Origin of the sequence: uncultured Anaerobiospirillum sp., from assembly GCF_902485895.1 — a bacterium.
In the GTDB taxonomy this organism is placed as follows: Bacteria; Pseudomonadota; Gammaproteobacteria; order Enterobacterales; family Succinivibrionaceae; genus Anaerobiospirillum; species Anaerobiospirillum succiniciproducens.
The window spans coordinates 1-41,957 of sequence record NZ_CABTML010000127.1; the positions used below are offsets into that span (position 1 = coordinate 1).

Sequence of the window (41,957 nt, forward strand, 5' to 3'; positions counted from 1 at the left end):
AGGTACGTATACTTATTAAGTTTTTACTATATAAAACTGCTTGAGGTATAACAGAACCGAAACTAGCAGGTGGATCCGTTTTTCATTGCGTTGGTATGCTCAAATCGTTGCATATCACACGTGTATTTGTACTTTAATGGCGTGTCACACGATGCTCACTATACATTAAAGGAGTATTGCTCAAACGATAGAGACAATGATGGCGCTATAAGCTTTTTGAAGCTTTGCTATATGTTATTGAGGGATGATTGGAGATTTTTTAGGAGGGAGATTAGATGGTGGTGGCCCATTCCCGGATCGAACGGGAGACCCAGCGATTATGAGTCGCTTGCTCTAACCAACTGAGCTAATGGGCCACGGCGTGCATTATACATGGAAAGAGCATGAACGTAAACTAATTAACCAAAAGTAACAACATGCTTGCAAAGGGCCTGCGTATCCGCTTCTGCAAGCATGTGGTGAAAACGAAAATGCACCGTGGCGCTAAAGCTTATTGTGATTAGCCTTGAGCTGAGTTGTATTGCGAGGTAAATTCCATATCAGCAATCTGGCTTAAAGCATCCATCTCCACCATGTCATCGCGTTTGAAAGATCGGCCTTGAATCATGGATACCTGCTCTTTACGCTCAACATAAGGCTCTCTTAAAGAGTTAAACAAGAAGCGAGCAAAGTACTCACTCTTATGTTCTGGACTCATCTCTACACCATCTGACTTATTCTTGAAAATCTCCATGTCAAACAGGTAGTTAAACAGTGACCAGAACTCAGTGTCTCTAAACTCTTCAATGAGCAAGGCACAGGTAATGGTGCGCTCATTCTTGATGAGCTCAAAGAGTCGCTCAATACAAGGATACTCTGGCAATCTTAATTGCTTGGCCAAATCAAGAAACTCATCTAGATTCAAAAAGTCATACAAGGTGGCCACAATAGTTGGCTGCTGCAGGGTAAATGCTAGCAGCTCGTAGATTGGCCCAGTTGCATCGCGAACAGTAAAGTCATGACGCACTAAGGTCCTATAGTTTGCAATCTCATAGGAGTACAGGCCCTTGTTCTTAGCAATAGGCTCCATAAAGTCAATTGGGACAATACCTGCTCTTTTAGCCTCATTAAGTGTGTCATGAGGAGCTGCGGTAGCCGCCATCGACTGTCCTAAATGTTCAGATGGACCCCACTTGTTGTTCCACGCTTCTTGACGCTGTTGGATATTACCTTGCGGCCCGCGCCCGCCCTCGTAATACTCACCTGCGTAATCATCATCTAAATGATCATCAGAAGGAGCACCATTAGGACCAAGCTGCATAAACTCGCCTGCAGGAGACTGCATTACACGCTGAGCATTTTGCATGTAGAGCTGATCTTTAAACTGCTCCACAGAGAGGTTTTGTCCTCCTTGAGCATAAGGGTCTATCTGATAGTTACCTTGATTTGATGAACCTTCTGCTTGCTTGAAGTTACTGTAATCAAATTGATTTTGCGGCTTCTCAAAGCGAATCACCCTATCGTTACCGTGGGTGTTGTTGTGCCATGATCTGCTATCCACCATGCCATTGTTATTCAACTGCACAGGAGCGCCATGGCCGTTGTGTCCAGCATGGCCGTTGTATGCTCCATTGCCATTGTAAGCACCATTAGCTAAGCCATGATTATTTTGACCATGGAAGTTAGGCTGGCCGGGAGCAAAATTAGGATTGCCTGGCGCATAGTTTTGGCCCTGGTTTGCAAAGCTTTGATTGTTATTTACGTAGCTTTGGCTGTTATTAGCGTAGCTTTGGTGGCTGTTGCCGTAGTTTTGGTTTTGGTTAGCGTAATGTGGATTTGGGGATCCAAAGTTAGGGCCATTACCTGCAAAACCTTGGTTTGGATTGCCATAGTTTTGTGCTTGTCCCTGGTTAGGACGGTTTGCCCCATAGTCTTGGCCTCTGTTAGAAGCTTGGTAAGGGCGATTTTGATTCCATTGCTTTGGAGCAGAGCCTTCATCGCGTCGAGATGAATAGGTTGGCTGAGGCAAGAACTCACGAGCAACCTCAATGCTTGGATCATCAACCATAGTGTTAACTTCACTAGCTTCCATATTGAGAATTTCGCAGAGAAGCTGCTTAGCCACAAACTGATAGTTTAAAGGCATGGCTTTAATGATGGAGGCTACATTGCGGATGAACTCAATACGGCCGCCCACATGGGACAAATTGAACTCCTTAGTCTTGTATAAGAATAAGGTTTCAGTAAGTGATAAAGCCTTTTTGACCTCCTCACCAAAAGCAGCATTGCCATTTGCTCGCACAAAGGTATCAGGGTCATGACCAGCTGGCAGGAACAGAAAGCGCACGGTCTTGTCTGTTTCTTTGAGCAGCGGGGTAATAACCTGCATAGCATGCCAGCCTGCTTTCTTGCCTGCCTCATCACTATCAAAACAGAACACTACCTCATTGGTGTAACGAAACAGAGCCTGCATGTGCTCAGAGGTCAAAGCGGTGCCTAAGGTAGCTACCACATTGTTATAGCCTGCCTGACGTAGTGAAATGGCATCCATATAGCCCTCTACCACTACTACAGCATCAGGTCGATTGCGATTAGCCTGTAAACACTCATATAAACCGAAAATCTCGCGTGATTTTTTGAAGATCGGGGTTTCAGGAGAGTTTAAGTACTTAGCAGTTTTCTCATCTCCTAATACTCGACCACCAAAGGCAATAATGCGACCTTTAGTGTCGAAGATTGGGAACATAACACGGTTGCGGAAGAATGCATATTTACGGTGTCTACCTTCATCAAAGGTATCCTTTTGTAAGCCGCACTCAACAGCCTTAGCATACTCATCTGCATTCTTCACGAGCTCCTTTTCTACATAATCATAAGAGTCAGGAGCAAAGCCTAAACGAGCCTTGACGATGATTTCATCTGACAAACCACGCTTTTCTTTGAAATAAGCCATGGCCTCAGGATTTTGCTGCAGACAACGCGTGAAGTAAAAGGCAGCATCATCCATGATCTTGTAATAGCCTTTCTTACGATCTTCTTTTTGAGGATCGTACTCGGCGTTCTTATCGTATTCGATATCAAGACCAGCAAATCTTGCTAGCTCTTCAACAGCTTCAACAAATGAAGTGTTGTTGTACTTCATCACGAAGTCGATGGCATTACCATGCTCACCACAGCCAAAACAACGATAGGTTTGACGAGCTGGACTTACCATGAATGATGGTGTCTTTTCGTTATGGAAAGGGCAGCAGCACTTATAGTTGCCACCTGAAAGCTTAAGGCTACGGTACTGTTGAATTACTTTGACAATATCTAAGCGCGGAATCAGCTTGTTTCTAATAAAGTCCTTTGAAATTAAAGGCATGCCATGCTCCTTACAGACCAAAAGCTCTAAAGCCCCTACCACAAGAGTATAAAGCTACGCTTTGTATCCTATCGTTAAGCTGTTTGCAACTAGTAAGTAATATCTTTGCAAGCGGTTTGCAACTAGTAAGCAATAGCTTAGCGAGCGGTTTGCAACTAGTAAGTCATATCTTTGCAAGCGGTTTGCAACTAGTAAGCAATAGCTTAGCGAGCCGTTAGCCCCATACTATACAGTAGCAAAGCACTAACACTACAAAAAGTGGGATCAAAAAACTAAACGCTGATAAATAAGCGATTTTCCATGCAACTGCACTTTCCTACACTATAAGGACTTGCAGAAAATAGCCGACTAATCACTCTATAACAGTGCTCTTGCGTTACTACACGCATTCTTATTGGTGTTAAATATGGCGCTATAGATGAAAATCTCTTTGTCGCTAATTTGAGTTATGTTCTTAATTGCATCAGATATCCCGTATTCATAGCTAGATGACGTGATATGATTAGCTTTTTCTCTTTTTACCTACAATTTCAGTCTTACTGGCAATAAGCTCAGATATGATTGACATTGTAGATATCATTGGTTGGCACTTTCGATAGCCAAGGCGTGCTCTTGAGTATGCAAGCTTGCTTTATTACTTAACAGGGATCAGACATGGCCACTTACTGCATAGGCGACATCCATGGTTGTTGCGATGAGTTTTTAAAGATGCTCGATCTCATCAAGTTTGATGATAAGAGCGATGAATTGCTTTTAACCGGCGATCTCATTGGTCGTGGCCCTTATCCTGTTGAGACCATGAGAGAGATTATGTCTTTAGGCAAGTGCGTTAAAACCGTACTTGGCAACCATGACATTAACTTCCTCGCCCTGCACTACGGTATTGTTAAAGCTCGCCCAAAAGATAATCTTGAGGTGTTGCTTAACTCCCCACTGCGCGAGACTATCGTTAACTACTTTTTAAAGACTCCGCTTTTGTACATACACAAGCAAAAGCCTTTAGTCATGGCTCATGCAGGCATTTACCCTCTGTGGTCAATTAAAACAGCCAAAAAAGAAGCTAAAGCCGTGGAGAAGGTATTTGCTAACCCACTGCAGCGCATTGTTCTCTTGCGCAATATGTACAATGAGGCTCCTTTAACCTACAGTGCAGCTAATGACGGCATCTTACGCTGGCGCTTTGCCATTAATACCTTTACTAGAATGCGTCTGTGCTATTTCGATGGATCAATGGACTATAAAAATAATGCTGTAAGCCCTGAAGAAGTTGCTAAAGACGGTCTTGCCCCATGGTTCTCTTTAAGCGCCCCGCTGCTCTTTAAGAAAAAGCAGTACAAGCTTGTATTTGGACACTGGGCAGCGCTAAATGGCAACTGTCATGAGCCACACATTAGAGCATTAGACACTGGCTGTGTCTGGGGCAATCGTCTGTGCGCCTGGCGCTATGAAGATGACACCTTCTTCTACGTCAAATCCGCTGGCTACGCTGACATCTAAAAGAGCAGTCTACTTCATAGCTTATTTGCTTGGGCAGCTGTGCGCTTATGGGCCACAGATAAGCTAATGAGCTCTGCAAGCCATAGCTAAATGGCTGTAAGCGTGGGCTTGGTATATGGTTGGGGGCAAAAAAACAAGGGCCGCTGATGCGGCCCTGATTTTTTATGTGATGTAAGCTAATGCTAGAGGGGCATTAGCCCATACGATTGATGTTCTCGTAAGTTAAGAAGCGATAAGACAGACCTAAATGCTCTTCACCCTCTGGGATTAAAGCACCATTCTCATCAACTACTACAGCATCAGAATCAAGCTCAGGAATCTCCTGAGCAAAGCCTGACGGCTGCTCGGCCTTACACAAAAAGTAGGCGCGGCTGCCAGCAATCTTTGGCTCGGATGAGGCTAAACGGAAGATGCCAAGCATCTTAAAGTCTGGGAAGAATGTGTCCGCATGTGGAAAAGATGCACGAATCTCAGTGAGCACTAAGATATCGATTTGCTCTAAGGCCTCTTCAAAGACTGCAGCTCCGCCAATAATCACGATCTTGTCGTAAACGATAACATTAGCATCGCTCACTCCATCGCGCTTTAAGGCCTCTTTTGAGGCTGCAACATCTGATGCTAAAGCAATGGCTTCTTTGAGGCTGCCTACAGTCTCAATATCCTTACGTTCAGCTAAAGCTTTTGATGAGGTAATCACGATATTGCGACGGTTTGGCAGTGGCTTACCAATGGATTCAAAGGTACGGCGGCCCATGATGACACAGCTATCATAGGTCTGTGCTTTAAAGTGCTTGAGGTCTGCAGGTAAGTACCATGGCATAGTACCTCTCTCACCAATAGCGCGATCAAGGCCAGTAGCAACCACCATTGATAGCACGCATTTTTCAGCCGGGATATAACGATTAGCAGGGGCTGGAGTAGTAGCTACCTCAGGTGCAATCTCAGCATTACCGGTTGATTCGGACATAACAACTCCGTGTTTTAATATCTTTGCTCTTTTAGACACGCGCCTGTTGGCACTTACAAGCCTATCAAGAGTCTTTAGCGCAGTACCACTACACTCCATAATTGGAATGAGTAAGTCCATAAGTTACGGGCTTTTTGTTGTGATTCTTGCAAAGGGACTGCTTATAAAAAAATTAAGCCTTAGTGTAAAACTAAGGCTTTTGCAAAAGGGGCTATGAGGCTTAATTAATCAACAGTCTCATGCCCAACTTATAGTTAATTATTTCTGGTAGACAACCTCGACGCCATCATCGTCATCATCAAAGAAATCGTCAAAGTCATCATCATCGCCATCAAGGGATGCACCGTTAACTGGATCCTTAAGATGCTTAGCACCCTCAGTCCAAACGAAGTCATCAGCCTTGTTCTTATCCTTGTTCTCTTCTGCTTCGATCTCAGCACGCTTAACAGTGTCAACGAGCTCTTGAAGAGCATAAGTAAGATCGTTAGTGTGCTGCTTTTGCAGGGCAGAGATAACAAAAGTACGCTCTGGCTTAGTTTCTAAAGCATCAGAAATCTTCTTGAGCATTTCTTGGGCTTCTTCTTCGCCGCCCTCGAGCAGATCTACCTTATTAAGTACTAACCAGCGTGGCTTTTCGTATAAGTCGTGAGCGTATTCTTTGAGCTCTTTTTCAATTACGCAAGCGTTCTCAACTGGATCGGACTCATCAGCTGGCTTTGCATCAACTAAGTGTAACAGTACACGGCAACGCTCAAGGTGACGTAAGAAACGGTGACCTAAGCCTGCACCTTGTGCAGCGCCTTCGATAAGACCAGGAACGTCAGCAATTACAAAGCTCTCGCCATCACCAGTCTTAACTACACCTAAGTTTGGAACTAAGGTAGTAAATGGATAATCGGCTACCTTTGGACGTGCTGCAGATACAGAACGGATAAAGGTAGACTTACCTGCATTTGGTAAACCTAACAGACCTACGTCAGCAACTAAGAGCAATTCAAGCTCTAAAATACGTCTCTCACCAGGAGTACCATTAGTCTTCTGACGTGGGGCACGGTTAGTGGAGCTCTTAAAGTGAGTGTTACCAAAACCACGACGGCCACCCTTAGCCACACGCAGCATCTCACCTTCAGTGCGTAAATCGCCGATAACTTCACCAGTTTCCTTATCGGTAATACGAGTACCTACTGGCACCTTAAGGACGATATCAGCACCACGAGCACCAGTACAGTCAGAGGACATGCCATTCTGACCACGCTCTGCCTTATAGAACTTGGTGAACTTGTAATCAACTAAAGTGTTCAGGTTAGTGTCGGCGAGCATGTAGACGTTGCCACCATCACCGCCATCACCACCATCAGGGCCACCTTTAGGAATATATTTTTCACGGCGGAAACTAACGACACCGTTACCGCCATCGCCTGCTTCAACGCGAATTGTAGCTTCATCAACGAACTTCATAAGTATTCCTCTGTGATTGCATTATGCAGATCGGCTAGCAAGGGATTAAGTGACAAACTTTTAGTTTAACACTGTAAGTGATACTACAGATACAGACTGACTATAAAGTTCAGTAATAGAAATATAATCCGAAACTAGCTGAGAAACAGCGGCAACCTGACCTAAAACACTTTATCCCAAGCTTATCTATGTCCACTAAGAAAAATAACTGACGCTCAATGCGATAAAAAAGTTATCTTTTAACTAGCTATCGAGCACGTATCATCGCCTCGATTGCATCCATTGCTATAAAACCAAGGAGGGATATTATTCACGCTATAGCGTGATAAGAACCATATGGACAGTAAGATGGGTAAACTAAACGATCCTATAAAATACGTACGTCATAGCATCTTCTAGACGTACTTGATGCTTGTTTAGCACGGGATCTAGACTAATCTATTGCTTATGCTGCGCTAGTTAATACTTGCACTAGCCATAACAGCATTCTCAAACAGGAGAGGTACATAAAACATCGCTTATGTACATACAGTGAGGTTATGTGTTGAGGCTTTGACCTTAATGTCTTGTAGTTGCCTTTGACAGCCCTTGTAACTAAGGGCTTTGTAGAGGGTTTAAAAAACTTAACCCTATACGAAAAAGGCCTGCATCACCACGCTTAGGTGAGGCAGGCCTTTTTTCAGTTTCACTCTAGCAAACTGCCATTGCACTTGCTAGCAGTCAAAGCTAAAAACTAAGCAGCGTCTTCAGCGATGATCTGAACGAACTTACGGCCCTTAGGACCACGAGTTACGAATGAAACCTTACCAGTCTTCTTAGCAAATAAGGTGTCGTCCTTGCCGATACCTACGTTTGCACCTGGGTGGAAGTGAGTGCCGCGCTGACGAACAATGATTGAACCTGCGCTTACTAACTCACCAGCATAACGCTTAACGCCTAAGCGTTGGGCCTGGGAATCGCGACCGTTGCGAACGGAACCGCCGGCTTTCTTGTGTGCCATTGATCCTATCTCCTAACCGGCAATACCGGTAATCTGAATTTCGGTGAACCACTGACGGTGGCCGGTGACCTTCTGGTGATGCTTACGACGACGGAACTTAACAATCTTAACCTTCTCGCCAGCAACCTCACCTAATACAGTGGCGGTAACCTTAGCACCGTCAATGTAAGGAGTACCAACCTTTACGTTGGTGCCGTCAGAGATTAAAAGAACCTTGTCTAACTCTACAGTAGAGCCCTGCTCTTTATTGAGGAGCTCAACGCGGAGCTTTTCACCCTCAACAACTTTGTGCTGCTTGCCACCGCAAAAAATAACTGCGTACATGCTCAAACTCCGTTTGAACGCAGGAGTTTGTGCTCCCGCTCAAAACTATTCATCAATGTCCGTGCAAGATCATCCGTACGTAAAGCCAACGGATGGCAACCCAAGCGAAACACTCTCAGGATAAACCTGTAAAAGAGGCTTGACGCTGGCTTTCGATGAAACTTAGTGCAGATAAATCATGCTGTAACGTCATAAACAGTACGTTACTCTAAGCCATCTAGCCTTTCAGACCGAAAGCTTGACTCGCAGGGAGTTAACACTTGCCGGATCAATCGAACATACCAAAATTTTCATTGAGGTATTGCCACGTTGGCTGCAGCTTAAAACTGCTTCTTCGTGGACTAAGGTATACGTAAAACTTACGTTTACCTAGGGCTGTTCTAACCCTACATTGCACTTTAAGCGCTAAGAGTAAGCTTAGCATCAGTGTGCTCTGATATTTGTGAGCGCATATTTTACACACTCAAGGCTTTGAAAGTCAATCAAGTGAACTTTCAAAACCGCAAAATTATAGCATAGCTTTGCGCTTGTTGTACCAATGATCTTTCACAATCTATAAAATTTCTGCCAAGCTCAATGTCTTAAAACTCTCAGATCGTAAGCGCGATCTTACTTACACATTGCGCCTATGATCCTATGTAACATAGGCTTACTAGAAGATCTCTACATAGGATAAGCACCTTATATTTGCCAGCGTTCATACTAAAAATCACATAATGCCCATCAGGACTTTGTCTCTAACAAAAAGATCATAGCTTTAAGCCATCTGATGTTATTAAAACCAAATGATGTTACTTATGAATCACTTCTAAGCATGAGTATTGTCACAAACTTTGGCTAAAGAATGCTAAAAAGTTGCACCTAAAAGGCTCAAGAAATACCACTCTCTTAAGCGTTCTTAAGAGCGCTTACTTTCAACAAATCATGCCCTAGGCCATATCTGAGCGCCGCTTGAGGAGTCTCCTTTTAAGAGTTAATGCACCTAGTATTAAAAAAATAGCATGACGAAGCCCTCGCATTAGAAATGTGAACATCTATTAGATCTATACTTTGATGCTAAAATATCGGAGCCTCAATAATTGTCAGGCTCATAAGTATCTACAATCTAATGTTTTGTCTGAGTTTTAAACTAGGCAAAGCATGTGGTGTGGTGCACAGCTCAATTTTGATCTGAGGTTACTTACCTTTTGTAAGGTTAGGTATGGTGGCTATACAAAGCCATGATCTCGCAGCTAATGACTGCGATTAAGTGTGCAAGCCTTCTCTTGCCACTTATGAATACGCGCTTACATTTTCACACGAGCACATGCGCTCTTAAGCATGTACACATGAGCTAGCTTGATAAAAGCACTCAATAAACTCTTATGTACATAAGCTATTGCAGGTGTTCTATCGGATATGGCACAGAGCATTTTCAACTTATATTGAAGATGCCTAACGCAAGATCGCCACTGAGGCAGCAACTTTAAGATCTTATCTACTGTGTTTGAGTAGCTACGATCTCATCTTGCATTTGATGCCATTGCTAAACCAAGGACTTTTTATGGTGGCGGATACTATTGCCAGCGAAACTTTGATCAACAAGAGTCTTGAAAGGGTTGAGGAGCTTTTGAGCGCAACTTACACCCAGCACCAGCTTGAAACAGCCGTGAATGCCATGTGTATGCACGTGATCAATGCTGGCGGCAAGCGCATACGTCCGCGCCTGGCTGTTATGAGTGCATTAGCTCTCCCTCATTACAATGAGGAGCTGCACTATGAGAAGATCTGCCACATTGCAGCTGCTTTTGAGATGCTGCATACAGCAACCTTAGTGCATGATGATGTTATTGATAAGGCATCCATGCGCCGTGGTCAGCCAACCTTAAATGACACCTCAGGTAACCATGCTGCAGTTTTAGCCGGTGACTACCTCTTTACTCGCTGCTTTGATCTGATTGCCTACCCTGAAGAGTTTGGCGTGATTAAAGCCTTAAACCGCACCTTAAGCGAGCTTGTTGTTGGTGAGCTTTATCAGCTTGAAAATGAGGGCAACTCAAACATCTCTTACGAGACCTACTATCGCACCATCTACGCTAAGACTGGTGTGCTCTTCGAGCTCTCTGCATCTGCCCCTGCTATCATCATTAAAGAAGATAGTGCACTTGAAGCTCCTTTACGTGAGTATGGTCGCCAGCTTGGCATCGCCTTCCAGATCAAGGACGACATGCTCGACTATAGCGCTGATGCTGAGGCCTTAGGTAAAGATCCAGGCACTGATTTAGCTGATGGTCGTATTACTCTGCCAGTACTGATTGCGCTCAACCATAGCAATGAGCAAGAGCGTAAGCAGCTGCTTGAAGATATTAAAGAAGCTAACTTAGAAGCAGTTAAGGCTGCCATTGCACGTACTAATGCCATGCAAGAGTGTGAGCGTCAGTCTCAAGAGGCCTGTGATAAGGCTATTGCTTGCCTCGACGTGCTTGAAGATAGCCCATACAAGCAAGGTCTGATTGCTGTATGTAAGAAAGCTGTAGCCCGCAATAGCTAAAAGCTTGCTAATAATTCATTCCCAAGGCATAGACAAAGTACCTATGCCTTATAAAAAACCAGCGTCCTGCTGGTTTTTTGCTTTTAACGCCTTGCTACTAGCTAAAGCTCAAAAAAAAGCGCTAGAAACTTAAGTCTCTAGCGCTTTTTTTTATGACATAGGCATCTTAGCGTGCCTAAGATCTTTTAGGCCATTGGGTCGATGAGCATAATAGTCTGATCACGCTCTGGGCCAGTTGAAATGATGGCTACTGGAACACCAGCTAACTCCTCGAGACGACGAATGTACTTCTTAGCGTTCTCAGGGAGCTCTTCAAACTTGGTTACACCAACGGTAGACTCGCTCCAACCTGGCATAGTCTCGTAAACTGGAGTTACCTTGGAGTACTCATAAGCTGCTAATGGTGGCAGATCGCTTAAAGTGCCATCAGAGAGCTTGTACTTAGTGCAGATGCACAGCTCTTCCATACCGTCGAGAACGTCAATCTTCATTAAAGCAAGACCGCTTAATGAGTTGATGTCTACAGCACGACGCATTGCAACAGCATCATACCAACCTACACGACGTGGACGACCGGTAACAGCACCAAACTCAAAACCACGGGCACGGATATCCTCACCGATCTGATTATCAAGCTCAGTTGGGAATGGACCGCCACCTACACGAGTAGTGTAAGCCTTGCAGATACCTAAAACGTAATCGATGTGGCGAGGACCTGCACCTGAACCAGTGCAGCAACCGCCAGCAACAGTATTTGAAGAAGTTACGAATGGATAAGTACCGTAGTCGATATCTAGGAAAGTACCCTGAGCACCCTCAAAGAGTACCTTCTTGCCTGAAGCACGTGCATCAGCAAGGATTGCAGATACGTCAGCAACCATAGCAAGGATACGATCACGTACCTTCATGATGCCGTCCATAATGCTGTCAAAAGAAACTTCCTCAGCACCGAAGTAGTTCTTTAAAGCAAAGTTACGGTAGTCAAGCAGGTTTGCAAGCTTCTCTTTAAAGATCTCCATGTCATACAGATCGCCAATACGCAGACCACGACGAGCAATCTTATCCTCATAGCAAGGACCGATACCACGACCAGTAGTACCAATAGCGTTCTTACCACGCTTAAGCTCAGAGGCCTTGTCGATAGCAACGTGTACAGGGAGCAGTAAGGAAGAGGCAGCTGATAACTTAATGCGCTGCTCAGCATCGGTAATACCAGATGCCTTTAACTCTTCGATCTCACCGAATAAAGCTTCAGGAGAAACAACCACGCCTGAACCAATTAAGCATAAGCTTGAAGAGTGCAGAATGCCTGATGGAACAAGACGTACAACTACTTTCTTGTCACCTACTACTAAGGTATGGCCAGCGTTGTTACCGCCTTGGCTTCTAACCACGATATCAGCTGTAGTGGTTAACAGATCGGCGATCTTGCCCTTACCTTCGTCACCCCATTGGGTACCAAGCACTACTACATTGTTAGGCATGTTAATTCTCTCTTTGATTGCAGGGCAGTTTGCACCGACCCTCATCAGATGTTATAGCCCTTTTGAGGCTCAAAACACGTGCTAGATAAAGCCTTGCTGTAGTCTCGTACAGTAATCTCAAGCACGCAAACGCTCTAATTTTAGCGTATTTTACGGACTTTGTCAGGATATTTCCCGATAAGATCCTAAAGTGACATCATGCCCAAGGTGTGTGCAAACTCATACTAAGCGCATTCACATCTTAGTCCCACCCTACGTTAAGCCCCCACAAAGCTTATCTATAGCTAGGCAATCGGCACTTTTACTGCTTATCTATAGCTAGGCTATGGGCACTTTTTTTATCTTAGAAACAGCCAAGCTTTGGGCGAGCAAAAGCTAATTTTTGGGATGGACTGAGGACATCGAGTCTCGTTAGTGCCATAAAACAAAAACGGCATACTCGAGACTATCGGGTATGCCGTTTTTAAAGCAAGGGTACTTGCCCTAGATGATGAATAATTTAGCGATTACTTGCCAAAGAATGGACTGTTCTTGCCCTTTGGATCCTGGAAGTAACGGAAGAACTCGCTATCAGGTTTGAGCACCATGACATCATTGCCTTGTGACATGGCTGCCTTATAGGCGTTCATACTACGCAGGAAGTCGAACAGCTCAGCATTCTGACTGTATGCATCAGCATAAATGCGAGTAGCCTCAGCATCGCCCGCACCCATGAGACGACGTGCCTCACGCTCTGCAGTTGCGATCTTCACAGTAACCTCACGATCAGCCTGAGCCTTAATTGCCTCAGCCTCACGACGGCCTTGTGAACGGTGGAGTTTGGCTACAGCATCACGCTCTGCACGCATACGCTGATAAATGGAGTTAGACACCTCAGGTGGCAGGTTAATCTGTTTGATACGTACGTCGACGATCTGAATACCTAACTCTACAGAACTCTTGCCTAAGTCACGCAGAGCATTCTGCATAACTTGATCACGCTTAGAGCTAGAGATGAGGTTATCGATCTGAGCTTGTGCCTCTTCAACCTTATCAGAGCTTACCTTTAAGGTGTCATCACCGTCGGTCTGACCAACAGTAGTGCTTTGAGTGTTAGCCTGAACGTCTTTAGCATTGACACTGTCAAAAGAGTTCTCAAAATCACCGTATGAGCCAGCCTTTTCCTGACCTGACACAATCTCGTGAATGGTGAGTCGACCAATCTGAGAACGCAGTGAGTTGTTAATACGGCGACGGAGCAGCTCTTCAGCTTGCATAATGTTACCGCCTGCAGTAGTCAGGTAGAAAGTTGAAGGATCAGAGATACGCCACTTTACGTATGAGTCAATGATAAGGTCCTTCTTCTCAGCAGTAACGAAACGATCTGCACGAGCTGATAAGGTTTGAATACGTGCATCGAGTACACGCACCTTATCAATGAAAGGAATCTTAAAGTGTAAGCCTGGCTGAGAGACTGCAAGCTCAGCATCAGAGTTACGTAACACCTTACCAAATCGAGTAACGATACCTACATTACCCTCACTGATCACGAACACAGAGTTGAAAACAGTGAAGACTACGACCAGCAAGATTGCTAAAAGCAGATTTAATGATGAACTACGCATTATTATCTGCCTCCCTGAGAATAGCTGTAGCCAACTGGACGGTCACCGCTTCTACGAGTGGTAGTGCTGGTGCTCTTAGTGCTCGAGTTGTAGTAAGGAGTTGAGCTGGTGCTAGATGATAAAGGCAGAGCCTCTTGAACATTAGCAGGAGCCGGAGTAGAACCCTTCTTACCCTCTGGCATTGGCAGATAGAGAACTGGGCTTGAACCTTCAGGAGTATCTAAGATGATCTTGGATGACTTGCCTAAGACTTCTTGCATAGTCTCAAGGTAAATACGGGTACGAGTAATCTCTGGAGCAGCATTGTACTCAGGCAGCACAGCCTCGAAACGAGCAACCTCACCTTGTGCATCTAAAACAACACGTGAACGGTATGCTTCAGCCTGCTGACGAATACGTTGTACCTGACCTTCAGCACGTGGCAGAACTTCGTTAGCATAAGCCTCAGCTTCACGCTTGAAACGCTGTTCGTCTTCTTGTGCAGCAATAGCATCGTCAAAGGCTTCTTTAACCTCATCCGGAGCACGAGCTGGCAGGAAGTTTACGTCCACGATGGAAAGACCCATATTGTAAGGCTCAATTACTGAGATCAAAAGATCACGAGTATCCTGACGAACACGCTCACGACCAGAGGTAAGAATGTCATCCATCAGGGTGTGACCCACTACATAACGTAATGCTGAGTCAGTAGCTTCGGTAAGAGAATTATCTGGAGCTGTTACTGAGTATAAGTACTGGAATGGGTCAGAAATACGATACTGAACATCCATCTCTACAATAACAACGTTCTCATCCTCGGTAAGCATTGCACCTGAGGACTGAATTGAACGCACCTGCTCGATATCGACAGTAGTTACTTGGTCGATGCCAGGAATACGCCATTGCAGACCTGGTTCTACTACCTCGTAAAACTTACCAAAGCGCAGTACTACACCTCGCTCAGCTTCACGTACGGTGTAGAAGCCTGAGAAGATGAAGAAGCCTACCATGGCAATCAGCACGGCATAGATCATTGCTTTGGACGAACCTTTTGCATTAAAGCCACCGCCCTTTGAAGAGCCGCGCTTCTTTCCGCCAAACAATTTCTCAAATGACTTTAATGCGTCTGATAAGTTGTCAGAGCTTCCATTGTTACGACGACGATTCCAAGGATCGTCGTTGTTATTGTTAGACCCGTTATTAGGCTCACGATCACTGCTTTGAGGCGCGCGATCTTCTTTATTGCCCTCAGGGCCTTGACCAGGAGGATTCCAACCCATGGTTGAATTGTTTTCTCTCATGCAACACCTATGGCTATATGCCTAAAAACCTTTGTACAAGATAAGGTTATCCCTTTAGAGCTTGTACAGGTTTTAGACAATAAGTCATTTCCTCTAATTGAAGACAAGGCACAGGCCTTATCAAACGATACACGACAGCTAAAGCTTTAAAAGCTTGTCTGCCTGTAACTAGGATTGAGACTTATTTAGCAACTAAATAAGCATTTACTCAATCAGATGCATAATAAGTCCATGTTCTACAGCCTCTACGTAAAGACATTTACACTATGTAGCTATCTTATAAGAGCAATAGAACCAAGAATTCTGTATACCCCTTGTACAAGGCGTACAAAGGAGCAATGGTAGATTGTAGCTTAAAATGCTTTGCAAAGACTTAGGTATTAAGCCTCAACTCATCTTAAACACCAATGCACTATGATAGATATAAAAGTCTAAAATAGCCATTTGTACGGTAAAAATCTATCATTTCTGTGAGATCGCTGCGCCTGTTATGTCAATTACAGGGCAAACCAACTTTTATTATCCTCACGCTCAAGAGTGGCAAGCATATCAAGAGCTAAGGACTCAAGCCTTGTTATAGGTCCTTTAGGCAATCTCACAACTAAGCTAATCAATATCTTCAAAATCAAAGACTTCTTCTTGCTGCCAAGGGATACCATCGCAGTTGAAAAGACACTCTTTAAGGCGACCTTTTGAGAGCTTATCGATACGCGAGGCATCAGATGGCTTTAAGGTGATCTTAACGTGCTCAGATCCTGTCTCATCGTAACCTAAGCTTTCAACAGCCTTAAGCTCACAAAGCATGGCCCTAAGCTTGCCATCTTGATAACCAAGCTTAAGCTCAAACTTACATTGATCTAAGCTTAAGAGCTCCGATACTGCAGCAAGTAATTCATCTAAACCTGCACCAGTACGAGCTGATACGTTAACACGCACTGGCTTACCACTCTCATCGCGCACGATACCAGCGGCGACCTCTTCTTTAAGATCAGACTTATTGAAGACGAGCAGTGCAGGTACTTTATCTGCCTTAATCTGAGTGAGTACTGCATTCACCGCCTCGATATTATCTTCAATACGCTGATCGGCAATATCGATGATGTGCAGCAAAAGATCAGACTGAATGGTCTCTTCTAAAGTTGCTCGGAACGCTGCAACTAACTCGTGAGGCAAGTGACGAATAAAACCTACAGTATCTGCAAATACAACCTTACCTACAGTTGGCAAAACCATGTTTCTTAAGGTCGGATCCAAGGTAGCAAAGAGCTGATCTGCAGCGTAAACCTCTGATCTAGTCAAACGGTTGAATAATGTCGACTTGCCGGCGTTGGTATAGCCCACAAATGAAACCACAGGAACTGCATTTTTCTTACGCTCCTGACGGTTTTGCTCACGACGACGCGCTACCACCTCAAGATCTTCTTTAATGGCAGAAATTCGCTCACGCAAGGCACGACGGTCAAGCTCAATCTGAGTTTCACCAGGGCCACCACGTAAACCAAAACCACCTTTCTGTCTTTCAAGGTGGGTCCAGCCTCTAACTAAGCGGGCTTGCTCATAACGTAGCTGCGCTAACTCAACTTGCAGCTTACCTTCATAGGTACGTGCTCGCATAGCGAAAATCACTAAGATCAACGCAATACGATCCATCACACGTACACCAATCTCTTTTTCTAGATTACGCTCTTGTGCTGGAGTTAATGGACTATTAAAGACGACTACTTTGGCATCGTGCGCACGCACTGCATCAGCGATCTCTTCTACCTTACCTGAACCTACATAGGTTCTTGGATCAATAGCATTACGTCTACAGACAACGGCGTCTTTAATATCACCACCAGCGGACTCAGCGAGGCGATGTAATTCTTCTAAATCCTCTTGATTCTTTGCCTGTGGCAACTCCACATGCACTAAAACCGAGGCTCCTAACGGCTCAAACTCAACTTCTGCCATTCTCTAAGCATTTCCTTCTTGCACACTAGCAAGTTATGTAATTCTGTGTATGCACTCTTAAAAGCGAGCTTTCTTTTACATAAGTCCTAATACGTCTACACCAAGCGGTAGCGTTCAAAGGATGGCTCGTTATCAATCAGACTTATAAAGTGCGCTGCCTTATTAGCATCTTCAATATCGAGACGGAAACGGACAACCTTATCAGATGCGACGTTATCTTTGAGGCCACCACGTAACCAAGTCATTTGATGCTTAGCTAAACGAGCTGTAGCAATGACACTAAGCTCAATCATCTCATCTAAGCTCACCTCGCCACGTAAATACATCATGGCCTGGCGATAACCCACTGACCTCATAGATGGCATATCATCACTTAGATCAGTGCGCTCATAGAGCTTTTTAACCTCATCAATAAAGCCTTGCTCAATCATGATCTCAAAGCGCTTACGGATAAGAGCTCTAAGCTTGGTACGGTCATCACCTTGTGGCAGCAAGACTGCTTCAAATCTAGTAAATGGACACTGATCTTTAGGCTCACTAAAAAATGAGCTCATCGCCTTACCAGTCATTAAGTAGACCTCTAAGGCACGAGCTACACGCTGCTTATCATTAGGAGCGAGCTTCTCATAAAGAGGAGGATCAACATCTTTTAACTGTTCGTGCACATATGGCCATCCATGTTCATCAGCCATGGCTTGTACTTTTGCACGAATCTTTGGGTCGGTTTCTGGTAGTGGAGATAAGCCCTCAACTAGAGCTTTGTAGTACATCATAGTACCGCCGCAAATAACAGGCAGCCTATCGCGAGCTCTAATCTCTTCAACCAGTCTGATGCAGTCTTTTCTAAAATCGGCTGCACTATAGCTTTGTGCAGGATCGCAAATATCAATTAGATGATGAGGGCAAATGGACATCTCTTCTTTAGTAGGCTTAGCTGTACCAATATCCATTCCCTTGTAGATCAATGCCGAATCAAGTGAAATGATCTCAGTGCGGTACTTACGTGCTAGCTCTAAAGATAAAGCACTCTTTCCCGAAGCAGTTGGACCTAAAATCACTACCGCATCAAACATTGCTACACTCCCGCATCCTAAAAGTAACTGCCTCTATATCCACCTTATCGGAGTCAAGATTTATAGTTAACTTCACCTGCAAACACGTTTGAGCATTGCGCCCATTAGCTTCTTTGCTTTTCTCAAGCTAAAGCCATGGTCACTGCGCTCACGAAAACATGAATTATACAAGTATCTTGGCCCTATTCATACTAAAAGACACCGCCTATTCTTTTAGATAAAACATACGCTATGAGAGCATTTGACTAGCGATAGAGAAGAGATCCACCTCTTTAACCGATAAGTCCTTAGCACGCAAGATAAGTTGCTCGGCACTACTGAGTTTTTCAGTAAGCTCTTTGGCGTCATATTCGGTATTGATGCTAATAGCTTTGCAACGCGACAGATTGTAGGCTAGCTGCTCTGGGCATTGACCTTCAGATAATATGGCATCAGTACCCGCGCTAATAAGCTGCAGCGCATTTAGTGCTACTAAAGCTAGATTAGATCCAGAGATAAACTCAGGTATACCTAAGATATCGATGCAACCACGTGCCTGCGAGCTTTTAACTGAGAAACCACAACGCAATGCTGCACATAGTACATCCTGACGTTTAAAGGCCTTAACGATAATACTGTCGGTACGTATCGAAAACGGCATGGTTAACTCTTTGGTACGCACCTGATCTTTAGCAACATCTAATAAGTACTTATCCATGAGCAAATTAAAATAAAGCTCGGACAGTCTTACCATAAAGTAGCGCTGATCAGCCATAATCAAGGCAACGTCGGCAGCCACCAGATGCAGAAACTTAATATTAGACCTACGATTTGCTAAGGATAGCGCACCTGAGTAATCAACATTGATCTTGTGTGTATCTTCAGTTCCATCATTAAGCGCATCAAGCATGCTCGACACATTATCAATGGTCATACGCTCAAAGCGATTAGCCGCCTCAGCCTTTTCGTAAATGCTACGTCCTTTAAAGCCATTACCAGACGCACCATACAAAGCACGTACCGCAGCTGACTGATCTGAATGGCCCTTAGACTCACCACCGCTTGGCAAATCTTTGTCAGACTCATCCGTGCTATCAAGTTCATCTGCAGCAGAACTGTTTTGTGCACCATGCCCCTGCGCCTCAGCAGCTCCGAGCTCATTAGCATCAGCTATCCCAAGTTGGCTGCCTGCATCGGCATCAGCCTTATCAGCAGCTATATGAGCGGCTGTATCGCTAGCAACTGTGCCTACGTCTTCACGCAGCTTAGTGCTGATGGTCCCTTGAGAGCTCTGCTCTAATGAGTGAGCATCAAACTTTGATGCAAAAGAGCTTTGACTTGTGGTGTGAGAGCTTGGGTTTGAGTCGTGATCGCCTTGGTTTGAAGCGCTTGCTCTGTGCTCTTGCTCGTTTATAAATTCTTCTTGTAGAGCAATAAGTGAGCTTATTGAGTCATCCTCTGCACCATCCTCAGTGATGAACATGCTCAGGTCATTATCAGACTTGCTCTTAGCCTCTTCATCTTGATAGCCGCGAGCCTTGCCAATGTTGGGCTCAACCTTAAGCATATTTGTTTTAAGTCCATAGCTTTTGGCTAAGGTATTTGAGGAAGCTGCCTCTTTAAATTCATCTTCACTCTCATCACTTGTCTGAGTATTTAAACTGAGGGTACCTTGCTGTTTTTTGAGCTTGGACTCTTTGAAAGCCTCAATAAAAGGAGCGGATACCTTTTGCGCCCCACGTATTGCCTCAAGCTCTCCAAGGCCAGTTCTAATGGCACCAAAATCAGCTAAACGACCGCACAAAGAGGCCTCTTCATCATAAGCATTACCCTGCGAATGCATAGGACGCTGCGTTCTTTCAAGATAAGAGACAACCTCTTGAGCAAAGGCGCTGTTATCTTGAAGAGCAGTTGCTTCTTGTGCGCTTGATGCAAGATGAGTAAAGCCTTTAGTAGTAGTTTCGTCAGATGTTGCAGCTACTGATGCCTTAGTGTCGATGGAGGCATTATGTACAGTAAGCTCTTCTTCATTGCCAAAATCATCCTCAAGCTCAAAAGAAGTCTGTGAGGCATTCTTGTCATTAAGACCTGAAGTTGCGAGCACTGCATAAATGTTATTGCGTATGCAGTCATGGATGAGATTGCTGTTATGAAAACGCACTTCATCTTTACGAGGGTGCACGTTAACATCAACGATATGAGGATCGCACTGCAAGAAGATCACACCACGCACACATGGCTTAACTTCTGAATTGCCCTGCAACACATTTAAGAAAGCCTCACGGATCGCGTGGTTAACCGTACGATCAGCAATGCAACGTCCATTTAAGAAGGTAAGGAGACGATCTGGCAAAGAGCGGTTGGCAGGTGGACGTAATAAAACGCCGTGAATTTGTAACAGCTTGCTATTGAGGCTATCACGCTCTAAGTCATCACTGTTCTCATAATCGCTGCTATTGTGAAAAGGAACATAGCCGCCATTCCTTGAGGCCATGTAAGACTGATAATGGTTGTACTTACGGACAAAAGCCTCATCAGTATTATCAAAGCTCAACAAATTATGCTTAAACTCAGAGCCTAACAGTGCTGCAATGCGCTGCGCCATTTTAGCTTTACCATGGGCAGGTACACTAAAGACAGTTTTGCCATCGCTAATGAACTTAAACTCAGTATCGCAATTGACCAAAGCAATCTTGGTTATGAGCTCTTTGATGTGGTTAAACTCAGTCTTATCTGACTTTAAAAAGCGACGGCGGGCTGGGGTGTTAAAGAAGAGCTCACGGACGATTACTGAGGTGCCTTGATTATGAATGGCAGGCTCAACCACCGGGTGTTGCTCAGCACCCTCAACATGAACTTGGAAGGCATGTTCTGCATCAGCAGTACGAGAGATTAAAGTAAGTCTTGAGACAGATGCAATTGAGGCTAAAGCCTCACCTCTAAAGCCTAACGTTCTAATCGCACTGAGATCCTCTAAGGTTTCAATCTTAGAAGTAGCATGTGGTGCTAAGGCTAAAGGGAGTTCATCTGCAACAATACCCTTGCCATTATCAGTGACCTTGATGAGGGTTTTACCTGAAGAACGGATCTCTAGAGTGATCAAGCTAGCGCCAGCATCAACTGCATTTTCGAGCAGCTCTTTAACAACTGAGGCTGGACGCTCCACGACCTCGCCTGCAGCAATCTGATTGGCTAGCTGTACCGAAAGTCGCTTAATACCCATAGTTCCCCCGCAAGAAAAGCCTTAAGTAAGTTCAAAATCGTACAGTTCTATGAGAGCTACGCTAACCTCATCTGTGCCACTTTCTAAGCTCGATGCTTGGTACAGCATGCCATCGATAAATACCTAGCCTGATCCTAGCTAAAGAGCCATACCCACGCCTATGCCTATGTTAAGGCATCAAAGTAGGCTTTAGTTTAGTGAAGCTTATGCGTGGCACTTAGTCGCTTGCCACGCATATTAAAGGATTTAAGGTGACTATTTGTGAATGACAAGCTTCTGTCCGATACGAATGTTATTGTTGGTCAGTCGGTTGTGGGCCTTAAGGGCGGACATGGAGACATTGTACTTACGTGCAATCACTGATAAAGACTCACCCTTTTGTACAGTATGTACCACTACCTTAGCTGAACCTGTACGAATAGCACTTTCGTAACGGCTCTTAATATTTTGAATCGTATACTTCTCGTAGTAGGCAACAATACCTTGATAGATAGAGTATGCGATCTGCTTTTGGTAGTTAGGCTGATTGAGCTGAATTTCTTCATATGGATTAGATAAGAAGCCAGTTTCAATCAACAGTGATGGAATATCAGGAGACTTAAGCACAGCTAAAGAGGCATGAATTGGAGTCTTCTTATGCAGCTTAGTGAACTTACCGAGCTTATTTAAGATCTCTTGACCCATGTTATAACCCTCAGAACGGGTGTTGTCTGAGGACATGGATAAGATGGTGGCTGCAAGATAAGGGTTTTGCTTATCAGTAGAGGAAAGTACCTCACCTACACCGCTTAAGAGCTGACCCTTGTTGCCGCTTAAAACCTTATTGTTTTCACGCTGAGCACGATTGTTAGAAAGCACCCAAACTGACGCACCACGAGCTGAGGAGCCAGAGGCTACAGAGTCGGCGTGAATGGAAATAAGAATATCGGCCTTATACGCACGAGCCACTTCAGAGCGCTTATCTAAGTCCACAAATACGTCTTTATTACGAATCAGACGACCTCTAAAACGTGGATTAGAGTTTACGTACTTCTCAAGCTGCATAGCGATAGCTAAGGTTACGTCCTTTTCACGTACACCACGCTTACCTAAAGCACCAGGGTCTTTACCACCGTGGCCAGCATCAATTGCAATGATGTATGGATTGGCTGAAGGTAGCGCGACCTGAGTTGGAGGTGGTGGAGCTTGAGTATCAAGCACCACTTCTTCCACCTTGCTAGGCTTCTTTTGGGCTGTTTGATTGTGCTTGTTCTTCTCAGCTGCTGCCTTTTGCGCGGCTTGTTGGGCATTAATCTGCTCCACACGGTCATGGTATTCCTTGACCTGAGCTGGAGTCATAGTTCTAATGCCGTCAGATCCAACCGAAGATAAAGAGTTTAATAAAGCGTTTTCTGCCTCATCTGCCTCTTTAACGGTAATAACCTTTACAGGAGGAGTACCTGCACCTTGGCCAGTACCAGCAAGCTTCTCTGCTGCTGTTTGGCTTAAAACCTTAACATCTTCTTTTGAAGATGGTTGACGATCATTTGCAGTATGAGGGAAATCAATTACTAAACGATAGTTGCGACCATCCATAGGATCAAGCACAAAGATATTGGGAGTGCCTGCACCCTTGAGGCTGAAGATATAGCGAACATCATCGCCACTTAAGTTCTTTTGAAAGCCTTTGATAACGGAGCGATTATCTACTGCAAGCTTGTCAGTTGCAGTTTTGTAGTTGGAAACATCATTAAGACGAATGATGAATTGATTGCCATTTTCTGCAATGGCAGTGGAATAAACAGGCTTGTAATCAAGGTCGAGCACTACACGTGTTTTGTCAGAGTTTGAAAATGCTCTGACGCGCATAATGTTGTCGGCCTGTGCTATAGAAATACTTCCTACAGACAGCCACATCAATGCAAACAATAACAAAGCACGCTTGAATGCCGAAACCATGAGCAAAACCCTTAGCTAGGAGTGCAATGCTGCCTGAGCAGCATAACTATTTGTACATTCAATACTGAACTAAAAGGCTAGTCTTGAGCTTTAAGTGCAAAACTACTCAAATAACCTAGCATCCATGCACAGCTTATAACAGAGCTTGAAGATACATCTTATCAGCGTGTCTTATATCAAGCTTTTGACATGCATAAGCGCCCGCTAATAAACAGTTACAAGACACGAGTGGGCCTAAAACATTGAATGTAAAGATAGCTCGAACGCGCCTTAAACTGACACTACTTGAGCGCCTGGGCGTTCGCATCACAAGAAAACAAGATTAGAGTGTCTAATTTTAAGAGATTTGGTGGCGATTTGGGGGAACTTTTGCTCATTATTATGTAAAAATTTCCATATAAAGACGCTTATTAGCCTTTTTTAGCCTAGATGCCACCCTAATTGCTCTTAATCAATGCACTGCTTGGCGCTCTTAGCGGCCACTCATGGTGCTTAACCATATGGCAGACAAGTACCATTAAGGTCCACACATGCTACTTAACCATGTAGCCTTGAAGTACTATAGCTGGACATCAATAGAGCCTATCGACACTTTAAAATTAGCGACCTCACAGGCTAATTAGACCATGCTAGATGAGGGTCTTAAGCTCATCTTCAGTAAAGAACTCAGAGGTAATCTTTAAGGTACGACCGTCTTCTTGATGGGTAAGAGATACGATTAAATCAGGCTTTGGCAAAATACCCTCGCCTCGATCTGGCCACTCAATCAAAATCACGGCATGTTTGGCAAAGTAGTCACGAATACCCATGAGCTCAAGCTCCTCTGGGTCAGCTAAACGATAGAGGTCAAAATGGAAGACCTCAGCGTCCACTCCATCCACCTTGTAGCTTTCAACGATGGTGTAGGTTGGTGACTTGACTGTACCCTCATAGCCCCAAGCGCGTAAAAAACCACGAGTTAAGGTAGTCTTACCTGCGCCCAAATCACCCTCTAGATTGATACATACAGCCCTGTTTTCAACCCTACCTAAAGTTTTGCTAAGCAAGGTAGCTAACTTGCTACCAAAGGCTACAGTTTCATCTTCGTTGGCTAATTGAGAGGTAACTTGATTGAGCATGTTGTCTTTGAGACCCTTTTGTAAACAAGATATAAACAGCCTTAGCTGTGCTCTTATCTTATCATTGCCACGACTTAGTTCGCATCTACACTGTAAATATGCTCATCTTTAGCAGTAAAGCTTGCAACTTTTACGGCTAAAGCACAGAAGATGTGAGCGGATGGAAGGACTTATATTGCCTATCAAGGAGGTGATGCTGACGGCACGAATGCACGTCAGCACATGGCCATGAAAGCCATCAATGGTCTAAAAGGACTGCAAGCTGCAGCTAAGAAAAGGTGCAGCATGCGGTGTAACTTGCTCGTAGCTATTAGATAGCAAGCTAGCTTGTTGGCAAGGCGTGCACTAGCTTTGTAAATCGTTTGCTAGCTAGTCGTGCACTAGCTTTGTAACTTACTTGCTAGTCGGTAAGTGCGAGGCTACTGCAGAAGGCGGTTGGCCAAGAGTAAAGAGGCGGTACGCTCGGCAATGTCAGTCATGCAGTCGCCACCCTTTTGATTGGCAAGGCCTGGACGCTTGTTAACTAAATAGCGAATGTATGGAAGCAAGTCGCTAGCTAGAGTACCGATGATGCCACTGTTTTCGCCTGATACAGTTCCGGCACGGCCGTGTACACATGCACCTGCTACAGTTGACTGCATTAAAGTTAAGCCTTGAGCACGTAAGGAGGCAATGATACCGGTAAGTAAATCACCCATGCCGCCAGAGGCCATTGCAGGTGAGCCCTCATGAACCACGATGATACTCTTGCCATCGCAAATTAAGGTGCCAGCACCCTTGAGCAGAACTACACCACCACAGCGCTGCTGCAGAATATATACAGCATGGTAGCGGTCTTCATTAATCTTATCGTTGGTAGTAGCCAGTAAACGAGCTGCCTCGCCTGGATGAGGAGTGAGCACCATGCGCTTAGAATAAGTCATGCCCTGTTTTGCCATAATAGTCAGAGCATCAGCATCAGCAATGCATGGCTTGTTGGAGGCTGTTACTAAATCTAAGAGCTTTTCTGCGTTACTACCAGTACCTAAGCCTGGTCCAATAGCAATGGCGTCTGCCCAATCAATGGCCTCTTTAACTGCAGCATAATCTCTAAAGTTAACTGTCATTAACTCAGGGCGAGTTGCATGCAGCGAAATGATATTTTCCTCATCAGTTGCCACCTTGATAAGGCCAGCTCCGGTACGAGCTGCAGCTAAGCCACAGATATGGATAGCACCACCATAACCTTTATCGCCACCAATGATGAGTAAGCGTCCAGAATCACCCTTGTGTGAGGAGATAGAACGCATTGGCAGATCGGCAATGATATCTTCATAAGTGGTTACGAATATTGGCAGATATGAGGCACCATCAGTATCGATAGCTGAATACTTACCATGGAAAGAATTAACATCGATACCTAAGTTAAACACCAAGATCTCGCCAACGTAATCAACGGCATCTCCAGTTACTAAACCTGGCTTGAGACCAAGCATGCAAATGGTCTTATTGGCGTTGACACACTCGGTATAAACCTGACCAGTATCAGCATTGATACCTGATGGGATATCTACAGAAATGATGTAAGCACGAGTGTTATTAATAAAGTCGATCCACTTGCCCATTTGGTCACGTGGAGGGCTTTCAAGACCAGTACCTAAGAGCGCATCAATTACGATATCTGGGCTGTAACCGCGCTCTGCCTCTTCATCAGGATCAGGCAGCTCAAACTCGGCCTTACCGCCAATCTTGCAGAAATAAGAATAAGCAATATAGGCCTCAGCATCTTGCTTAGGTACGCCTATAGCAAATAGACGATATGGGATACGGCTTTTGTGTAGATATGCTGCCACAATGTATCCGTCACCGCCATTGTTACCCTTACCAACTAAGACGTAGACCATCTTTGGATGCGTATTGACCGACAGCATCTGCTCAAAGACAGTTCTACCTGCTTTTTCCATAAGGTCATAGCAGTGTCCGTTGTTGTTTTGAGCATGGTCCTGCTCAATTAAACGGATCTCTTGTGTTGTAAACACTTGATGTGGTAAAGATGGCATGTAAGTAGTGCTCCTGACGATCTGCACAAGTTATTTTAACTTGGCAGCGAGTCAAACGGCATAAGCTCTAGCGGGGCTGATTTGAGTGTCTAATTACCCCATCCGTTTGGTTATTCTGCATACACAGTATGTCACAGATCTTGCCACAAATTACTAAGACGCACTTACAAAAATATAATCGCGGCATGACTTCCATGGCATGACCAATGAAATTTTAGCTTAAGTATCATCAGGCCATCATGACAACAAGTCATACGCTGTATGATTCTGTGATAGATCCATCAATAAATTTGATAATACGATCAGAAAGAGTGCTGTTATATCTAGGGTTTTTAGGGCTTTCTTTAACAACATTGCACCAAATGTATGTGCACTTTCTTGCATCATGAACACAATTGCATTTGTGATATTGTGCACGATTGATCTTAAGATGTAATGTATTTGGTCAGCCTAATACTATAATGACAATGCTCTAGCGAGAAGTGCAGTATCCATCATATGACTAGCAACTAAGCACGCGCTTAAAGGCCGCGTTTTAAGCCAAAGCTATATGATCCTAACTGTTAACACTTTCCTCGCTCATAGCTCAGGCACTGTCTTGTTAAGAGTAGTTTGCAGGCAGTAATAGATTAACTGGTTGCTCATCGTAACTGTTCTTGCACCTTACTATGAGAATACCGCACTAAGGAGAAGGCTTATTCATGCTTATAGCATGCTTAAGCTTGCCAAACATATGGAAATATTAGGCATTGATATCGGCGGCAGCGGCATCAAGGGTGCTGTTGTAGAAACCACAACAGGTGAACTTGTTACAGAGCGCGTTCGCATTAAGACCCCGCAACCATCAACTCCTGAGGCAGTGGCCGACACTATCAAAGAGCTTGTGGAAACTATCGGTTACCAAGGCCCAATGGCCTGCGGCTTCCCTGCACGTGTTATTAATGGAACTGTACTTACTGCAGCTAACATCGATAAGAGCTGGGTAAACGTGCATGTAGAGTCTTTGCTCAAAGAAAAACTCGGCAATGAAATCTTTGTAGCTAATGATGCTGACGTAGCAGGTATTGCTGAGATGACTTTTGGCGCTGGTTGTGGCGAAAAGGGTAAGGTGCTCATCGTTACCATCGGTACTGGTATCGGTACTGCCATGTTCTTCAATGGCGAACTGCTGCCTAACTTTGAAATGGGACACATCATTCTCAATGGCGATGATGCTGAGCGTTACTGCTCAGATGCAGCTCGTGAAAAATTAGACCTCAAATGGAAAGAATGGGGTAAGCGCTTTAACGAGTACTTAAACCGTATCGACTTCTTAGTACAGCCTGACCTCTTTATCTTAGGCGGTGGCGCATCCAAGAAATTTGAGAAGTTTAAAGAACAAATTCACCTTGAGAATGCTCGCGTTATCCCTGCAAAGACTCTCAACCTTGCAGGCATCATCGGTGCTGCAGTTTACTGTGAGCGTCGCTTAAACAACGAGGCTACTCACTAAGTTTAGTTTTTACCATTCCTATCAGCACAAAGCCCCAAGATCTTTTAGAGATCTTGGGGCTTGTTTTTTAGGTCAAGACATCACCTTAGGAGCAGCGCTGCGCCTTCACCCTTGGCTCTTTCCTTAGGCCTTAGCCTAATCCTGAGCCCTTGCTTTCGCTCTTAGCTCTTGCCTAGGTCTTAGCCCATGCTTCAGTCTGAGCTCTTGCTTTCGATCTTAGCTCTTGCTTCGGTCTTGGCCCTAGTCCGTGCTCTGAGCTATCGGCGTTATGAGCTGGTAGCTTGCGCTATTAGACAGGTTCGATGGCCTCAATATTCATCTGCAAACGCTCATTGGCATAATAGCGATCTACGCCTAAGGTATAGATGACGCGCACCTTCATGTTGGCAGTTAAAGACTTCTCCTTGATATTGGCTCTGAACTTGATGCCATCAACAAAGCGATTAGATAAGGAGCGCAGTCGTAACTTTAAGTGGCGGTTTGCCAAGATATTACTGTTCTCAATTAAGAAGATGCCATCAAAACGCGGCTCTTCAAAACTCTTACCCCAAGGACCAAAAAGTTCTAAGTCACGAGCGAACTCAACACATAAGTATGAGTCAGGTAAATCGCAGTCTGTAAACTCGCACACCTCAGAGTCGGCCTCTTCACGCACAGCAGCACAGGCTTCATCGAAGAGATATCTAAAGCGCTCAGCATCGCACTCACGAATAGTGGCACCGGCTGCTACAGCATGGCCGCCACAGGCAATGAAAATGTTTGGCTCACGCTCTTTAATGTAGGCAAAGACCTTCATCATATCGATACCAGGAACCGATCTAGCCGAGCCGACGATCTTACGCTGACCTACGGCTTCTTTTTGCTTAGACTCAGCCTCTACATTCTCAGCCTTATCGATGCTTGAGAGAATACCTGATGCAGCCGAACGAATGCGTGCTACCTCGGCAATACGCATACCATCGGCAAGAGCATTTGGATCTTTGTTTTCACTAAGTGTGCTCTCAGCATTATTAAAGCTTAGTGGCGCAGGAGTGATATTCAGCTCTCCTGAAGGGACAGTCTGTGAACTTGTATTGAGATCATCATTGCAATTATCCACCGCACTCATCAGATTGATACCATCATCAACCTTAGCGCCCTCATCACAACCAAAGACCATGCTTGGCTTCTTGTAACGCTCTTTAATGCGATTGGCCACGAGACCTAAAATTCCAGTTAAGAAGGTTGGATCGTACAGCACGATACCGGCATTGTAGTCTTGCTTTTGCGCCGCCTCATCAAATGAGTCGTAAGCATCTTCAATATCCATGAGATCAGCAGAGTTTAACGCAGGATCTTCTGTTGCTTTTGCTGCCTGCTCTGAGGCTAAAGCATATTGCGCAAGGAGTGCATCACTAGAGGCATCTTTACCTTGTCCACTCTTAGAAGCTGCTATCTCTGCCTGATTACGTTGTTCTTTATACAGCTCCATAGCACGGCTAAGCATGACCTTCTCATGATCCATACGACGCTTATTGCACATATCGAGCTGTTTAGCGTAGATAAGTGCTGAATTATAGTCATCACTAAGCAAGGTCATGATGGCAGGATTTTGCGCAATCCTGATACGAGTTGCGGCATTAAAACGCGGGCACAGATCAAAGGAGATGGTCTTGATCTTTACTTTGGAGCAATCAATCTTCAAGTAATCAAGTAAGGCTAATAAACCTGGGCTACATTGACCCTTGTGAATACGCTTTAAACCAGCCTTAATCAAGCGACGATTGTTAGCATCAAAGGACATCACATCGCCAATTGTGCCTAAGGTAACTAAGTCCAAAAACTGGCTCATATTTGGCGCGGCTTTGGTGTCTTGATAGTAGCCCTCTTCAATTAACTTAGCACGAGTACCGATCATGACGTAAAAGAGCACGCCTACGCCGCACAAGTGCTTAGAGGCAAAAGTATCGCCCTTACGCTTATGATCTACTACCGCATCGGCCACTGGAATGTTTTCTTGTACCTCGTGGTGATCGGTTACTACTACCTTAATGCCTTGTTCTTTTGCATGAGCGACTGCATCAAATGCCGCAATACCGTTATCCACGGTAATAATGAGCTGTACCCCTGCTTTATGGGCGCGATCTACAACCGTCTTGTTAAGACCATAACCATCGTCATAGCGAGATGGCACATAGTAAGAAATCAATTGCTCTGGCAGACCAAAAGCCTTTAAGCAGCGTACGCCTAAAGCAGTACCAGTCATGCCATCAATATCATAGTCACCAGCAATCATGATGTGCTCACGATTGATGATGGACTGAGCGATGATCTTGGCAGCCTTGTCTAAATCTAGCATGCTGTAAGGAGAAAGCATCTGCTTGAGGCTGTTATCAAGATCAGACGGCTCTTTAATACCTCGAGCGGCTAAGAGCTGACGCAAAATAGGATCTGCAATGAAGCTTAAGTGTGAATCATCAACTAATTTTCGTCTTACGATTTTCAATTAAGCCTCCTTAGCAAAGCTAAATGATTTAGAACACAAAACAGTGGCTCAAAGTACTTTGCCACCATCCTTAAATACCGCCACTAGGCTTATAAGCCAACTTAACGGATAACTAAGTCTCAACAAGACTTAGCCTATGAGCGTATCCTCGCTCTAAAAAGCTACTGCTGCCTGAGGCTTTGCAAGCCCAAGGCTCAATGTAGGCAAGCGCCTTACGTTTGCTTAGCGCTTTCAAACTCTATGCGCTGCCCATGAATTGCTTTAGCCCGATGGCTTTAGCTTGAAAGCTGTAGCTTGATGGCTAAAGCTCCTTAGCTAGCTTTTTGAAGAAATCTAAAGCGCCCTTGATATCAAGGTGGGTATGCGCGTAGGTAATGTATTTAAGATCGATTGGCAGATAGCAATTGTACTTTTCCCAATCGAGGTTCTTAACTTTCTTAAGCAGTTCCTTTGGGTCGATCTCGCCATTAAACAAGATGGACATAACTGCAGTTTTAAGATTATCGAGGCTAGCATAATCAAGCTCGATATGAGAGCCCACGCGGCTTGCGCCAATGGATGCCTTGTTGAGCATCAGCACAATGGTGTCTAACACGCGATCGCCCTTCCAAGGAAACAGCATGAGACCAGTTGGGCCAGTCACCATCACCTTTTTATCAAGACCGTAGTTAAAGAAATACTGCCTACCGCGCTCAAAGTTTTCTTTAGCTACTCTATCTAAGCAAGGAGGAGCCTCACCTGTAAGGTAAATACGATGCATCTCTTCACGAATGGCATCATGTACCTGACCGCCAGCACCTTGAATAGGCAATCCAGAGGTCTTTTTCTTACTTGGCTTGACGCCAATAACGCGCTTTTGCTCATTAAAGTAAGTAACGCGCCATGCTTTACCTGCAAACAAGAAGGTATCGTCCTCTTGTAGTGAGGTTAGCAGCGGAATACGACCAATGGTCTTACCATCGTGATCTACGCGGTATTCACGATTGTTATTAAACGATGCAAAGAACTCGTAATTAGAAACTAAAGACTCTCCCTCTAGTCCTAAGGTCAAAGTTCCATCTTGCATCTGCACAATCAGATCGTTTTCGCCTAAAGCGCGTAAGAGCTGAGCATACATTGCAGGAGTGGTCAGCGAGAATGGACCAGTCTTGCACAAGAGCTCATAAAGATTCTTTGCCGATACCGAGCCGTTAGAAGCGATCACTGACAGGGTCTGCTGAATCAACGTTGAAAAAGCATATTCCTTTTGCAGTGGCGGCTCATACCAACGGCGCAGCAGTAAGTTTACGCTAGCGGCTGAAAGCACAGTATCTTCGCACAAAAGTGAGCTCATACGATTGATGATTGGTTCATTCTCTGGAATAAACAATCTTAAAACCGCACGGCCATCACGACGACCCGATCTACCTAAACGCTGACGCAATGACGCTACAGACGTTGGCGGGGCAAACTGAGCGATAGATTGTACATCGTTAATATCGATACCGAGTTCTAAAGTTGAGGTACAAATTGCAGTTGTAGGCAAACGACCATCAATCAAACGATGCTCAAGGGTTTCACGTAACTCTTTAGATAGCGAGCCATGGTGTGGGAAAAACTCCTCAGGCACTCTATCGGCATGGCACAGCTCGCGTAAGTTATTTGCAAGTTGTTCTGTATCTGAACGTGAGTTGGTAAAGACTAAATTGTTTTTACCACGCAGCAATCTGTAGATGTCTTTAGCCACGCGATTGATGGCATCATCATGCATCAGCTGCGGTATTAACCGAGGCTCCTCGCCAGCAATATGCGGGATGTTATATCCCATGATCTTCACAGCTAAAGCTGAGGTCGTATGCTGATCAGAGGTAATGATCTGACAGTTTTTGTGAACGCTACCAGAACGCAGATACGAGGCAACTGAACCAATGTCATTTGAGAAGGTGGCTGAAATGGCGATACGTACAGGCACCTTACATATCAAATTCTCAATACGATGTAACTGCGACTGCAGCTGATAGCCACGCTCTTTACCCATCAGGGCATGGAACTCATCGATAACGATGTAGCTTAGATCTTTAAATGCCTCTTTAAATACCGAGGTCTGATTGATGAGCAGCGACTCTAAAGACTCTGGAGTAATCAGCACGATGCCTGAAGGATTCTTTAACAGATTGCTCTTTTTATTAACGGCAACATCACCGTGCCATGGGGTGATCTTAATACCCAATGGCTCAGCCATATCAGTAAGACGTCGTACCTGATCGTTAATCAATGCCTTTAACGGGCTGATGTACAGTACTGAGACGCCTTTGATCTTATTTTCATTTTGCTTAATGAAAGTAAGCACAGGCAAGAATGCAGCTTCAGTTTTACCTGCAGCTGTAGATGCTGAAATGATGACATCATCCTTATGCTCAAGCACAGGAATAATAGCTTGCTTCTGAATCGGGTGTAAGTCGCGCCATCTTTGCGCACCGATCCAGCGGCATACCAATGGATGCAGCAGCTGTAAATAATTGTCTGTCATCAATGACCTCCACCATACAAGCTGTCAGATACTCGCACATAAGTGCAAGAGCTATATGACTACTCAAGACAAGCTTAATGCCTAAAGGTATTTGTAAGCGCCCGTACACACACTCAATGGTATGTGTCCCTTAAGTTATCGCTTGTCAGACTAACTTGAGGTTTAAACTTTTAGGCAGCTTTTAGATACGATCTGGCGCTGATATTATGAACCACAATCACTAATATGCAGCGCAATTGCTTATTTTTCCCAATCAGAGCCTCTAATGCTAGCTATATTTGCATGTCATAAGCTTGCAAAAGGTCAAGCTTGAGTGTCCTAAAATACAGGACAAAGGCCATGTACAATTGCTTATACGCAACACTTTAGGCATCAATTATCTAAAGGCTAATACACAAAAAAAATACAGCGCTCTGTCTTTACAGCCGATGCTCAAAAGCAATCATTTGATGGTGCTGTATAAACGCAACAAACCCGCTCTGCACCGTGTACAGGCGGGTTCTATAGCGTGTGTAGAAGATGAATGTTAGAGCTGGAATGTAGTTAGCTCGTCATCATCGTCATCTTGATCTTTGTTAGAGCTAAATGATGAGTATGAACCTAAGCTCTTATCACCGTCCTCATCATCAGAGTTATTGATGGTAACTAAGGATGGATCAGTCTCGCTATCAACACGGACATTCTCAATTAAAGACTGCCATTTGATCTCTGGATTCTGCTCAATAACAGACATCAGATCAACAAAAGCTTTAATGGTGTTACGTGGAGTTCTAAAGTAAGCCTCACCAATGTTATGAGAACAGTGCTTTAAGAATGCAGTTAACGCCTCATCTGGCAGGAGATACTTACTCTCATCGCCATTGGCAAAGACATTACGGATATTGCTAAGCAGCACGAACAACTCTTCAGGTGAGAGGTTCTCAAGTCGTAGTACTGGACCATGGTAATCCACTACATTGGCGATCTGAGCAAAAGTATTCTCAGCTAAACGAGAACGTAATGCCTCGTATGAGTATAGACCCTTTCTGGTATCGCACAGAAAATCAGTGGTGCCGCCAAGCATGAAACCAATGTTCTCAGTATTGCCCTGCAGACAGTCATTTAAGATACGCAGAATCTGCTCATAGTTAGCAGAACGAGCACGTGGTGATGGGAGCTTGTAGAGGTTTACTAACTCATCTAGGTTAACCAATAAGCCCTTGTAACCAGCCTGACAGACAAAGCGTGCTAAGAGCTTGAGATGATCGTAAATTGAGCTATCAGTTACGATGGAACGGACGCCCAGCTCATTACGAGCTTCAGTCTTAGTGGCAAACTCACCACGTAAGTAGCGAATTACAGCCTGCTTAAGATCATCATTGCCAGACTCAAAAGCCTTGTAATACTGTGCAATTACCTCAGCAAAGTCAAAGCCGCCAACTAACTCAGATAAAGATCTCAGCTTGTGCTTAATAACGGTTTCTACAGCCACACCCTGCTCTTCAGCAGCAGCGATCTGAGTAGTAATAAACTTCTCCACCACTGGAATCATGGCATTGCCATCAGGATGGGCACGGGTAGCCATATTACGCATTAGCTCTTGATATAAAGAGCGAGCCTGACCTGCAGCAGCATGGAGACGACGATCAGGTGATAAGTCTGCATTGACGACAACCATGCCTTTTTCTAAAGCCAGGTAACGTACTAATTGTAAGAAGAAGCTCTTACCAGCACCGAAATCACCGACTACGACCTTAAAACAGCTTCCACCAGAGCAGACTCTATCGAGCTCTTCGATCATCGCCTTTACTTCGTTTACTCGGCCTACCTGAATATGTTCAAGGCCAATACGAGGGGTAACACCAGCACGTAAAGACTGAATAATTGCGGAACGTTCACGAGGTCTAATTTTAGCCATTAGCTTAATCCTCAAGACTTATCGGGTCAGATGACAGCATGTAATCAATGATATGTTCAGATGCACACTGGACTTAAGAAAAGCCACCCAAAATTTGCGTGGATTAAACATTATAGCCCATTATTTCCATCTCAAATGCTTTATCTAACACTAGTGCACTAGAGTATCTTGCCTCATCTACAGCACTACGCTGCATAAATATCAGATTTATTAGCGTGTTTTAGTCTTGTTTGGGATACATACTTATTGCATTTATTAGAGCACAAAGTCCTCAAGATGCGACTTTGCTCACGCAGCGCCCGCCCCTCTTCAGAGCTTTTTTTAAAATATTGGCCTGCAACTCATATCTTCTGGCAACACATCGTGGTGAGGCAGCATCACCTATTGCTAGAGTCAGCATCTACTATTGCTAGAGGCAGCATCTACTATTGCTAATCGCACACCTTCATAAAAATTGTGCTGCACATACGCATTGGCTTGCGCATACATTCAGCATCAAAGAGAGTGACATAGCCATACTTATCCATTGGAGATGACATCTGATACTGCTCTTTTAGTGCTAAAGGCAGGTGTACAACATGATCTTCGCTCAGTGACAGTTCTTGATGATGAAGTTTGGTCATGTACTTGATGACCTCCTCAACCTTAGCCATATCCACATCATCATACGAGCCATCTTGAGAATTTCGCTTAGTAGACATCACGGTGAACAGCAGATCGTCAAATGGGAACAAAGGAATGTAACGCTCTGCAATGGCAGTATCTTGAAGATCATAGTTACCGTTAAACAGACATAACAAACCGCCCACCTTAACCAAGCTGTCTATGAGCATAAGAGAAGACTCAAACTCCTCAAAACTATAGATGGCCTTGCTGTTAAGCACATTCACGGTAGCAGGATGACGGCATAGAACTGTCATAACTGTCACTACATCAAACTTCCTTGTAGAGTCATTTTGATCTAAGGCATGGAAGAACTCATCAGTAGTCTTAAAGTCCATATAGGCCTGCTTGCCATAGACTTCAACCTTATGCATACCACTAGCATCATTGCTTCCAACACAAAGGTTGTCTCTCATTTGCAGCGCTCTGCAAATAGCATCAGGATTGATATCTACGCCTAGAATCTTAGAGCCAGGAAAATAAGTCACCAAATCGCAAGCTTCACGGCCACGAGAACAGCCAAAGCTTAAAACATTGGCATTGCTAAAATCGCTTTTTCCATACTGCTTGAATTGCTTAAAGCGTGCAAAGTAGCTTAAGAACACCCACTGTAATTGATAGCGGTTCGCCTCGGTAAAGTTAGATAGTTGCGCAGTATGCAGCTTATCTACTAAAGATGCATTTGCACTATTTGCATCATGCTCATGATCTCCCTTAGTCAGGCTATTGTCTGTTAGGCTCTGATCGCCTTTATCAAAGGCTGCTTTTAAGGTCTTGATAAACTCGATCTTGCAATGGTAGTAAGCATCTAAACGCTGTTGCAGCTTAGTAACATCCCACTTACTCCTGAACTCATGTAGCGACTCACTCAAGCCGTTATCAATCAGTGTTTTAAGCGAGAGCTGACAGACAAAATCATCAATACCAAATGATCCTGAGGTTGCTTTCTTATAGCCGCCAACCGACAAGACAAGACGCATTAAACCCGCTCTCTTCAAGTGAGCATACTCATTTAAGAGCATCTCCATTTCATCATCAGATGCAGGTACGTGATCCTTGCTTAATGCAAAATAGTTTAAGTCCGCCTCTAAGGCAGGATCAAAATCATTTTTAAGACCAAACACGGCCTTGCCAGCACTTAAAGCTAGCATTTGCTCATAGAAGCGATCAGAGATCAGAACATCAAAGTCCTCATGGATAAACTCATCGTAATCGCGTATCAACAGACACTGCTCGATAGGATCGCAATAGTGTTTAAACTCACTTAGTACGTCCTCACGTTGTGCATAAAAAGCGCTGATCTCATCTACAAAAGGATCGCCACCGTGCTTTAAAAAGAGATCGCGTTTAATGTTCTTATCGAGGCTAGCATTGATTCGATCGCACCACAGGCTACTTAACTGGGCATCTAAATAACGGTGCTGATTTACTGACTGTATTTCTTTAAACGCCTCGGCAAACACAAGATCTTTGCGGTCTTTTTCCATAGCAAAAAGATTACTTGCAAAGGCAGTAGCTGCAGCTCTATCGTCGCTTGCATTAAAGAAAGTATAGGCTGAGTCATTGAGCAAGAGCTTGATAGTACTATTTGAAAATACATCCATAACTTTGCAGATCAAGCGCGATGCTAGTGGAGATAGTTCAAATAGTGGGTGCTTAGTAAAGAGCTCTGAAGAGATCACTACTATCGGAGCTCGGTGTAAGAAACTCGCCCTCTTAGAAAGATCATTATCTTTAGACACCATACGCGTGGTGTTAGCTTGCATATTGGATAGATCATTATCTTTAGACACCATACGCGTGGTGTTATCTTGCATAGCGCCCGCACTAAAAGCTATGTGTGCACTAGCGTTATCCACATCCTGATAATTGCCAGGTAAAGATGGCCTGGTATTGCATGCAATAGCACTATCTTCAGTCTGTGCATTGCCAGGTGCAGAGTGATTGCTTGAGGCAGGAGCTACTGACTCATAAGACAAGATATGCTCGATTAAAGCACTAGTGCCTACCATGGCTCGTGCCGCTTCATAACTTCTAAAGTTCAAATAGCCATTATGCGCACTTAGGATGTGAGGCTCACGGTTCACTACACTGAGCTCTTTGAGCTTTGCAAAGAAAGCTTGAAGATCGTTTGCGCTTGCATAGACGCTATCTTTATCATGATCTTCATTGAGCATGCAGATAGCTTGAGCTTGAGATAATACCTTGCACAAAGTGAAAGCTGCTGCCCTTAGCGAAAAGCTCTTAGCGCCAGCAAAGTCAGCAGATATATGCTCGTTATTTGAATCTCTGCTCTTATCTAAACTTTGGAGCAAGAACTCATCATTTAGAATGTCGTTAAGGAGCTCTTTTTTAACCTTAAAGTTGAAGATGAAACTACTTAACTTAGAGTTTGCCAATAGTAGTGAACAGAGCTCTTCATTCAATGCACTTTTGTAAGTGAACTCTCCGTGCATAAAATAGAGAATGGCATCAAAGTTCTGCTTTACAAAGTCTGCATTAAAAGCACCAAATTCAGGTAATGAGTAGAACTTAAAACTACTAAGGAAGCTGATATCATCGTCACTTATGCGCTGTGCAGATGGTTCTGAAAGTTCTGCTGCGTTTTCCCCTGCTACACCAAAACGTATATCCAATGTATCAGCGGCATTAAAGAGCACATGCTCTGAGAGCATGGCAGGAAGACTCATAAAACGGTTATACCGTGGGCCATCACGATAATCCCTGAACAGCATCGGCTCATCATTAACCTTAAAGCCTGCTCTTGCGCATGAGTCTTCTTCAGTCACTGCAGCAAAGCTATCGCAGTTAAGTACTAGCACTCGACGCTTATCCATGATGTGTCCTACCTTCAAAATTCAGCCGTACAAATAACAAAGCCCTGACAGATCTTAATCTATCAGGGCTCAATAAACATCAGTACTGTTGTAAATATGTCGAGTACCACAACATGTACATACGTGTAGCGTCCGACAGCAGCGCTTGATTATTATGTAAGTGCTATGTGCTTACTTGCGGGTACCCACGATTAATACCCAGCCTTCTTTGACCTTGGTGTAATCGATAGTAAAGTCACGAGAGTAAGCCTCAATCACCTCATCAGCCTGGCTCTCAAGAATACCGGATAATGCAAGCTTACCTTGGCTTTGACATAAAGCAGCAATAGAAGGCTCGAGCTCAGCTAATGGGCCTGCAAGGATGTTAGCAACGACCACTGGGCACTGAGGAATATCCTTGTTGTTGCCATCAAATACTTTAAGGCGATCAGCAACATCATTACGCTGAGCATTATCCTTAGAAGCAATTAAAGCTTGTGGATCGATATCTACACCGTAGGCTTGAGAGGCACCAAGTTTTAAAGCAGCAATAGCTAAAATGCCAGAGCCACAGCCATAATCAAGAATGGTCTGATTGCTCATATCCTGCAGTGAATCTAAAAAGCCTAAGCATAAGAATGTGGTTGGGTGAGTACCAGTACCGAAAGCAAGACCAGGGTCTAACATTACAGTCACAGCATCTTTTTCTGGAACCTCACACCATGATGGGCAGATCCACAGCTTTTCACCGCACTTGATTGGCTTAAAGTTATCCATCCATGCTCTAACCCAATCTTTATCTTCAAGATCATGAGCTGCAATTGGATAGTTATCGCCGTAAGTGTGCTGCAAATAAGAAACTACAGGGTCGGTATCAGTGCCCTTTTCAAACAGACCAACTACCTGAGTATTTGGCCATACACGCTGCTCACCTGGCAGTGGTTCTAAGATAGGATCGTCTTTAGCGTCCTGGAAGGTTACGGATACAGCACCAAGGAAAAAGAGGATATCAGAGATCTCTTCAGCCTTATCGCCATTTGTGATTAAGGAAACCTCTTTCCAAGCCTGATTGTCGCTCATGCAATACCTCTTAATTATTCTAAAAACCGTTTATAAAGTTACGGCTATTCGTTAACTATAATCTACAGCCCCGGAAGAGCTGTAGACTTAAATTCATTAGGCTGATGGATTTTCCACTGCTCTAACCACAGTACCTTTGGCACGATTCATCTCTTCGGCACGTAATCCATATACAGGCGCACCACGAGAAGCAGATGTCATGGCCGCACCTTCCATCCTAGCTTGTGCATTTTCAGAGATGCGATAAGCCTCATTATCTGACAATGAGCTAATTGGGAATGGTGTGCTCAGCGGAACTTCAATTTCTGACTGGCCATAAGGGTTTTCAATCAAGCGACTAATGCGCTTGTAAATAGCACCACATTGATCGCCAATCTCGCACAGATACAGTTTATTGATGCGATCAACTAAGACCTTATCATTAACCAAGACCTTTAGCTCATGAATCGATACTGCCTCAGGGTTAACCACCTGCACGTACAACCATGAGCCGTCCTCTTCCACGTCAGCTACATTGCTAATACCACCAAGTACACGAATGTAACCTAATACTAAGAGCTCTGGTGAGTCATTAGCATTAATACTAAAGCCAGTACGTGAAGAGCGCATCTTGCGACGCAGCGAAAGCTTCTTTTCCCTGTTGATGAACATCGACAGAATTACTGTGAACATCGGGACAAAGACAGCAAAAGCCTCTAATACCACACCAGAACCTGACTCCTGATTTAAGAACATACGGGAGCGAGATAGAGTGATATCAGGTAAATACAGATTGTCTACAGTAGTGATGGCTGGTACCTGCAAGAAATAAGAGAGCGTAAAGCACAGCATTGCAGAGCCAAGCAAAATGCAAAATGAGCCTGGGAAGAAGATGAGTAACATGAGCAAACTCAATGATACGCATGCGCCTATTGATCCAGTCATAATGCAAATTACCACCATCAAGGTTAAGAATAATCTGACATGACGTTTCGTGAAGAAGGAACGAATAAAGATTGTGGCTGGTAGCGAGAACAGATTAGTCAGAATGATCGTATTAACAAACGCGGTGACCATGCTATTGTGATATTGGCTAGTGATCAGCTCACCGACTAAATCATGGAAGCCGACTGACTGTAGCAACAGATAAATAGGTACATAAATAATCGATAAAAAGCTTTGGCCAAAGGTTTCATCTAGCGTATAGAGGATGAAGATATCGAGCTGTCTAATAACTACGTAGATAAAGATGAAAGTCGCGACAGGCAACATCACTACAAAGATAAAGCTGATGAAGATACGTCCTGTCTGATTAAGGAATGGCTCATCTTTAGAGCTGCTAGAGTACGGTAACATTGCAAGCAGCGATGACACCGCAGTACAGACACAGATAATGGGATTTAATACGGCTGTAGAGTGGTTATCTGGAATAAAGATAACCGACGCTACATAGACTGCAGCTACCGAGCAAATCTGAAAGACACGATCGAAGGTAGGAACTAAAAACGCTACCGCTACGGCAAAGAGTCCTGGGAAAAAGATCCGTACACTCAAAAGCAATACTTGCCTTAAGTCATCAGGCAAATTAGGAGTGTTTTGCGCGTTCAAAGACCAAGTACTTATCGCCATTAACATAAGTGGCAATAAGATTAAAAAGCTGCGCTGTTTATAAGAATATGATTGTAAGTGAGTCACTAGCTATCTTCCTACTCAAGCTCACTAAAACTAAGCCATAGTAGCTCAATGACTTGCTATAGCCACAGCGCACTGTTGCATTTAGCTGCACACTACGATGAACGAACACATCAGCACGGTTGATCTGTATGCAGATAATGACTTAATCATAGCCATTTGTGCAATCAGATAATCTCATCATTATAGCAAAAGCTGAAAATAGGCGGTGTTAACAAAAGAAAGGAGATAATGACAGCTACTGCATAAGCTTGAGCATACCTAAACAGCAGCAAAGGCAAGATAAACGCAAGAGCAACTAAATAAGCCTAGCTTATGTCACCTGCAGCAAGGGCAAGATCAGAAAAGTTACAACTGCATAAGCTATAAGATTGTTTTTACAGTAGCCTAAAAGCGCAAAAGCCCCTGAGCTTTTGGCTCAGGGGCTTTTGCATTAGAAAATTAAGCCTGGCGATGACCTACTCTCGCACAATCGTACGTTGCACTACCATCGGCGTCACTGCATTTCACTTCTGTGTTCGGAATGGGGACAGG

The 41,957-nt window shown here is 44.2% G+C and carries 23 protein-coding genes and 1 tRNA gene; 3 read left to right on the forward strand and 21 right to left on the reverse strand.

Going from position 1 to position 41,957, the window contains the following annotated elements:
- Positions 1-279: 279 nt before the first annotated feature.
- Positions 280-356: transfer RNA gene (locus RDO37_RS10545), tRNA-Ile, on the reverse strand.
- 143 nt (positions 357-499) lie between these two features.
- Entirely contained in the window at positions 500-3,343 is a 2,844-nt protein-coding gene (gene dnaG / locus RDO37_RS10550; protein WP_308499055.1) for a DNA primase, read from the reverse strand.
- A gap of 654 nt (positions 3,344-3,997) precedes the next feature.
- Between dnaG and RDO37_RS10555 the strand changes: the two genes are divergently transcribed.
- On the forward strand, positions 3,998-4,840 hold the full coding sequence (locus RDO37_RS10555) for a symmetrical bis(5'-nucleosyl)-tetraphosphatase (RefSeq protein WP_308499056.1): 843 nt from the start codon (positions 3,998-4,000) through the stop codon (positions 4,838-4,840).
- 193 nt (positions 4,841-5,033) lie between these two features.
- Here the strand turns inward: RDO37_RS10555 and RDO37_RS10560 are convergent, their stop codons facing one another.
- The 4 genes from RDO37_RS10560 to rplU form a co-directional block, all read right to left on the reverse strand.
- Positions 5,034-5,807 carry a dihydrofolate reductase gene (locus RDO37_RS10560; protein WP_308499057.1) on the reverse strand — a complete coding sequence of 258 codons (774 nt, stop codon included), beginning with the start codon at positions 5,805-5,807 and terminating at the stop codon, positions 5,034-5,036.
- A gap of 258 nt (positions 5,808-6,065) precedes the next feature.
- On the reverse strand, positions 6,066-7,265 hold the full coding sequence (cgtA, locus tag RDO37_RS10565; protein ID WP_027939605.1) for an Obg family GTPase CgtA: 1,200 nt from the start codon (positions 7,263-7,265) through the stop codon (positions 6,066-6,068).
- 733 nt (positions 7,266-7,998) lie between these two features.
- Positions 7,999-8,265, reverse strand: coding sequence for a 50S ribosomal protein L27 (gene rpmA / locus RDO37_RS10570; protein WP_027939604.1), 267 nt, complete (start codon positions 8,263-8,265; stop codon positions 7,999-8,001).
- Between the two features lie 12 nt (positions 8,266-8,277).
- The gene (rplU, locus tag RDO37_RS10575) at positions 8,278-8,589 is read right to left on the reverse strand and encodes a 50S ribosomal protein L21 (RefSeq protein WP_027939603.1); all 312 of its coding nucleotides are present in this window, start codon (positions 8,587-8,589) and stop codon (positions 8,278-8,280) included.
- A gap of 1,543 nt (positions 8,590-10,132) precedes the next feature.
- Here rplU and RDO37_RS10580 point away from each other — a divergent pair.
- Positions 10,133-11,119, forward strand: a complete 987-nt coding sequence (locus RDO37_RS10580; protein ID WP_308499058.1) for a polyprenyl synthetase family protein — start codon at positions 10,133-10,135, stop codon at positions 11,117-11,119.
- A gap of 185 nt (positions 11,120-11,304) precedes the next feature.
- On the opposite strand, the gene RDO37_RS10585 is transcribed toward RDO37_RS10580, so the two are convergent.
- From RDO37_RS10585 to RDO37_RS10625, 9 genes are all read right to left on the reverse strand, one after another.
- On the reverse strand, positions 11,305-12,603 hold the full coding sequence (locus RDO37_RS10585) for an adenylosuccinate synthase (protein ID WP_374045316.1): 1,299 nt from the start codon (positions 12,601-12,603) through the stop codon (positions 11,305-11,307).
- Positions 12,604-13,109: 506 nt separating this feature from the next.
- The gene (gene hflC / locus RDO37_RS10590) at positions 13,110-14,207 is read right to left on the reverse strand and encodes a protease modulator HflC (protein WP_027939600.1); all 1,098 of its coding nucleotides are present in this window, start codon (positions 14,205-14,207) and stop codon (positions 13,110-13,112) included.
- A 2-nt stretch (positions 14,208-14,209) separates the two neighbouring features.
- A complete protein-coding gene (hflK, locus tag RDO37_RS10595) occupies positions 14,210-15,487 on the reverse strand; it encodes an FtsH protease activity modulator HflK (protein ID WP_044121625.1) in 1,278 nt (425 codons plus the stop codon).
- A gap of 606 nt (positions 15,488-16,093) precedes the next feature.
- Positions 16,094-17,440, reverse strand: coding sequence for a ribosome rescue GTPase HflX (gene hflX / locus RDO37_RS10600; RefSeq protein WP_308499059.1), 1,347 nt, complete (start codon positions 17,438-17,440; stop codon positions 16,094-16,096).
- A gap of 95 nt (positions 17,441-17,535) precedes the next feature.
- On the reverse strand, positions 17,536-18,513 hold the full coding sequence (gene miaA, locus RDO37_RS10605; RefSeq protein WP_308499060.1) for a tRNA (adenosine(37)-N6)-dimethylallyltransferase MiaA: 978 nt from the start codon (positions 18,511-18,513) through the stop codon (positions 17,536-17,538).
- A gap of 229 nt (positions 18,514-18,742) precedes the next feature.
- Positions 18,743-21,715, reverse strand: coding sequence for a DNA mismatch repair endonuclease MutL (mutL, locus tag RDO37_RS10610; RefSeq protein ID WP_308499061.1), 2,973 nt, complete (start codon positions 21,713-21,715; stop codon positions 18,743-18,745).
- 255 nt (positions 21,716-21,970) lie between these two features.
- Positions 21,971-23,653 (reverse strand): N-acetylmuramoyl-L-alanine amidase, encoded by a 1,683-nt coding sequence (locus RDO37_RS10615; RefSeq protein ID WP_308499062.1) that lies wholly within the window; start codon positions 23,651-23,653, stop codon positions 21,971-21,973.
- A gap of 629 nt (positions 23,654-24,282) precedes the next feature.
- Positions 24,283-24,771 carry a tRNA (adenosine(37)-N6)-threonylcarbamoyltransferase complex ATPase subunit type 1 TsaE gene (gene tsaE / locus RDO37_RS10620; protein ID WP_308499063.1) on the reverse strand — a complete coding sequence of 163 codons (489 nt, stop codon included), beginning with the start codon at positions 24,769-24,771 and terminating at the stop codon, positions 24,283-24,285.
- A 419-nt stretch (positions 24,772-25,190) separates the two neighbouring features.
- Entirely contained in the window at positions 25,191-26,810 is a 1,620-nt protein-coding gene (locus RDO37_RS10625; RefSeq protein WP_308499064.1) for an NAD(P)H-hydrate dehydratase, read from the reverse strand.
- A gap of 733 nt (positions 26,811-27,543) precedes the next feature.
- Here RDO37_RS10625 and ppgK point away from each other — a divergent pair.
- The gene (ppgK, locus tag RDO37_RS10630) at positions 27,544-28,302 is read left to right on the forward strand and encodes a polyphosphate--glucose phosphotransferase (protein WP_308499065.1); all 759 of its coding nucleotides are present in this window, start codon (positions 27,544-27,546) and stop codon (positions 28,300-28,302) included.
- A 289-nt stretch (positions 28,303-28,591) separates the two neighbouring features.
- Here ppgK and RDO37_RS10635 read toward each other — a convergent pair whose 3' ends face one another.
- The 6 genes from RDO37_RS10635 to RDO37_RS10660 all read right to left on the reverse strand — a co-directional run bounded on the left by RDO37_RS10635 (position 28,592) and on the right by RDO37_RS10660 (position 41,285).
- Positions 28,592-30,787: a DHH family phosphoesterase gene (locus RDO37_RS10635; protein ID WP_308499066.1), complete on the reverse strand. Its 2,196-nt coding sequence runs from the start codon at positions 30,785-30,787 to the stop codon at positions 28,592-28,594.
- A gap of 301 nt (positions 30,788-31,088) precedes the next feature.
- Positions 31,089-33,296 (reverse strand): DEAD/DEAH box helicase, encoded by a 2,208-nt coding sequence (locus RDO37_RS10640; RefSeq protein WP_027939596.1) that lies wholly within the window; start codon positions 33,294-33,296, stop codon positions 31,089-31,091.
- A 526-nt stretch (positions 33,297-33,822) separates the two neighbouring features.
- Positions 33,823-35,193, reverse strand: coding sequence for an ATP-binding protein (locus RDO37_RS10645; protein ID WP_044121622.1), 1,371 nt, complete (start codon positions 35,191-35,193; stop codon positions 33,823-33,825).
- Between the two features lie 431 nt (positions 35,194-35,624).
- Entirely contained in the window at positions 35,625-38,693 is a 3,069-nt protein-coding gene (locus RDO37_RS10650; protein WP_308499067.1) for a class I SAM-dependent methyltransferase, read from the reverse strand.
- 171 nt (positions 38,694-38,864) lie between these two features.
- Positions 38,865-39,752, reverse strand: coding sequence for a 50S ribosomal protein L11 methyltransferase (gene prmA / locus RDO37_RS10655; protein WP_027939594.1), 888 nt, complete (start codon positions 39,750-39,752; stop codon positions 38,865-38,867).
- A gap of 96 nt (positions 39,753-39,848) precedes the next feature.
- The gene (locus tag RDO37_RS10660) at positions 39,849-41,285 is read right to left on the reverse strand and encodes a hypothetical protein (protein WP_308499068.1); all 1,437 of its coding nucleotides are present in this window, start codon (positions 41,283-41,285) and stop codon (positions 39,849-39,851) included.
- Positions 41,286-41,957: the final 672 nt, after the last annotated feature.

Bases quoted from the DNA above. Each gene is read 5' to 3' on its own strand.
- dnaG (WP_308499055.1), bottom strand. From the start codon at position 3,343: ATGCCTTTAATTTCAAAGGACTTTATTAGAAACAAGCTGATTCCGCGC.
- RDO37_RS10555 (WP_308499056.1), top strand. From the start codon at position 3,998: ATGGCCACTTACTGCATAGGCGACATCCATGGTTGTTGCGATGAGTTT.
- RDO37_RS10560 (WP_308499057.1), bottom strand. From the start codon at position 5,807: ATGTCCGAATCAACCGGTAATGCTGAGATTGCACCTGAGGTAGCTACT.
- cgtA (WP_027939605.1), bottom strand. From the start codon at position 7,265: ATGAAGTTCGTTGATGAAGCTACAATTCGCGTTGAAGCAGGCGATGGC.
- rpmA (WP_027939604.1), bottom strand. From the start codon at position 8,265: ATGGCACACAAGAAAGCCGGCGGTTCCGTTCGCAACGGTCGCGATTCC.
- rplU (WP_027939603.1), bottom strand. From the start codon at position 8,589: ATGTACGCAGTTATTTTTTGCGGTGGCAAGCAGCACAAAGTTGTTGAG.
- RDO37_RS10580 (WP_308499058.1), top strand. From the start codon at position 10,133: ATGGTGGCGGATACTATTGCCAGCGAAACTTTGATCAACAAGAGTCTT.
- RDO37_RS10585 (WP_374045316.1), bottom strand. From the start codon at position 12,603: ATGCCTAACAATGTAGTAGTGCTTGGTACCCAATGGGGTGACGAAGGT.
- hflC (WP_027939600.1), bottom strand. From the start codon at position 14,207: ATGCGTAGTTCATCATTAAATCTGCTTTTAGCAATCTTGCTGGTCGTA.
- hflK (WP_044121625.1), bottom strand. From the start codon at position 15,487: ATGAGAGAAAACAATTCAACCATGGGTTGGAATCCTCCTGGTCAAGGC.
- hflX (WP_308499059.1), bottom strand. From the start codon at position 17,440: ATGGCAGAAGTTGAGTTTGAGCCGTTAGGAGCCTCGGTTTTAGTGCAT.
- miaA (WP_308499060.1), bottom strand. From the start codon at position 18,513: ATGTTTGATGCGGTAGTGATTTTAGGTCCAACTGCTTCGGGAAAGAGT.
- mutL (WP_308499061.1), bottom strand. From the start codon at position 21,715: ATGGGTATTAAGCGACTTTCGGTACAGCTAGCCAATCAGATTGCTGCA.
- RDO37_RS10615 (WP_308499062.1), bottom strand. From the start codon at position 23,653: ATGGTTTCGGCATTCAAGCGTGCTTTGTTATTGTTTGCATTGATGTGG.
- tsaE (WP_308499063.1), bottom strand. From the start codon at position 24,771: ATGCTCAATCAAGTTACCTCTCAATTAGCCAACGAAGATGAAACTGTA.
- RDO37_RS10625 (WP_308499064.1), bottom strand. From the start codon at position 26,810: ATGCCATCTTTACCACATCAAGTGTTTACAACACAAGAGATCCGTTTA.
- ppgK (WP_308499065.1), top strand. From the start codon at position 27,544: ATGGAAATATTAGGCATTGATATCGGCGGCAGCGGCATCAAGGGTGCT.
- RDO37_RS10640 (WP_027939596.1), bottom strand. From the start codon at position 33,296: ATGACAGACAATTATTTACAGCTGCTGCATCCATTGGTATGCCGCTGG.
- RDO37_RS10645 (WP_044121622.1), bottom strand. From the start codon at position 35,193: ATGGCTAAAATTAGACCTCGTGAACGTTCCGCAATTATTCAGTCTTTA.
- RDO37_RS10650 (WP_308499067.1), bottom strand. From the start codon at position 38,693: ATGGATAAGCGTCGAGTGCTAGTACTTAACTGCGATAGCTTTGCTGCA.
- prmA (WP_027939594.1), bottom strand. From the start codon at position 39,752: ATGAGCGACAATCAGGCTTGGAAAGAGGTTTCCTTAATCACAAATGGC.